Annotated in this window: 46 protein-coding genes, 2 tRNA genes and 1 pseudogene (2 of these 49 only partly in view); 25 read left to right on the forward strand and 24 right to left on the reverse strand. The window is 70.5% G+C overall.

The window, feature by feature from the left end:
- Both BLU79_RS13445 and BLU79_RS13450 read right to left on the reverse strand, forming a co-directional pair.
- Positions 1–343: the start of a nucleotide sugar dehydrogenase gene (locus BLU79_RS13445; protein WP_093905933.1), read on the reverse strand. 983 nt of this gene lie to the left of the window's left edge; only the first 343 of its 1,326 coding nucleotides appear in the window; the start codon lies at positions 341–343; its stop codon lies off the left edge, out of view.
- Between the two features lie 5 nt (positions 344–348).
- A complete protein-coding gene (locus BLU79_RS13450) occupies positions 349–1,818 on the reverse strand; it encodes a glycosyltransferase (protein ID WP_093905934.1) in 1,470 nt (489 codons plus the stop codon).
- Between the two features lie 110 nt (positions 1,819–1,928).
- Between BLU79_RS13450 and wecB the strand changes: the two genes are divergently transcribed.
- From wecB to BLU79_RS13470, 4 genes are read left to right on the forward strand one after another with little or no spacing between them, the layout of a single operon-like run.
- Positions 1,929–3,017, forward strand: coding sequence for a non-hydrolyzing UDP-N-acetylglucosamine 2-epimerase (wecB, locus tag BLU79_RS13455; protein WP_093905935.1), 1,089 nt, complete (start codon positions 1,929–1,931; stop codon positions 3,015–3,017).
- A complete protein-coding gene (locus BLU79_RS13460; RefSeq protein ID WP_093905936.1) occupies positions 3,010–3,666 on the forward strand; it encodes a class I SAM-dependent methyltransferase in 657 nt (218 codons plus the stop codon). The genes wecB and BLU79_RS13460 overlap by 8 nt, the downstream gene beginning before the upstream one ends.
- Positions 3,666–5,474: a hypothetical protein gene (locus BLU79_RS13465; RefSeq protein WP_093905937.1), complete on the forward strand. Its 1,809-nt coding sequence runs from the start codon at positions 3,666–3,668 to the stop codon at positions 5,472–5,474. The genes BLU79_RS13460 and BLU79_RS13465 overlap by 1 nt, the downstream gene beginning before the upstream one ends.
- Entirely contained in the window at positions 5,471–7,663 is a 2,193-nt protein-coding gene (locus BLU79_RS13470; RefSeq protein WP_093905938.1) for a glycosyltransferase, read from the forward strand. The genes BLU79_RS13465 and BLU79_RS13470 overlap by 4 nt, the downstream gene beginning before the upstream one ends.
- An 87-nt stretch (positions 7,664–7,750) precedes the next feature.
- Here BLU79_RS13470 and BLU79_RS13475 read toward each other — a convergent pair whose 3' ends face one another.
- Positions 7,751–9,091, reverse strand: a complete 1,341-nt coding sequence (locus BLU79_RS13475) for an MFS transporter (protein WP_093905939.1) — start codon at positions 9,089–9,091, stop codon at positions 7,751–7,753.
- 212 nt (positions 9,092–9,303) lie between these two features.
- Complete coding sequence (locus BLU79_RS13480) at positions 9,304–9,969, reverse strand: TetR/AcrR family transcriptional regulator (RefSeq protein ID WP_093905940.1); 666 nt, start codon at positions 9,967–9,969, stop codon at positions 9,304–9,306.
- Between the two features lie 170 nt (positions 9,970–10,139).
- Here BLU79_RS13480 and BLU79_RS13485 point away from each other — a divergent pair, with 170 nt between their 5' ends.
- Both BLU79_RS13485 and BLU79_RS13490 read left to right on the forward strand, forming a co-directional pair.
- Entirely contained in the window at positions 10,140–11,024 is an 885-nt protein-coding gene (locus tag BLU79_RS13485; protein WP_093905941.1) for a shikimate dehydrogenase, read from the forward strand.
- 34 nt (positions 11,025–11,058) lie between these two features.
- Entirely contained in the window at positions 11,059–12,885 is a 1,827-nt protein-coding gene (locus BLU79_RS13490) for a bifunctional sugar phosphate isomerase/epimerase/4-hydroxyphenylpyruvate dioxygenase family protein (RefSeq protein WP_093905942.1), read from the forward strand.
- A 6-nt stretch (positions 12,886–12,891) separates the two neighbouring features.
- Here BLU79_RS13490 and BLU79_RS13495 read toward each other — a convergent pair whose 3' ends face one another.
- Positions 12,892–14,358, reverse strand: a complete 1,467-nt coding sequence (locus BLU79_RS13495; RefSeq protein WP_093905943.1) for a translocation/assembly module TamB domain-containing protein — start codon at positions 14,356–14,358, stop codon at positions 12,892–12,894.
- 54 nt (positions 14,359–14,412) lie between these two features.
- On the reverse strand, positions 14,413–17,274 hold the full coding sequence (locus tag BLU79_RS13500) for a peroxidase family protein (RefSeq protein WP_093905944.1): 2,862 nt from the start codon (positions 17,272–17,274) through the stop codon (positions 14,413–14,415).
- A gap of 338 nt (positions 17,275–17,612) precedes the next feature.
- Between BLU79_RS13500 and BLU79_RS13505 the strand changes: the two genes are divergently transcribed.
- Entirely contained in the window at positions 17,613–18,857 is a 1,245-nt protein-coding gene (locus tag BLU79_RS13505) for a lipase family protein (RefSeq protein ID WP_177001000.1), read from the forward strand.
- Positions 18,858–18,874: 17 nt separating this feature from the next.
- Here BLU79_RS13505 and BLU79_RS13510 read toward each other — a convergent pair whose 3' ends face one another.
- Genes BLU79_RS13510 through tkt form a run of 7 tightly spaced genes read right to left on the reverse strand, consistent with a single transcriptional unit; the run spans position 18,875 to position 27,734 of the window.
- The gene (locus BLU79_RS13510; RefSeq protein WP_093905946.1) at positions 18,875–19,462 is read right to left on the reverse strand and encodes a histidine phosphatase family protein; all 588 of its coding nucleotides are present in this window, start codon (positions 19,460–19,462) and stop codon (positions 18,875–18,877) included.
- Positions 19,463–19,468: 6 nt separating this feature from the next.
- A complete protein-coding gene (gnd, locus tag BLU79_RS13515) occupies positions 19,469–20,344 on the reverse strand; it encodes a phosphogluconate dehydrogenase (NAD(+)-dependent, decarboxylating) (RefSeq protein WP_093905947.1) in 876 nt (291 codons plus the stop codon).
- A 34-nt stretch (positions 20,345–20,378) separates the two neighbouring features.
- A complete protein-coding gene (pgi, locus tag BLU79_RS13520; RefSeq protein ID WP_093905948.1) occupies positions 20,379–22,040 on the reverse strand; it encodes a glucose-6-phosphate isomerase in 1,662 nt (553 codons plus the stop codon).
- A complete protein-coding gene (opcA, locus tag BLU79_RS13525; protein WP_093905949.1) occupies positions 22,033–22,968 on the reverse strand; it encodes a glucose-6-phosphate dehydrogenase assembly protein OpcA in 936 nt (311 codons plus the stop codon). Before opcA ends, pgi begins: the two co-directional genes overlap by 8 nt.
- On the reverse strand, positions 22,965–24,494 hold the full coding sequence (zwf, locus tag BLU79_RS13530) for a glucose-6-phosphate dehydrogenase (RefSeq protein WP_093905950.1): 1,530 nt from the start codon (positions 24,492–24,494) through the stop codon (positions 22,965–22,967). Before zwf ends, opcA begins: the two co-directional genes overlap by 4 nt.
- Positions 24,491–25,639, reverse strand: coding sequence for a transaldolase (gene tal / locus BLU79_RS13535; protein WP_093905951.1), 1,149 nt, complete (start codon positions 25,637–25,639; stop codon positions 24,491–24,493). The genes zwf and tal overlap by 4 nt, the downstream gene beginning before the upstream one ends.
- 19 nt (positions 25,640–25,658) lie before the next feature.
- Positions 25,659–27,734, reverse strand: coding sequence for a transketolase (tkt, locus tag BLU79_RS13540; protein WP_093905952.1), 2,076 nt, complete (start codon positions 27,732–27,734; stop codon positions 25,659–25,661).
- A 177-nt stretch (positions 27,735–27,911) separates the two neighbouring features.
- On the opposite strand from tkt, the gene BLU79_RS13545 reads away from it, so the two are divergent.
- The 5 genes and pseudogenes from BLU79_RS13545 to BLU79_RS48205 all read left to right on the forward strand — a co-directional run bounded on the left by BLU79_RS13545 (position 27,912) and on the right by BLU79_RS48205 (position 30,656).
- Complete coding sequence (locus tag BLU79_RS13545) at positions 27,912–28,835, forward strand: helix-turn-helix transcriptional regulator (RefSeq protein ID WP_093905953.1); 924 nt, start codon at positions 27,912–27,914, stop codon at positions 28,833–28,835.
- Between the two features lie 163 nt (positions 28,836–28,998).
- Positions 28,999–29,145, forward strand: coding sequence for a hypothetical protein (locus BLU79_RS48200; RefSeq protein ID WP_177001001.1), 147 nt, complete (start codon positions 28,999–29,001; stop codon positions 29,143–29,145).
- A gap of 494 nt (positions 29,146–29,639) precedes the next feature.
- A tRNA-Asn gene (locus BLU79_RS13550) sits at positions 29,640–29,712 on the forward strand.
- Positions 29,713–29,837: 125 nt separating this feature from the next.
- Positions 29,838–29,972: pseudogene (locus BLU79_RS49945) on the forward strand (IS1380 family transposase); the annotation flags it as partial.
- Positions 29,973–30,152: 180 nt separating this feature from the next.
- Positions 30,153–30,656: a hypothetical protein gene (locus BLU79_RS48205; RefSeq protein ID WP_177001002.1), complete on the forward strand. Its 504-nt coding sequence runs from the start codon at positions 30,153–30,155 to the stop codon at positions 30,654–30,656.
- A 191-nt stretch (positions 30,657–30,847) separates the two neighbouring features.
- Here the strand turns inward: BLU79_RS48205 and BLU79_RS48210 are convergent, their stop codons facing one another.
- Complete coding sequence (locus BLU79_RS48210; protein WP_177000980.1) at positions 30,848–31,000, reverse strand: hypothetical protein; 153 nt, start codon at positions 30,998–31,000, stop codon at positions 30,848–30,850.
- Between BLU79_RS48210 and BLU79_RS13565 the strand changes: the two genes are divergently transcribed.
- The 4 genes from BLU79_RS13565 (at position 31,001) to BLU79_RS48990 (ending at position 33,049) form a co-directional block, all read left to right on the forward strand.
- Positions 31,001–31,249, forward strand: a complete 249-nt coding sequence (locus BLU79_RS13565; RefSeq protein WP_093905955.1) for a hypothetical protein — start codon at positions 31,001–31,003, stop codon at positions 31,247–31,249. It abuts the gene before it with no gap.
- A 702-nt stretch (positions 31,250–31,951) separates the two neighbouring features.
- Positions 31,952–32,287 (forward strand): hypothetical protein, encoded by a 336-nt coding sequence (locus BLU79_RS48215; RefSeq protein ID WP_177001003.1) that lies wholly within the window; start codon positions 31,952–31,954, stop codon positions 32,285–32,287.
- 197 nt (positions 32,288–32,484) lie between these two features.
- Positions 32,485–32,557, forward strand: a tRNA-Asn gene (locus BLU79_RS13575).
- Positions 32,558–32,917: 360 nt separating this feature from the next.
- Positions 32,918–33,049 carry a hypothetical protein gene (locus BLU79_RS48990; protein WP_256333285.1) on the forward strand — a complete coding sequence of 44 codons (132 nt, stop codon included), beginning with the start codon at positions 32,918–32,920 and terminating at the stop codon, positions 33,047–33,049.
- A 559-nt stretch (positions 33,050–33,608) separates the two neighbouring features.
- Here the strand turns inward: BLU79_RS48990 and BLU79_RS13585 are convergent.
- Both BLU79_RS13585 and BLU79_RS13590 read right to left on the reverse strand, forming a co-directional pair.
- Entirely contained in the window at positions 33,609–35,006 is a 1,398-nt protein-coding gene (locus BLU79_RS13585) for a glycoside hydrolase family 16 protein (protein ID WP_093905957.1), read from the reverse strand.
- A gap of 165 nt (positions 35,007–35,171) precedes the next feature.
- Positions 35,172–36,392 (reverse strand): L,D-transpeptidase, encoded by a 1,221-nt coding sequence (locus tag BLU79_RS13590; protein ID WP_093905958.1) that lies wholly within the window; start codon positions 36,390–36,392, stop codon positions 35,172–35,174.
- 151 nt (positions 36,393–36,543) lie between these two features.
- Between BLU79_RS13590 and BLU79_RS13595 the strand changes: the two genes are divergently transcribed.
- Positions 36,544–36,831, forward strand: coding sequence for a DUF1905 domain-containing protein (locus tag BLU79_RS13595; RefSeq protein ID WP_093905959.1), 288 nt, complete (start codon positions 36,544–36,546; stop codon positions 36,829–36,831).
- 52 nt (positions 36,832–36,883) lie between these two features.
- On the opposite strand, the gene BLU79_RS13600 is transcribed toward BLU79_RS13595, so the two are convergent.
- The 5 genes from BLU79_RS13600 to BLU79_RS13620 form a co-directional block, all read right to left on the reverse strand.
- A complete protein-coding gene (locus BLU79_RS13600) occupies positions 36,884–38,989 on the reverse strand; it encodes an MMPL family transporter (RefSeq protein WP_093906048.1) in 2,106 nt (701 codons plus the stop codon).
- 129 nt (positions 38,990–39,118) lie between these two features.
- Entirely contained in the window at positions 39,119–39,787 is a 669-nt protein-coding gene (locus tag BLU79_RS13605; protein WP_093905960.1) for a response regulator transcription factor, read from the reverse strand.
- Complete coding sequence (locus BLU79_RS13610) at positions 39,784–40,977, reverse strand: sensor histidine kinase (protein ID WP_093905961.1); 1,194 nt, start codon at positions 40,975–40,977, stop codon at positions 39,784–39,786. Before BLU79_RS13610 ends, BLU79_RS13605 begins: the two co-directional genes overlap by 4 nt.
- Before the next feature lie 109 nt (positions 40,978–41,086).
- On the reverse strand, positions 41,087–41,875 hold the full coding sequence (locus BLU79_RS13615; protein WP_093905962.1) for an IclR family transcriptional regulator: 789 nt from the start codon (positions 41,873–41,875) through the stop codon (positions 41,087–41,089).
- 10 nt (positions 41,876–41,885) lie between these two features.
- Positions 41,886–42,311, reverse strand: a complete 426-nt coding sequence (locus BLU79_RS13620) for a MarR family winged helix-turn-helix transcriptional regulator (RefSeq protein ID WP_093906049.1) — start codon at positions 42,309–42,311, stop codon at positions 41,886–41,888.
- Positions 42,312–42,517: 206 nt separating this feature from the next.
- On the opposite strand from BLU79_RS13620, the gene BLU79_RS13625 reads away from it, so the two are divergent.
- The 8 genes from BLU79_RS13625 to fxsT all read left to right on the forward strand — a co-directional run bounded on the left by BLU79_RS13625 (position 42,518) and on the right by fxsT (position 55,064).
- Positions 42,518–43,435: an SDR family NAD(P)-dependent oxidoreductase gene (locus BLU79_RS13625; RefSeq protein ID WP_093905963.1), complete on the forward strand. Its 918-nt coding sequence runs from the start codon at positions 42,518–42,520 to the stop codon at positions 43,433–43,435.
- An 11-nt stretch (positions 43,436–43,446) separates the two neighbouring features.
- Positions 43,447–44,322 (forward strand): amidohydrolase family protein, encoded by an 876-nt coding sequence (locus BLU79_RS13630; RefSeq protein ID WP_093906050.1) that lies wholly within the window; start codon positions 43,447–43,449, stop codon positions 44,320–44,322.
- 10 nt (positions 44,323–44,332) lie between these two features.
- Positions 44,333–45,835 (forward strand): o-succinylbenzoate--CoA ligase, encoded by a 1,503-nt coding sequence (menE, locus tag BLU79_RS13635; protein WP_093905964.1) that lies wholly within the window; start codon positions 44,333–44,335, stop codon positions 45,833–45,835.
- 8 nt (positions 45,836–45,843) lie between these two features.
- Positions 45,844–46,299, forward strand: coding sequence for a MaoC family dehydratase (locus BLU79_RS13640; RefSeq protein WP_093905965.1), 456 nt, complete (start codon positions 45,844–45,846; stop codon positions 46,297–46,299).
- Positions 46,300–46,670: 371 nt separating this feature from the next.
- Positions 46,671–48,809 (forward strand): FxsB family cyclophane-forming radical SAM/SPASM peptide maturase, encoded by a 2,139-nt coding sequence (locus tag BLU79_RS13645; protein WP_177001004.1) that lies wholly within the window; start codon positions 46,671–46,673, stop codon positions 48,807–48,809.
- Complete coding sequence (locus tag BLU79_RS13650) at positions 48,806–49,642, forward strand: AAC(3) family N-acetyltransferase (protein ID WP_093905966.1); 837 nt, start codon at positions 48,806–48,808, stop codon at positions 49,640–49,642. The genes BLU79_RS13645 and BLU79_RS13650 overlap by 4 nt, the downstream gene beginning before the upstream one ends.
- Before the next feature lie 42 nt (positions 49,643–49,684).
- On the forward strand, positions 49,685–51,013 hold the full coding sequence (locus tag BLU79_RS13655) for a TIR-like protein FxsC (protein WP_093905967.1): 1,329 nt from the start codon (positions 49,685–49,687) through the stop codon (positions 51,011–51,013).
- A complete protein-coding gene (gene fxsT / locus BLU79_RS13660; RefSeq protein WP_107489293.1) occupies positions 51,000–55,064 on the forward strand; it encodes an FxSxx-COOH system tetratricopeptide repeat protein in 4,065 nt (1,354 codons plus the stop codon). Before BLU79_RS13655 ends, fxsT begins: the two co-directional genes overlap by 14 nt.
- Positions 55,065–55,076: 12 nt before the next feature.
- Here fxsT and BLU79_RS13665 read toward each other — a convergent pair whose 3' ends face one another.
- The 3 genes from BLU79_RS13665 to BLU79_RS13675 form a co-directional block, all read right to left on the reverse strand.
- Positions 55,077–55,973: an alpha/beta fold hydrolase gene (locus BLU79_RS13665; protein ID WP_093905968.1), complete on the reverse strand. Its 897-nt coding sequence runs from the start codon at positions 55,971–55,973 to the stop codon at positions 55,077–55,079.
- Between the two features lie 167 nt (positions 55,974–56,140).
- Positions 56,141–56,989, reverse strand: coding sequence for a hypothetical protein (locus tag BLU79_RS13670; RefSeq protein ID WP_093905969.1), 849 nt, complete (start codon positions 56,987–56,989; stop codon positions 56,141–56,143).
- Positions 56,989–57,671 carry the 3' portion of a PHP domain-containing protein gene (locus BLU79_RS13675; protein ID WP_093905970.1) on the reverse strand. Its footprint extends 1,009 nt past the window's final position, so only the last 683 of its 1,692 coding nucleotides appear in the window; its start codon lies off the right edge, out of view; its stop codon occupies positions 56,989–56,991. The genes BLU79_RS13670 and BLU79_RS13675 overlap by 1 nt, the downstream gene beginning before the upstream one ends.

The following is a 57,671-nucleotide window of genomic DNA, read 5'->3' on the forward strand; positions in this document are numbered from 1 at the left end:
GGCCGCCGTCCTCGCTGAGCGGGGTCGGCACGCAGATCACCACGGTCTGCGCACGGGCCAGACAGGCGTCGTCCGTGTACGCCGTGAATCCGGCCGTCCGCATCTGGCGGACGTCCTCGTCGGAGACGTCGTCGACATGGGAGTGCCCGGTGTTCAGCGCCTCCACGACCCGGGGGTCGCGGTCGAGGCCCGCGACTCTCAGGCCGATCGACGCGGCCTCACGCGCGAGCGGCAGTCCGACGTATCCGAGCCCGATCACCGCGAGTTCCACGTGATCGGGCGGTTCTGCTTCCCCGAGCGGTTCGCTCTCTTCCCCGAGCGGTCCGGCCTGTTCGACCTGCATACGACTCACCCCGCGTCAAGGCAGCCAAGTGCGCGGTACGCCTCACAGGTTGTGGCGGCGACCCGCTTCCAGGTGCGGTCACGCGCGACCATCGCGCGGGCGGCTGCTCCCCACTCAAGCCGCTGCTTTTGACTGTAAATGAGCATTTCCAGTTCATCAGCCCAGGATTTTGCCGATTTGCATGGAATTAGCCGTCCGTTCACCTCCGGTACGACCAGTTCCCTCAGCGCGGCGAGATCGCTGGCGGCCACCGGGATGCCGCTCGCCATCGCCTCCACCGGCTTGAGGGGCGTCACCAACTCGCAGACCCGCTCGTCGGTGCGCGGCACCGCGAACACGTCCAACACGGCGTGGAAATCCCGGACTTGGGCGTGCGGTACCCGGCCGGTGAACAGAGCGACCCCGTCGTTCAGGCCGAGCTCGGAGGCCAGCCGCTCCAGCGCCGGCCGCTCCGGTCCGTCGCCGACGATCAGCAACCGCAGCGGGACGCCGCGCCTCCGCAGTTCTTCACCCGCATGGAGCAATGTGCCGATCCCCTCGTGCGGGGTGAGGCTGCCGACCGTGCCGACGACGAACTCGTCCGGTGCGATCCCGAGCCGGGCGCGCACGGGCGCCCCGTCCGGCAGCGGGGCCAGGAACGCGTCGTCCACGGCGTTGGGCACGATGAGAACGCGCTCCTCGGGCACCCCGCGCCCCACGATCTCGGCCCGCATCGCCTCGCCCAGCGTCAGCACCAGATCGGCCTCGCGCATGCAGAACGTCTCCAGGGCGCGCCGAGCCCGGTACGTCTCGTCGTCCCGGTCGCGACCCGGCGCCTGCGTCAGCCAGGTCTCCTCCAGGAAGCCCCGCACCTCGTAGACCACCGGCAGCCCGTACGTCTCTCGCAGGGCGAGCGCCACACGCCCGTTGCCGTGGTCGGTCGCCGCGTGCAGTACGGCGGGCCGCAACCGTTCCGCCAGCCGGGCGGCCAGTTCGGCGTTGCGCGCCAGTGCCGCCGCCTGCCCGTACGGCAGCCGGGACGGCAGCAGCCGGTGCTGCGGCACCCCGCCCACGCGCTGCGACGGACGCGCGTCCAGCACCCCCACGGTCACCGGGAAGCCGATCCGGGTCACGACATGCGGGTCCAGGCCCACCGCCAGCTGCGCCTCGGCCAGCTTCTGTGTGCGCACCGTGTAACCGGCGTGACGGAACGGCAGCCCGTTGGTGACCAGATGGAGCACGCGCCCCGGCACCGGACGGAACGGCCGACCGACGGGAGCGGGCACCAGCGCACCGGACGGCACCGCGCCCGGCCCCGCACTGCGCGCCCGCCCGACGAGCCGCCGCTCCAGTGGTCTCGCCCCCCGCCGGACCCGCCCCGGCAGCAGACGCAGACCGAGCAGTGCCGCCCGTGCCGGATCCTGGCGCAGCTCGCCAAGTGCCACCGAGGCGGCCAGACTGAGGGCGCGGGGGATATTGCGGTACATACGCGACATACGGCAAAGGTAGGCCGCAACGCCGGGCGAGTGCCCACCAACAGGCTCTGTCCCGACGACACCGGCTGAAAGCGCCCGTGGGCGATCGAGCCGTCGAGCAGGAGGCGCCGATGAACGGCTGCGTACTTCATGTGGTCGGTACCCGGCCGAACTTCGTCAAGGCCGCTCCGGTCGTCGCCGCCCTCGGTGCCGCCGGCTGCGACCAGGTGCTCGTGCACACCGGGCAGCACTACGACGAACGGATGTCGGACATCTTCTTCCGGCAGCTCGGCCTGCCCGAACCCGACACCGACCTCGGGGTCGGTTCCGGCAGTCACGCCCGGCAGACCGCCGATCTCCTGGTGGCCCTGGAGGGCGAACTGACCGCCCGTGCACCCGCGCTGGTCGCGGTCTACGGCGACGTGAACTCGACGCTGGCCGCAGCACTGGTCGCCGCGAAACTGGACGTCCCCGTGGCGCACGTCGAAGCCGGGCTGCGCAGCTTCGACATGGCGATGCCGGAGGAGGTCAACCGGCGTCTGGTCGACCAGCTGGCGGAGCTGTTGTTCGTCACGAGCCCCGAGGCCGTCGGGCACCTCGCCCGCGAGGGGATCGCCGCCAAGCGGGTGCACCTCGTCGGGAACCCGATGATCGACACCCTGCTCACCCAAATGGAGCACTTCGACCCGGCGACCGCCCGTGCCGCCCACCGACTGCCCGAGCACTACGGCGTCGTCACCCTGCACCGGCCCGCCAACGTCGACGACCCGGAGGCCGCCGAGGCCGCCGCGCGCGTGTTGGCCGAGGCCGCCCGCCATCTCGACCTGGTCGTCCCGCTGCACCCGCGCGGCCGGGCGGCGTTGCGGGCGGCGGGGCTCGCGGACGCGCCGGGCGTCCATCTGCTCGACCCGCTCGGCTACGTCGAGTTCATGAGCCTCGTGCGCGGAGCCGCCGCGGTGATCACCGACTCGGGCGGCGTCCAGGAAGAGACGACCGTCCTGGGCGTCCCGTGTCTGACCCTGCGCACCACGACCGAACGCCCGATCACGGTCACACACGGCACCAACCGGCTGGTGACGCATGGGGAGTTGGTGCCCGCGCTGCGCAAGGTACTGGACGGCGGGGGAGCGGCGTCGGGGGAGGGGCCACCGCTGTGGGACGGCCGGGCGGGCGGCCGGATCGCCCGTGTGATCACCGGGTGGCTGGAGCGTCATGGCTGACGACACACGGATCCGGGTCACAGACCGGACGCCCGGGGAGTACTGGGACGCCCGCCACGCGGATCACGACGACCTCGCCTCCGGTGGGCACATGGGCCTCGACCGTCCGGGCAACGAGATCTTCTATGCCCAGCGGCTCGGCACGCTGCTCTCCCTCGTCGGCGACCTGTCCAGCCCCGCCGCCCCGCTGTTCGCGCTCGACGCCGGCTGCGGCAAGGGGTACTTCGCCCGTGCCCTGGCCCGCTGCGGCCATCGTGTCGACGCCTTCGACATCAGCCCGTATGTGATCGACCACGCCCTCGCCGAGGGCGGCGGCCCGCGTTACGCCGTCGCCACGCTCGACGAGTGGCGCAGTCCATGGCCGTACGACATCGTTGTCTGCGTGGACGTCCTGTTCCACGTGCCGGACGACGAGGAGTGGGCGGCCGGGCTGCGCAACCTCGCCTCCCTCGTCCGCGTCGCCGGCCGGCTGATCGTCACCGACGAGGACACCGCCCACCGCACGACCCGCGGCGCCCGCATCGCGCACCGCCCGACCGCTGCCTACCGCGCCGAACTAGAGCCGCTCGGCCTGCGGCACACCCTCTTCAGGCCGTACGGCTTCCGGGAGAACCGGGTCGGCTTCCACGTCTTCACGAGGACCCGCTGATGCGCCTGACCGATCTGCTCCATCCGCACCTCGACGCCGTCACGACGGTGGTGGACGCGACCGGCGCCGGCCTGCGCCTGGCGCCCTATCTGCACCTGCCGCCGGGCGTCGCCCTGCGTACCGACGACGAACGGCCCATCGAAGGCGGGGAGTTGGCCCTCCTTTCCTACGGTCCCGACGTCGACCTGCACGGCGGCGAGGACGCCTGCCGCGCCGTACTGGCCCGGATGCGGCCCGGCGCACGCGGGCTGATCGTGTTCGGCCACCGCGGATCCGAACTCCCCTACCACCGGCTCCTCGACGACCTGGTCGCCCATCGCTGCCAGGTACTGCGCGCGGCCCCCCTCGACTACGTCCATCTGCACGTCGGCGCGGTCATCGCCCGCACCGACGAACTCCTGCCACCGCACGACTTCTTCGGCCGCCCTGTCCCGTCCGACGGCTATGCAACCGCGCTGCGGATCGCCGACGAGTACGTCTTCGCCGACCTCGCGTCCCGGTCCCTGCGCGCCCGCACGCTCGACCTGGAGAGGACCGTCGAGGAGGCCGAACGCATCCGGGCCGCCACCGGGCAGGACGGCATCGCCGACCGACTCGCCGCCGCCGTACGGGAGAAGGACCAGCTCGCCGCCGCGCTGCGGGCCGCCCGGGACCGGGTCGACGTGCTGCAGGCGCGGGTGCGCATGCTGGAGGGCTCGACCTCGCTGCGGGTGGGAAAGGCCCTGGTGACGGCCGCGCGCTCGCCGAAGCGGGGCGCGGCACGGCTGCCGGGGGAGCTGTACGGACTGTGGCGTGGTCGGCGTATCTCCGCCGGGCGGGCGCCCGACAGCGCGCCGAAGCCGCAGGCGGAGCCGGAGGCGCCCGCCGACGACCGGTTCCACCTCGCCCATCGCGCGCTGACCGCGGCGCCCCGCGACCGTCTCGTCGTCGCCGGTGTGCTCACCGCGGCCACCGCCGAGGACTTCGCGGCGGACGTGGTGGTCAACCGGCTGCTGCCGCACGACGGACGGCTGCTCCTGCAGCGCACCGACCCCGATGTGCTCGTCGTCCAGCTGAGCGCCTGCACGGGCGACGGCCCCTGGTGGCTCACCGGCACCGGTCTCGCCCCCGATCTGGACCGCACCCTCGCCGAACTGCTCGCTGAAGCAAGGGCGTTGGGGCGGTCCGTCGTGCTGTGGCGGGACGGCCCGGCCTCCGCCGCACCCGGGCTCGCCCGGCTCGCCTGGGACGCCGTCGTCGACGCCGACACCGGCGTACGGCTCGCCCGGCTCCACCCGGCCGCCGAGGGCCGGGAACGGCTGCGCGAGGTGTTCCGGGAGGACTGCACACGCGTACGGCTCGCCCGGCTCGCCCGGCTGACCGGCGCCCCGGATCCGCTGGACGAACGGCGCGTCGCCGTGGTGGCCGCGCCCCGGGACCGTACCGATGTCGCCCGGCTGGTCGGGCAGGTGCTCGGCCAGCTGCACCGCCCGGTCGAGGTCGTCGTGCCCGATGCTGCGGGGCTCGAGGAACTCACCGCCGCCGGAGTGGCCGTGCGCCGGGGGCAGCCCCTGGCCCCCTGGGTGGCCGACTGGACCGACCTCACCGAGGACCGGCCGGACACCCTGCTGCTCGACCTGATGTGCGCCCAGGAGCACTCCGGCGCCGACGCGGTGGGCCACACGCCGACCGCCGACGACTACGTCTTCGTACCGTCGCTGCGTCCGCTGCTGGTGCGTCGTTCGCTGCACATGTCCGGGACTGAGCCCGGCAGCTGGGCGGGGCAAGGGCATCGTCTGTTCGCCGTACGCGGGAAGGAGCCGTCATGAGCCGTATGTTGCGGGCGCTCGTCTACGGCGACGTCGACCTCAACCTCATCGACGGCTCCGCCGTGTGGGCGCAGTCGACGGTACAGGCGCTGTCCCGGGCGGGCTGTGAGGTCCGGCTCGTCCTCAAGTCCCCTGTCCACACAGGCAGGTTGACCGAACCGCTGGCCGAGCTGCCCGGGGTCACCCTGGTGCGCCCGCACGAGGAACGGCTGCTGCCGGGACTCGCCGACCGGCCCATGTCGCCGGTGCAGGCCTCGCAGGTGCTGACCCGGCTCGACGAGGAGAACCCCTGCGATCTGCTGGTGCTGCGCGGCCGGCGGCTGGTCACCCGGATCGTCGCCGACGGCGTGTTCGACGGCAGGATCTGGGCCTACCTCACCGACATTCCGCAGTCCGCCGCCGAGATGACCGAGGCGGCCCGCGCGGACCTGGTCCGGATCGCCGAAGCCTCGCACCGGCTGCTGTGCCAGACCGAGGAGTTGCGCTGCTTCCTGGAGACCTGGGTGCCGGAGGCGTGCGGCAAGTGCGTGCTCAGCCCGCCCGCCGTACCCGAGCCGGACTTCCCGCTGCCGGAGCGGGACGGCCCCGGCCGGCCGCACGATCCGCTGCGGCTCGTCTACACCGGCAAGTTCGCACCCCGGTGGAACACCCTGCCCATGACCAGGCTGCCCGAGCTGCTCGCAGGCCGGGGCGTCCCCGCCGAGCTGCACACCGTCGGCGACAAGATCCACGACGACCCGGGCCACCCCCACTTCCAGGCCGACATGGCGCGGGCGCTGGCCGCCACCCCCGGCGTCCAGCATCACGGCGGACAGCCGCGCGAGGAGGCCATGCGTATCGCCGCGGGCTGCGACGTGGGCCTGGGCTGGCGGGACCCCGTGCTTGACTCCAGCCTTGAACTGTCCACCAAGGTCCTGGAGTTCGGGGCCCTGGGCCTGCCCGTGGTTCTCAACCGCACCCCGGCGCACGAGGCGCTGCTGGGCACCGACTATCCGCTGTTCGTGTCCGGACGTGCCGGACTCGACGACGCCGCCGACACCGTCGCACGGGCCGCTCGCGAGCCGGAGGCCAGACGTCTCGCGGCGGACCGCTGCCGCGAGGCAGCCCGGCACCACACCCTGGACGGAGCGGCCGACCGCTGGCGCGCCCACCTCGGCCGGGCCTTCCCCGCCGCGCCCGGCGGGGTGACGACCTGCCAACGCCCCCTGCGCGTGGGCGTCGCCGGGCACGACCTGAAGTTCCTCACCCGGCTGCTCGACCACTTCCGCGCGCTGCCCGGTCTCGACGTACGGGTCGACGCCTGGCCCGCGCTGTCCCGCCACGACCCGGGCGCCAGTCGGGAACTCGCCGACTGGGCGGACGTGGTGGTCGTCGAGTGGTGCGGCCCGGCCGCCGTCTGGTACAGCCGTCACAAGCGGCGCGGCAGCCGGCTGATCGTCCGGCTGCACCGCTTCGAACTGGACGCCCCGTGGCCTGGCCAGGTCGACATCGACGCCGTCGACCGGGTGGTGTGCGTCAGCCCGTACTACGCCCGCCGCACCCGCGAGCACACCGGCTGGCCCGAGTCCAAGGTCGTGGTCGTCCCCAACTGGGTCGACACCGACCAGCTCGACCGCCCGAAGGCACCCGGCGCCCACCACCGCCTCGGCATGATCGGCATCGCGCCCAGCCGCAAGCGTCTCGACCTCGGCCTCGACGTGCTGGAGGCGCTGCGCGCCCGCGACCGGCGCTGGCATCTGTCGGTCAAGTCCAAGCCGCCGTGGGAGTACTGGTGGATCTGGAACAAGCCCGAGGAACGTGCGCACTACGAAGCGGTGCTGCGCCGCATGCAGACCTCGCCGCTGCTCGAAGGGGCCGTCGTCTTCGACACCTTCGGGCCGGACGTGGCGGGCTGGCTGCGTCGGGTCGGGCATGTGCTGTCCACCAGCGACGACGAGAGCTTCCACCTCGCGCCGGCCGAGGGGATGGCCTCGGGTGCCGTGCCCTCGCTGCTGCCGTGGCCCGGCGCGGACGAGATCTACGACAAGCGGTGGATCCACGACGACCCCGAGGCGATGGCCGACGCGATCGCGGCACTCGGCGAGGATGGGTGGCGGACCGCCGCTGAGGTGGCCCGCACGCAGGTACGGGAGGGCTTCTCCCTGGACCGGGTCGCCGAGACCTGGACGGACCTGCTGGTGGCGCGCTGATGCCCGAGTCCCTGGAGCCGTCACGGCGTCCGGGGACTCGGGGGCTTGCGCGCGATCACCGCATGATCGACGCCGGTCAACGCCCGCTCAGGCCGTCACCGTCTCCCGCTGAGCGGCCTCCCGTGACGAGCGCTCGCCGAGCTGCTCCGTCGGGACCTTGGCGGTCTCGCGGGCCGAGAGGGCGGCCACCACCGGCGGCACGCACAGGGCCGCCGTGAACAGGGCCACCGCGGACCAGTTGTCGCCGTCCGGGCCCGCGATCTGCGCGGCGAAGGTGACCGCGAAACCGGCGACCGCGAAACCGATCTGGGTGCCGATCGCCATGCCGGACAGCCGGACCCGGGTGGAGAACATCTCGCCGTAGAAGGAGGGCCACACGCCGTTCGCGGCGCTGTAGACCACACCGAAGGTGATGACGCCCAGCAGCAGGGTCAGCGGGTAGGAGCCGGTCGAGATCGACCACAGGTACAGGAACATCATGATCCCGCTGCCGGCCGCCCCGATCAGGAACACCGGGCGGCGGCCGATGCGGTCCGACAGCGTGGCCCACAGCGGGATCGCGCCGAGCGCGACCAGGTTGGCGAGGGCGCCCACCCACAGCATGGAGGACTTGCTCATCCCGACCGAGTCGCTGGTGGCGTACGACAGCGCCCACACCGTGAAGATCGTGCTGACCGAGGCGACCAGCGCACCGCCGATCACCCGCAGGACATCCGCCCAGTGCTCCCGCATCAGCACCACCAGGGGCAGCTTGACGACGCCTTCGGTGGCGGCCTGCTGCTCGAAGGCCGGCGTCTCCTCCAGCTTGCGGCGGATGACATAGCCGACGACGGCGACCGCGATGCTCATCCAGAACGGCACCCGCCAGCCCCACGACAGCAGCTGCTCCTCCGGGAGCGCGGCGACCGGGATGAAGACCAAGGTGGCCAGCAGCTGCCCGCCCTGGGTGCCGCTCAGCGTGAAGCTGGTGAAGAAGCCGCGCCGGTGCGGTGGCGCGTGTTCCAGGGTCATCGAGTTGGCGCTGGCCTGCTCACCCGCCGCCGAGATGCCCTGGAGCACCCGGCACAGCACCAGCAGGACGGGCGCGAGGGTGCCGACCTGGTCGCGGGTCGGCAGACAGCCGATGAGGAACGTGGACACGCCCATGAGGATCAGCGTGAAGACCATGATCTTCTTACGGCCCAGCCGGTCGCCGAAGTGACCGAGGAACAGTGCGCCGACCGGCCGCGCGGCGTACGCCACACCGAACGTGGCCAGCGACAGCAGGGTGGCGGTCGCCGGGTCGGACTCGTCGAAGAAGACCTCGGGGAAGATCAGCGCCGCCGCGCTGCCGTAGATGAAGAAGTCGTAGTACTCCAGGGCGCTGCCGATCCAGGCGGCCGTGGCCGCTTTCTTCGGCTGGCCGGCGGGAGTGTCGGGGACGGACACAGGGGTGCTCCTTCGAGGGAACTCCACCTTACGGGGAGTGAGTGCTGAGGAGAGGTGCCGGATCCCTGGGGGTGACGGGTCGGCCGCGCCGGGTGCTACCCGGCTAATTAACCCACTGGATAGTTAGTAGCGGATGGCTACGGATGTTGCGCCGACGTTTCCCGGGTGTCAAGAGGTCATGCCGAAGGATCTTGTTTCCGCGGGTGCGCGGATCAGTCCTCGGCCCGCGACGCCGTCAGGTACGCGATCACCATGTCGCCGAGCATCGCGCGGTAGTGCTCGCGCCGGGCCGGGTCCACCAGGTCACGGCCGAACAGGGCGCCGAAGGTGTGCCGGTTGGAGACCCGGAAGAAGCAGTAGGAACTGATCATCGCGTGCAGGTCGACGGCGTCGACGTCGGCCGTGAACAGGCCCGACTTCTGGCCCGACTCCAGGATCCGGCGGATCACGTCCAGGGCCGGCGAGCCGATCTTGCCGAGCTTCTCGGAGGCGGCGATGTGCTCGGCCCCGTGGATGTTCTCGATGCTGACCAGGCGGATGAAGTCCGGGTGCTGCTCGTGGTGGTCGAGGGTCAGCTCGGCGAGGCGGCGGATGGCCGCGACCGGGTCCAGGTGCTCGACGTCGAGCTGCTGCTCGGCCTCGCGGATCACGCCGTACGCCCGCTCCAGCACGGCCGTGAACAGCTGCTCCTTGCCGCCGAAGTAGTAGTAGATCATCCGCTTCGTGGTGCGGGTGCGGGCGGCGATCTCGTCGACGCGGGCGCCGTCGTACCCGGCCCGGGCGAACTCCTGTGTCGCGACGTCGAGGATCTCGGCCTTGGTGCGGGCGGCGTCACGGATCCGCCCGTTCGTTCGTGCCGGCTCTTCGACGCTGGTCATCGGGGTTCCTTCGGCGAGGGCGGGCGCGCCCCGGTGGCCCACCCGCGTGCCGGTGATTGTAGAAGCCCGCTCGCCTCGTGTGTCGGGTCAGGCCTTCCCAAGCTCCGGTGCCGCCTGCTATGACTAACTCACCAGTTCGTACATTAGTGAGCCGCTCAGGAGGTCCCCCGGTGGCCAAGGACGCCAAGGACTCGTATCTCGTCGGGCTGATCGGATCCGGCATCGGCCCCTCGCTCAGCCCCGCGCTGCACGAGCGGGAGGCCGACCGGCAGGGCCTGCGCTATCTGTACCGGCTCATCGACATCGACACGCTCGGCGTCCCGCCCGAGGCGGTGGGCGACCTGGTGCGGGCCGCCCGGGACCTGGGCTTCGACGGGCTCAACATCACGCACCCGTGCAAGCAGCTCGTCATCGCGCACCTGGACGCGCTCGCCCCGCAGGCGGAGGCGCTGGGCGCGGTCAACACCGTCGTCTTCGAGGACGGCCGGGCCGTCGGCCACAACACGGATGTCACCGGCTTCGCCGCCTCCTTCGCGCGCGGGCTGCCCGACGTACCGCTGGAGCGGGTCGTGCAGCTGGGCGCCGGGGGTGCGGGCGCGGCCGTCGCGCACGCCATGCTGACGCTCGGCGCCGAGCGGGTCACGGTGGTGGACGCGCTGACCGACCGGGCTGCCGACCTCGCCGCCGCCCTGAACCGGCACTTCGGCCCCGGCCGGGCGGTCGGCGCCGCCCCGGATGCGCTCCCCGCGCTGCTGAGCCACGCCGACGGCCTCGTGCACGCCACCCCCACCGGTATGGCCGCCCACCCCGGCCTGCCCCTCCCGGCGGAGCTGCTGCATCCCGGACTGTGGATCGCCGAGGTCGTCTACCGGCCCCTGGAGACCGAGCTGCTGCGCACCGCCCGAGAGCTCGGCTGCGCCACCCTCGACGGCGGCGGTATGGCCGTCTTCCAGGCCGCGGACGCGTTCCGCCTGTTCACCGGGCGCGAGCCGGACAGCGCACGCATGCTCGCGGACATCGCCGAGCTGGCAGGTGCCGTGGGAACCCCCAGGTAGGAGAGACCGGAAAGAAGCAGGAAGAGGTATCGGCATGCGTACGTCCATAGCCACCGTCTCCCTCAGCGGATCCCTCACCGAGAAGCTGACCGCCGCCTCCCGGGCCGGTTTCGACGGTGTGGAGATCTTCGAGAACGACCTGCTGGCCAGCCCCCTCACCCCCGAGGAGATCCGCCGCCGCTGCGCCGACCTCGGTCTCACCGTCGACCTCTACCAGCCGATGCGGGACATCGAGGCCGTGCCCGCCGAGGAGTTCGCCCGCAATCTGCGGCGGGCCCGGCACAAGTTCGAGCTGATGCGGCGGCTCGGTGCCGACACCGTCCTCGTCTGCTCCAGCGTCCACCCGCTCGCCGTTGACGACGACGCGCTCGCCGGGTACCACCTGCGCCAACTCGCCGACCTGGCCCAGGACTTCGGCGTCCGCGTCGCGTACGAGGCGCTTGCCTGGGGGCGGCACGTCAGCACGTACGACCACGCCTGGCGCATCGTCGAAGCCGCCGACCACCCGGCGCTCGGCACCTGCCTGGACAGCTTCCACATCCTCTCCCGGGGCAGCGACCCAAAGGGCATCGAGGACATCCCCGGCGAGAAGATCTTCTTCCTCCAGCTCGCCGACGCCCCGCTGCTCGCGATGGACGTCCTGCAGTGGAGCCGCCACTACCGCTGCTTCCCGGGGCAGGGCGGATTCGATGTGGCGGATCTCGTACGCCGTGTCCTGCACACGGGCTACGACGGTCCGCTCTCCCTCGAAGTCTTCAACGACGTGTTCCGCCAGGCCGAGGCCGGCCCGACCGCCGTGGACGCCCACCGCTCCCTGCTGGTCCTCCAGGAGGCGGTCGGCGTGGCGACACCGCCCGTCCCCGTCGTTCCCACCGGCGTCGCCTTCGCCGAACTGGTCACACCCGACGCCGAGCCGGTCTCCGCGCTGCTCGGCGCCCTGGGCTTCACCCGCACCGCACGGCACCGCAGCAAGCCGGTCGACCTCTGGCAGCAGGGCGAGGCCCGTGTCCTGGTCAACACCGCGGGCGCCGCACGCCGCGACGGCACCGGACTCGCCGCGATCGGCCTGGAGTCACCGGACCCGGCCGCGGCGGCCCGCCGAGCCGAGGCCCTCCTGGCACCCGTGCTGCCACGCCGCCGAGCCCTGGAGGACGCCGCGCTGGACGCGGTGGCGGCACCCGACGGCACGGAACTGTTCTTCTGCGCGTCGCCCGGCGACTCGGCCTCGATCGGGCAGGGGGACGCCCCCGTCCGGCCCGAACCGCCCGACTGGCGTGCCGACTTCGCGGACGTCGGACACGAGGCCGGCACCCCGGGGGTGACCCGCATCGATCACCTCGCCCTCGTCCAGCCCTGGCACCACTTCGACGAGGCGACCCTCTTCCACCGCAGCGTCCTCGGTCTGCACGCCCAGGAGAGCGTGGACGTCGCCGACCCGTACGGCCTGATGCGCAGCCGCGCCGTCACCAACGCCGACGGCAGTGTGCGGATCGCCCTGAGCGTCGGCGCGGCGCCCACGGACGACACCGTGCACGCCCAGCACATCGCGCTGGCCACGGACGACGTGGTCGCGGCGGCCCGTCGCTTCCGGGCGGCGGGCGGACGTCTGCTGCCGATCGCGGCCAACTACTACGACGACCTGGCGGCCCGGTACGAGTTCGCGGACGGCGAGTTGGACACGTACCGCGAACTCGGCATCCTCTACGACCGTGACGCGCACGGGGAGTTCCGGCACTGTTACACCGTGACCGTCGGCCGGGTCTTCTTCGAGCTCGTGCAGCGGGACGGCTACCGGGGTTACGGCGCCCCGAACGCGCCCGTCCGGCTGGCCGCCCAGCACGCCGGGCGGCCGGTCCGCTGAACGGCCCTACTGGCGGCTGACGGTCCGGGTCACACCGGCGATGACCGTCGTGGCCAGGATCCAGCCGGTGAGGACGAGGACGTACGACAGCCATTGCTGCCCGCCCTCCGGGGCGAAGGCCGGCTCCTGCCCGAAGGAGATCACCGGCAGCAGCAGGTCGAGCGTGTAGAACACCGGGTTGAAGTCCGGTGCCTCGTCCGCCTTCAGCGGTGGGGGCGCGTGCAGCGCGAACGAGAGGGAGCCGACGGCGAGCAGGGACAGCAGCCAGCCCAGTGCGCGCATCGGCCGGAAGCCGTAGCCGACGGTGGCGTCCTGGACGTGCCCCCACAGACGGCCGTACCAGGGCAGGGTGGTGCGGTGGCGGCGCTGCTTGGCGAGCTGGACGAGGCGGGCCGCGTTGTCGTCACCGATCCGGCGGTACACGGCGGTCAACTGCTCGTAGACGTGGGGGACGTAGCCGTCGATCTCGCGCTCCAGCATCGGCAGGCGGCGCTCGGCGGGCTCGTGCGGGGTGAGGGTCGTGTAGCCGAGGCCGTCGAGACGGACCCGGTCGGGCAGCTTCTCCGGCTCCACGAACAGGACGTCGATCTGGGCCCGGCGCAGGTTGAGACCGCCGTCCAGCGGATCGCCCCTGCGCAGCCACAGTTCCCCGACGGTGCAACTGGTGGCTCTCAGCACCATGTCGCCCGGGTTGGACAGGCGCGCGTAGGACAGGTCGAGGCGTCCTGCGATGCGGGCGCCCCGCAGCCCTATCCAGCCGTCGACGTCCGCGCGTCGCAGCAGGACGTCGCCGTCCACGCCGAGTGTGATCGCGTCCAGGGCTACTTGGCCCGGTCGGCTGAGCCGGGCCCCGTCCAGCCTGATCGACCCCGAGACGTGCGCGCCGTTGAGCCGCACCTCGCCCGTCGCTCTCAGCCCGGTGGCCCGCAACTCGTCGCCGATCGCCGCGTGGGTGAGTTCGAGCACGGGCTCGCCGTCGTCGTCCCGTGCGGTGAGTTCGGCGCGCTCCAGGAGCAGGGCACCAGATATCTGGGCGCCCCTCAGCGATATCCGCCCGCGCACCCGGCATTCCGACAGTTGCACCACGCCGTCGATGTGTGCGCTGCCGAGGTCGAGGGCGGGGAGTGCGGAGCCGCGCAGGCTGAGCCGGCGCAGTTGGGTGCCGTACAGATCGGGCGGGTCGGTGAAGTGACAGTGGCTCAGCCGGATCGGGTGATCGATGACGGCGTGCGTGAGGTCGAGCGCGCCGGTGATCCGGGCGCCCAGGACCCTGAGTGCGGCGATCTCACCGTCCTCCTGGGGTGCGCTGACCAGTAAAGCCTTCAGCACCGACGCGCGCAGTGTGCGTTCCGGGCCCCAGCCGGCTCCCGTTGCCGCGTCCTCTTCCGCGTCGGGGCGGAAGTCCACGACCTCCCCGCGCGGGAAGGCGTGCCATACCTGCAGTTCGGCCGGCGTCAGCTCGTTGATCTCCATCAGCCGGGACTCTGACGCCGGCCGCCCGAACCTGTCAACTCACCGCCGTGCAGGTCAGGAAGGACCGCTCGTCGGCCGCACCGCCCGCCAGGGCGCGAACGCGCTCGCCCCGCGCGGCAGCAGCGCCGCCAGCTCCGGGCAGTGCCGCAGGATCACGGAGTTCATTCCGCCCCGCTCGACCCAGTCGATGCCCAGCGGCGTGTACACCTCGGGCCGGTAGTCGACGTTGAGGAAGCGGTCGGACTGCAGGCGCCGGCTCGCCATCAGGATGAAGATGCGGAACGCGGTGTCGCTGAAGCCGAACCCGGTCGGCGGGTTCTCCCCGAACAGGCCCACGACGGTGTCGATCTCGTCGACCGAGCGGTAGACCTCCTTCAGCCGCGCCACCGTCTCCGCGTTCTCCGTCAGCTCTTCGAAGGAGCGGATGCGCGGCTTGTGCAGTCCCTCGCGGAAGTCGTTGTAGCGGGGGACGCCACGCCGCCGCGTGCGGACGAGGTCCACCACCGAGAGGTCGATGAGCTCGCCCTCCCGCTCGAACTGCTGGAGCGAGCGCGGGAAGTTGTGGAGCGTGATCGCGCCGGGGTGGGCGATGCCGAACGAGTACAGCGTGTTCGCCAGCCCCGTCTTGCGGATGTGCGTCTCCGCCGCGCCGCCCTGGATGTCCAGGAAGCCCACCGTCTCCAGACGCTGCCCGAAGTGGTGCTCGCGCAGCTCGAAGTCGTCCGGGATGAGCGGGTGCATGCGGTAGACGGTGACGAAGTCCTCGGTCAGGGAGTACGGGGCCGCGTGGTGGTCCGGCAGGGTCTTCGGGATGCCGGTCAGGGAGTGCGACTCGAAGAGCCACAGGCCCAGCTGGTCGAGCCACTTCTTCGGCGGGCCCTGCCAGTTGGTGTGCAGGGCGATGTCGATCGCCTCGGTCGCGAGGATCGCCGGTGTCCACTCCACCGTGTGGATCTTCGCGATCAGCGCCGAGACCACCAGGCGTGCCGTCTGGTAGATCCGCTCCTCGCTCATCCTCGGATACTCGGCGCGCAGCGCCGCGCACACCGCGTTGTGCTCCCGCGCGAACAACGTGTGCATGGCGCTCAGGCCCATCCACCAGCTGTCGCTGAAGCCGGTCAGCGGGACCCCGCCGTTGCTGCCGGACGGCAAGTGGCCGTCCTCCAGACGGAGTTCGGCGTGTCCATCGGCCTCGCGCAGGAAGCGGGCGGTCTGCTCGTCGGCGCCGTACACCTCGGAGCCGTCCCACCAGTGCGAGGCGGTGTTGGCGAACAGGATCGGCGGCCCGCCCGGCACCTCGATGCCCTCGTTCTCCGCGAACCGCATCACGTTCTCGGCGGGCCCGCCGGGCGTGTTGTGCCACGGCCCGCTCCCGGGCGGCAACGGCACCTCGACGCTGCGCTCGCCGGGCTTGTGGCGGCGGTGGTTGACCCAGTCGTGCACCTGGAACTGGATCCAGGCCGCGGCCAGCACGTTCAGCGAGGTCGCGGGCAGGAAGCTCTCGCGGTACAGGAGCTGCCGGCTGACCGTGACCGGGCTCGGGGTGTCGAAGAGGTCGGGACGGTGGTCGGGCTTCATGTTGCGGCCGAACGCCGAGCCGACGGCACCCATCCGCGGGGCGGACAGATCGTTGTACGTCCCGTCGTACGACCGCTCGCCGCGCAGCCGCTCCGGGATCGGCTCCGGCACCCGCTGGGCGCGCGGCGGGGCTTCGTGCGGCTCGGCGTCGATCAGGTTCAGGCGGCGCAGCACCCTGCGCAGGAACACCAGGTTCAGCAGGCTCAGCTGCACCGGCAGCCGGTGCCAGGGCACATACCGGTTCAGCAGCGCGAACGCCGCCTCCATGGGGCGGCCCAGCACCCGGTTGCGCACCGGCTCCTCGGTGACGAACCGCAGGCCGAGCCGGTGCGCGCTCGACGCCTGGTACGCGGCCTTGCGGGCCCGGTTGATGTTGCCGAGCGGCCGGAAGTCCTCGGTCGTGTACCAGGGGTTGAAGGCGAGGTCCTCGATCCGGCGGGCGATCGCACGTGCCTCGGCCGCGTCCAGGTCCTGGCTCGGGATGGTGAGCCGCGCTATGGGAATCGCCGGCGACGTCCCGTCCTTCCACTCCACCGAGGCGTCCTCGACCGGAGTGCGCCGCTCGTCCACGAAGCGCTGCACACACAGGTCGTATGCGACGTCGGTCCGCGCCAGCCGACGCGCGAACTCGCGGTGCAGGAAGTCCGGGTCCCGACGGTCCGGCGTGGGCGCGGGCGGGCCGCCCGGCGCGGGACGGAACAGGAACCGCACCGGTCCCGCCGCGCCCCACAGCATCGCGCCCCGGCTCCAATACGTCTCATCGGCAAGGGAGTTGACGGTGTGTCGCGTCGCCGCCCGCACATTGCGCCGCATCCGGCCGGCGGTCCGCAGCCCCACCGCGAGCGGCAGCTTCACCAGCAGCCCGAAGGCCTTGCGCAACGGGCTGCGGGCGCCCGCCATCGCCTTGGCGAAGGCCACGAACTCCCGGGCGTTCGCGGCGTGCGAGACCGGATGGCTGGTCGCCAGCAGATCGTGGCTCTCGTCCTCCGACACCCGCACCCGCACGGCCGCCCCGCGCAGATCGGGCGAGCCGTCGCCCTGCCGGATGCCGCTCGCGTTGGACAGCCGTACCATCGCCGGATACTCGGCGCCGGGCTGGGCGAACCCGACGCGCAGCGCCGCCGGGAGGTCGTCGTGGAAGCGCAGCCGCGCGTTCTCCACGGCCACCGGCGCCTTCGCGTGGAAGGCCCGGGCGACGTCGCCGCCCCCGGCCCGCCGGTTCCTGACCTGCACCTCCATCAGCTCGCGGGCCAGCTGCTCGAACACCAGCCGTTCCGCCTGCGCACTGCCGCCTTCGTACCGTTCGTAGCGCTGCTCGTGCTGCCCTGAATCGGCCATCGGTGGTCTTCCTTCGTGCGGCTGTGTACGGATGCGTACGGGGACGGGGGCCAGCACGCTACCGACGGCCCACGGCACTCACAGCGATGGTTCGCGCCGATGTGCTCCCAGTTGTTCCGGTTGTGAACAATCATGGGGAGAGGGATATTTGGGCACGTCAAGTGGGCGCCCCAAGGCGGGCCGGTGTCCGCTCCGCCACACCCCAGCATCCCAGCAACCCCACGCGGCCGCATCCGCAGTGGCCGGGGAACGACGGCCACCGGTTGTCGGCCGGATTGACGACCCCGACGGCCGGTGGTGTGCTCACCACCCGTCGACGTTCCGGGGGAGGTCCCACCATGCGGGACACCTACGTCAAGGGGCCCAGCTTCGCAGCGCTGCGCCCGGCCAAGTCACCCACCGACCCGAGCGGCTTCCCGGTCTATCCCGACCTGGTGGACCGGCTCGTCGAGAACAAGCACCAGCCCGACCCCGACGGTGTCGTCCCGCACGTCCTGGCGACCTGCTCGGCGTACGCGTACGCCGGATTCCAGCATCAGGGCGACCCCGAAACCGTCTCCATGATCATGACGCGGCTCGGCCTGGAGGAGAACGCCTGCCGTCTCTTCGAGCAGCGCGTGGACGCCATGTACATCGCCTCCGCCGCCTATCTCGTCCAGGACAGGGACCGCCGGATCGCGATCCTCGCCTACCGCGGCACCCAGCCCGAGGACATCATCAGCATCCTCACCGACGCCGACGTACGCCCGGAGATGCTCGCCGTGGAGCTGGCGGGCCGCCGCCACGAGGTCCACGCCGGCTTCTACCGCAACGTCCGCGCCACCCGCCATCTCGTCATCCGGGCCCTGGAGCGCGCCCTGCGCGGCGAGTCCGTCAACCCCGACGAACCAGGCACCCGAGGCGACGGCCTGGAGGCGCTCTACATCACCGGCCACAGCCTCGGCGGCGCCATGGCCGCGCTGATGGCGGTGACTCTCGTCCACGAACCCCGCTACCGGCACATCACCGACAAGCTCAAGGGCGTCTACACCTTCGGCCAGCCCATGGTCGGCGGCCCCGATCTCGCCCGGGCCTGCGCGGAGGCCCCCGGTCCACTGAGCGACCGGCTGCTGCGCTACATCTTCGACCGGGACGTCGTCCCCGCCCTGCCGCCCCGCCCGGTCGGCCCCTACGCCCCGTTCGGCCGCGAATTCCACTATCGCAGGCCGCGCGGCCAAGCCGACGCGGCCCTCGCCTTCGCCGCGGACTCGGCGGTCGAGGCGCTGACCCTGCCGGGGGACGTCCTACGGGCCGCCGCGAACCGGGACTGGGGAGAGCTGTCGAGGCGGGTCGGAACCCTCCGCCGCCTGCCGCGCGGGCGGGCGCAGGGCTGGACCGAGGTGGCCGAACCCCACCTGCACTACCCCCAGATGGACACCCTCGCGGGCCTGGCCGTCGTGGCCCCGCTGGCCTTCTTCGCGACCAAGCTCGCGCTCACCCGCACGATCCCCTTCAAGTACTCCTTCGACGACCACGGCCCGGGCCACTACGTCAACGCCCTCGCCCCGCCAGGGGTGTTGAGCGAGTTCGGCGACGTGCTGTAGCCCGGGCCCTCGTCGTTCTACGGCCTGGTGTTCCACTCCGCCACGACCGGACGGCCGTGCTCGACGGACAGCCGGCTCACCGTCGCGGTGGCCAGCTGGAACAACCGCCCGTCCGCCGGGGCCAGCCCCAGCCGACGCGCCGTCAGAACACGCAGGAAGTGCGCGTGAGCCACGAGGATCACGTCGCCGTCGGGAAGGGCGGCACCCACGCGGGCGAGCACACGGTCGGCGCGCGCACCCACTTCCGAGGGCGACTCGCCCGGGTGCCCGTCCGGCCCCGGCGGCACCCCGTCGGTCCACAGGTACCAGTCGGGGCGGGTGCGGTGGATGTCGACGGTGGTGACACCCTCGTAGCCGCCGTAGTCCCACTCGTGCAGGTCGGGGTCCGGTACGGCCCCCGTCACGCCCGCCAGTTCGGCGGTGCGGACCGCGCGGCCGAGCGGGCTGGTGAGCGCCAGGGCGAAGGTCCGGCCGGACAGGAGCGGGGCGAGGGACTTGGCCTGTTCCTCGCCGCCCTGGGTGAGGGGCAGGTCGGTCCAGCTGGTGTGCTGCCCCGACCTGCTCCACTCCGTCTCACCGTGGCGGACCAGAAGAAGATCCCCCACGGCTCGCTACTTCGACTCGACGGCGTGGCCGCCGAACTGGTTGCGCAGCGCCGCGATCATCTTCATCTGCGGGGAGTCGTCCTGGCGGGACGCGAAGCGGGCGAACAGCGACGCCGTGATCGCGGGCAGCGGCACCGCGTTGTCGATGGCGGCCTCGACGGTCCACCGGCCCTCGCCGGAGTCCTGCGCGAAGCCCTTCAGCTTCTGCAGGTGCTCGTCCTCGTCGAGGGCGTTCACCGCGAGGTCCAGCAGCCAGGAACGGATGACGGTGCCCTCCTGCCAGGAGCGGAACACCTCGCGGACGTCGGTCACGGAGTTGACCTTCTCCAGCAGCTCCCAGCCCTCGGCGTAGGCCTGCATCATGGCGTACTCGATGCCGTTGTGGACCATCTTCGAGAAGTGCCCGGCGCCGACCCGGCCGGCGTGGACGTAGCCGTAGGGGCCCTCCGGCTTGAGCGCCTCGAAGATCGGCTGGAGCCGCTCCACGTGCTCCTTGTCGCCGCCGACCATCAGCGCGTAGCCGTTCTGCAGGCCCCACACGCCGCCGGAGACGCCCGCGTCGACGAAGCCGATGCCCTTGATGCCGAGTTGGGCGGCGTGCTTCTCATCGTCCGTCCAGCGCGAGTTGCCGCCGTCGACCACCGTGTCGCCCTCGGACAGCAGGTCCCCCAGCTCGTCGACGACGCCCTGGGTGGCGGTACCGGCCGGGACCATCACCCACACCGTGCGCGGCGCGTCGAGCCGCTGGACCAGCTCTTCGAGGCTCTTGACGTCGGAGACCTCGGGATTGCGGTCGTAGCCGATGACGGTGTGGCCCGCGCGGCGGATCCGCTCGCGCATGTTGCCGCCCATCTTGCCGAGACCGATGAGGCCCAACTGCATTGTTGCCATGATCAGTTCACTTCTTCCCGAACGCTCAGGCGTTCTTGAGTTCACGGTAGGCGGCCACGAGAGCGGTGGTGGAGGCATCCAGACCGGGGACGTCGGCGCCCTCGGTCAGCGCGGGCTCGACCCGCTTGGCGAGGACCTTGCCCAGCTCGACGCCCCACTGGTCGAAGGAGTCGATGTTCCAGACGGCGCCCTGGACGAAGACCTTGTGCTCGTAGAGGGCGACCAGCTGGCCGAGGACCGACGGGGTCAGCTCGGGGGCGAGGATCGTGGTGGTGGGGTGGTTGCCGAGGAAGGTGCGGTGCGGCACCTGCTCCTCGGGCACGCCCTCCGCGCGCACCTCGTCCGCGGTCTTGCCGAAGGCGAGCGCCTGGCCCTGGGCGAAGAGGTTCGCCATCAACAGGTCGTGCTGCGCCTTGAGTTCGTCGCTCAGCTCGGCGACCGGCCGGGCGAAGCCGATCAGGTCGGCGGGGATCAGCCGGGTGCCCTGGTGGATCAGCTGGTAGTAGGCGTGCTGCCCGTTGGTGCCGGGTGTGCCCCACACGATCGGACCGGTCGTCCAGCCCACGACCTGGCCGTCGCGGTCCACCGACTTGCCGTTGGACTCCATGTCCAGCTGCTGGAGATAGGCCGTGAACTTCGACAGGTAGTGCGAGTAGGGGAGCACCGCGTGGGACTCGGCGGCGCAGAAGTTGCCGTACCAGACGCCCAACAGGCCCATGATCAAAGGGGCGTTGGCCTCGGCGGGCGCGCTCCTGAAGTGCTCGTCGACGATGTGGAAGCCGTCGAGCATCTCCCGGAAGCGCTCCGGGCCGATGGCGATCATGAGCGAGAGGCCGATGGCCGAGTCGTAGGAGTAGCGCCCGCCGACCCAGTCCCAGAACTCGAACATGTTGTCCGGGTCGATGCCGAAGTCCGCCACCTTCTCGGCGTTGGTCGACAGCGCGACGAAGTGCTTGGCGACCGCCTTGTCCTCGCCGCCGAGCTCGGCCAGCAGCCAGGAACGGGCCGAGGTGGCGTTGGTGATCGTCTCGATCGTGGTGAACGTCTTGGACGCGACGATGAACAGCGTCTCCGCCGGGTCCAGGTCCCGGACCGCCTCATGGAGGTCGGCGCCGTCGACGTTGGAGACGAACCGGAGCGTCAACTCCCGTGCCGTGAACGGGCGCAGCGCCTCGTACGCCATCGCCGGGCCGAGGTCGGAGCCGCCGATGCCGATGTTGACGACGTTGCGGATACGGCGGCCCGTGTGGCCGGTCCACTCGCCGGAGCGGACGCGGTCCGCGAACGCGCTCATCTTGTCGAGCACGGCATGGACCTGGGGGACGACGTTCTCCCCGTCCACCTCGATCACCGCGTCCCGCGGCGCCCGCAGCGCGGTGTGCAGCACCGCCCGGTCCTCGGTGACGTTGATCCTCTCGCCCCGGAACATCGCGTCCCGCAGGCCGAACACGTCGGTGGCGACGGCCAGTTCCTGCAGCAGGGCGAGGGTCTCGTCGTTGATCAGGTGCTTGGAGTAGTCGATGCGCAGATCACCGACGCGCACCACGTACCGCTCGGCGCGGGACGGATCGGCCGCGAACAGCTCACGCAGCCGCGGGCGCTGCAGCGCCTCCGCGCGGTGGTCGTCGAGGGCCGCCCACTCGGGGCGCACGGTGAGCCTGGGGGAGTCGGACGGTGAGTCAGACATGGTCGGGAGTCTCCTTGGGTGCCTCGCCGCGCAGGGCGATGGCGTACATCTCGTCCGCGTCGAGGCGCCTGAGCTCCTCGGCGATGAGTTCGGAGGTGGTGCGGACCTTCAGCGCGAGGGTGCGGGACGGCTGGTCCGGCAGGTGCAGGGTGGCCAGCGGGCCCTCGGGACGGTCGATGACGATCTCGCCGTTCTCGGTGCCGAGGCGTACGCCGGTCACGACCGGACCGGCGGTGACGACCCGTTCGGTGGTGACGTGCAGACGAGCCTCCAGCCAGCGGGCCAACAGCTCGGCGGCCGGGTTGTCGGCCTCGGCCTCCACGGTCGCCGAGACGATCGGCACCCTGGCCTGGTCCAGGGCCGCGGCGAGCATGGAGCGCCACGGGGTGAGCCGGGTCCAGGCGAGGTCGGTGTCGCCGGGCGCATAGGAGCGGGCCCGGGCCTCCAGCTCCGCCTGCGGGTTCTCGGTCGTGTACAGGTCGGTGATGCGGCGCTGCGCCAGCGCGCCCAGCGGGTCCTTCGCCGGGTTCTCGGGCGCGTCCACCGGCCACCACACCACGACCGGGGCGTCCGGCAGCAGCAGCGGCAGCACCACCGAGTCGGCGTGGTCGGACACCTCGCCGTACAGGCGCAGCACGACCGTCTCACCGGTGCCGGCGTCGGCGCCCACCCGCACCTCGGCGTCGAGGTGGGCGCGGGTGCGGTCACGCGGGGTGCGGGCGTGCCGCTTGATGACGACCAGGGTGCGGGCGGGGTGCTCGTGCGAGGCCTCCTCCGCCGCCTTGATCGAGTCGTACGCGTTCTCCTCGTCCGTGACGATGACCATCGTCAGGACCATGCCGACGGCAGGCGTGCCGATCGCGCGGCGACCCTGCACCAGCGCCTTGTTGATCTTGCTTGCCGTGGTGTCGCTCAGGTCGATCTTCATGGCCTGCGCCAGCTCCGTCCGTCTCGTGCGAGCATCTCGTCGGCTTCCTCGGGTCCCCAGCTCCCGGACGCGTACTGCGCCGGCTTGCCGTGCCTGTCCCAGTACTCCTCGATCGGGTCGAGGATCCTCCAGGACTCTTCCACTTCCTGGTGACGGGGGAACAAATTGGCGTCCCCGAGGAGGACATCCAGGATGAGCCGCTCGTATGCCTCCGGGCTGGACTCCGTGAACGACTCGCCGTAGGCGAAGTCCATCGTCACGTCCCGGATCTCCATCGAGGTACCCGGCACCTTGGAACCGAACCGCACCGTGATGCCCTCGTCCGGCTGGACCCGGATGACGATGGCGTTCTGGCCGAGCTCCTCGGTGGCGGTGGAGTCGAAGGGCGAGTGCGGCGCCCGCTGGAAGACGACGGCGATCTCCGTGACCCGCCGCCCGAGCCGCTTGCCGGTGCGCAGATAGAACGGCACGCCCGCCCAGCGCCGGTTGTCGACGTTCAGCCTGACGGCGGCGTAGGTGTCGGTCTTCGACTTCGGGTCGATGCCGTCTTCCTGCAGATACCCGAGCACCTGCGCACCGCCCTGCCAGCCGCCCGCGTACTGGCCGAGCACGGTGTGCTCGCCGAGTTCCTCCGGCAGCTTCACGGCCCTGAGCACCTTGAGCTTCTCCGTGAGCAGCGATCCGGCGTCGAAGGCGGCCGGCTCCTCCATCGCGGTGAGGGCCATCAGCTGGAGCAGGTGGTTCTGGATGACGTCACGGGCCGAGCCGATGCCGTCGTAGTAGCCCGCCCGGCCGCCGATGCCGATGTCCTCGGCCATCGTGATCTGGATGTGGTCGACGTACGACCGGTTCCAGATCGGCTCGAACATCTGGTTCGCGAAGCGCAGTGCCAGGATGTTCTGGACGGTCTCCTTGCCCAGGTAGTGGTCGATCCGGAAGACCTGCTCCGGGTCGAACACGTCGTGCACGATCTCGTTCAGCTCACGGGCGCTCGCCAGGTCGTGCCCGAACGGCTTCTCGATGACCGCGCGCCGCCAGGATCCCTCGGGCGCGTCCGCCAGGCCGTGCTTCTTCAGCTGCTGGACGACCTTCGGGAAGAACTTCGGCGGTACGGAGAGGTAGAAGGCGTAGTTGCCGCTCGTGCCGCGCGCCGTGTCCAGCTCGTCGACGGTCCGGCGCAGCTGCTCGAAGGCCGTGTCGTCGTCGAAGTCACCGGGAATGAACCGCATGCCCTCGGAGAGCTGCTGCCAGACCTCCTCGCGGAACTCGGTGCGGGCGTGCTCGCGCACCGAGTCGTGCACGATCTGCGCGAAGTCCTCGTCCTCCCAGTCCCGCCGGGCGAACCCGACGAGCGAGAAGCCCGGCGGCAGCATCCCGCGGTTGGCGAGGTCGTACACGGCCGGCATCAGCTTCTTGCGGGACAGGTCGCCGGTGACACCGAAGATGACGAGCCCGGACGGGCCCGCGATCCGGGGCAGACGTCGGTCACGCTTGTCCCGCAGGGGGTTGTCCCAGTCGGAGGTCATGCTGCGTCAGCTCCCTTGCTGCTGAGCGACTTCTTGACGGCGTCCAACAGGTCCTGCCACGCCACCGCGAACTTGGCGACGCCCTCGTCCTCCAGTTGGGTGACGACCTCGTCGTAGGAGACCCCGAGTGCCTCTACGGCGGCCAGGTCGGCGCGGGCCTGCGCGTAGCCGCCGGTCACCGTGTCGCCGGTGATCTCGCCGTGGTCGGCGGTGGCGTTCAGGGTGGCCTCGGGCATCGTGTTGACGGTGCCGGGCGCGACCAGCTCGTCGACGTACAGGGTGTCCTTGTACGCCGGGTCCTTCACGCCGGTCGAGGCCCACAGCGGGCGCTGCTTGTTGGCCTTGGCGCCGGCGAGGGCGATCCAGCGCTCACCACCGAAGACTTCCTCGTACGCCTCGTAGGCGAGGCGGGCGTTGGCGAGCGCCGCCCTGCCCTTGAGCGCGAGGGCCTCGTCCGTGCCGATCGCCGTCAGCCGCTTGTCGATCTCGGAGTCGACGCGGGAGACGAAGAAGGACGCCACGGAGTGGATGCCGGACAGGTCCAGGCCCTTCGCGGCGGCCTTCTCCAGACCGGCGAGGTAGGCGTCCATGACCTCGCGGTAGCGCTCCAGGGAGAAGATCAGCGTGACGTTGACGCTGATGCCCTGGGCGACGACCTCGGTGATGGCGGGGAGACCGGCCTTCGTCGCCGGAATCTTGATCATCACGTTGGCGCGGTCGACCAGCCAGGCGAGCTGCTTGGCCTCGGCGATGGTGGCGGCCGTGTGGTGCGCGAGGCGCGGGTCGACCTCGATGGAGACCCGGCCGTCCCGGCCCGCGGTGGCGTCGTACACCGGCCGCAGGATGTCGGCGGCGGCGCGCACGTCGGCGGTGGTCATCATCCGCACGGCCTCGTCGACCGTGACGCCCCGCACCGCCAGATCGGCGAGCTGCTCCTCGTAGCCCTCGCCGGAGCCGATGGCGGCCTGGAAGATGGACGGGTTGGTGGTGACACCCACGACGTTCTTGCCGGCGATCAGCTCGGCGAGGTTCCCGGACTCGATCCGCTTGCGCGACAGGTCGTCCAGCCAGATCGAGACGCCCTCGTCGGAGAGGCGCTTCAGGGTGCCCGCGGTCGTGGTTGCTTCGGTGGTCACAGTGATCAACTTCCTTCTGGCGTTCGGATCAACCGCGGGTGGCGGCAAGGGATTCGCGCGCGGCGGCGGCGACGTTCTCGGGGGTGAAGCCGTACTCGGCGAACAGGGTCTTGGCGTCGGCGGAGGCGCCGAAGTGCTCCAGGGAGACGATGTGTCCGGCGTCGCCCACGTACCGGTACCAGGTGAGCCCGATCCCGGCCTCGACGGCGACCCGCGCCCTCACGGCCGGCGGCAGGACGCTCTCGCGGTACTCGCGCGGCTGCTCCTCGAACCACTCCACGGACGGCATCGACACCACCCGGGTGCCGATCCCCTCGGCCTCCAGCCGCTCCCGCGCGGCGACGGCGAGCTGGACCTCGGAGCCGGTGGCGACGAGGATCACGTCGGGCGTCCCGGTGGAGGACTCCTGGAGGACGTAACCTCCCTTCGCCGCATCGGAGTTGGGGGCGTACGTCGGCACACCCTGGCGGGTGAGCGCGAGCCCGTGCGGGGCCGGGTTGGTGGCGTGCCGCTTGAGGATCTCGGCCCAGGCGACGGCGGTCTCGTTGGCGTCGGCGGGCCGGACGATGTTCAGACCCGGGATGGCGCGCAGCGAGGCCAGGTGCTCGACCGGCTGATGGGTCGGGCCGTCCTCGCCCAGGCCGACGGAGTCGTGCGTCCAGACGTAGGTCACCGGCAGCTGCATCAGCGCGGACATACGGACGGCGTTGCGCATGTAGTCGGAGAACACGAGGAACGTGCCGCCGTAGACACGGGTGTTGCCGTGCAGGGCGATGCCGTTCATCTCCGCGGCCATCGAGAACTCGCGGATGCCGAAGTGGACGGTCCGGCCGTACGGGTCGGCCTCGGGCAGCGGGTTGCCCTTGGGCAGGAACGAACTCGTCTTGTCGATGGTGGTGTTGTTGGAGCCGGCCAGGTCGGCCGAGCCGCCCCACAGCTCCGGGACGACCGCACCGAGTGCCTGGAGCACCTTGCCGGAGGCGGCGCGGGTGGCGACCGACTTGCCCTCCTCGAAGACCGGGATCGAGGACTCCCAGCCCTCGGGCAGCTGACCGGCGACGATCCGGTCGAACAGCTCGGCGCGCTCCGGGTTGGCGGCGCGCCAGGCGCCGAGCTGCTTGTCCCAGGCGGCATGCGCCTCGGCGCCGCGGTCGAGGGCCCGGCGGGCGTGGGCGAGGACCTCGTCGGCGACCTCGAAGGACTGCTCGGGGTCGAAGCCGAGGATGCGCTTGGTGGCGGCGATCTCGTCGGCGCCGAGCGCCGAGCCGTGGGAGGCCTCGGTGTTCTGCGCGTTCGGGGCGGGCCAGGCGATGATCGTGCGCATCGCGATGATCGAGGGACGCTCGGTCTCGGCCTGCGCGGCCCTCAGGGCCCCGTACAGCGAGGCCACGTCGATGTCGCCGCCGAGCGCGGGCTCGATCCGCTGCACGTGCCAGCCGTACGCCTCGTAGCGCTTCAGCACGTCCTCGGAGAAGGCGGTCGCGGTGTCGCCCTCGATCGAGATGTGGTTGTCGTCGTAGAGGAAGACCAGGTTGCCGAGCTTCTGGTGGCCGGCGAGCGAGGAGGCCTCGGCGGAGACGCCCTCCTGCAGGTCGCCGTCGGAGACGATCGCCCAGATGGTGTGGTCGAACGGGGACTCGCCCTGCGGGGCCTCCGGGTCGAACAGGCCGCGCTCGTAGCGGGCGGCCATCGCCATACCGACCGCGTTGGCGACACCCTGGCCGAGCGGACCGGTCGTCGTCTCGACCCCTGCCGTGTGCCCGTACTCGGGGTGGCCCGGCGTCTTCGAACCATGGGTCCGGAAGGCCTTGAGGTCGTCGAGCTCCAGCTCGTACCCGGCGAGGAAGAGCTGCGTGTAGAGGGTCAGCGAGGTGTGGCCGGGGGAGAGAACGAAACGATCCCGGCCGGTCCACTCAGGATCGGCGGGATCGTGACGCATCACCTTCTGAAAGATCGTGTACGCGGCCGGGGCGAGGCTCATCGCGGTGCCCGGGTGGCCGTTGCCGACTCGCTGTACGGCATCCGCCGCCAGAAGACGGGCCGTGTCGACGGCACGCCGGTCGAGTTCGGTCCATTCGAAGCTGTCCGGTGTCTGCGTGCTCATCTTCAAAAAGTCCTCGATCGGAGCGAAGCGGCTGGTCCAACGCGTTCAAAAGTAAAAGTCTGACTTTTACGAGGGAAGGTCGGCGTGTGTCAGGCTGTGGTGAAAGTGGGACACCGCGGCGGGCGCGGTGCACGGCTGAGCGCGGGCCGCGCACGACTGAGACGGCATGAGACGGACATGGTGGACACAAGGGTCCAAGGCGGAACGGGTCGAGAGGGTGACGGCGGCGACGGCGGCGACCCGATCCGAACGTTCCCCTTCCCGGTCGATCTGAGCGTCCTCGGCGTCGGTATGCACGTCGGCCCGATGGGCTCCGGCCGCACCTGGCACGCCGCCGACGCGCCGCTGGAACGCGTCCACCGCATCGACTTCCACGTCGTGATGCTGTTCGACGAGGTCCCGGTCCGCCACATGATCGACTTCGCCGAGTACGAAACGAAGCCCGGCGACCTGCTGTGGATCCGCCCCGGCCAGGTCCACCGCTTCTCCCGCACCAGCGACTACCGGGGCACCGTCCTGACCATGCAACCCGGCTTCCTCCCCCGCGCCACGGTCGAGGCCACCGGCCTCTACCGGTACGACCTCCCACCCCTGCTCCACCCCGACGCCGCCCAACTCACCGCCCTGCGCTCGTCCCTCGCCCAACTCCAGGGCGAGTACGAGGACACGACGACCCTCCCCCTGAGCCTGCACACGGCGGTCCTGCGCCACTCGCTGACGGCATTCCTCCTACGCCTCGCCCACCTCGCCGCGAGCTCGGCGGAGGCCGCGCGCCACCAGGGCGACACGACCTTCACCCTCTTCCGTGACGCGGTCGAGCGTGGCTTCGCCACCAACCACAGCGTCAGCGCCTACGCCGACCAGCTCGGCTACTCCCGCCGCACCCTCGTCCGCGCGGTCCGCGCCGCCACCGGCGAGACCCCCAAGGGCTTCATCGACAAGCGCGTGATCCTGGAGGCGAAGCGGCTCCTGGCCCACACCGACATGCCGATCGGCCGGATCGGGGCGGCGGTCGGCTTCCCGGACGCGGCGAACTTCTCCAAGTTCTTCCAACAGCACACGGAGATGACGCCGGCGGCGTTCCGGGCGGAGTTGCGGTGACGCCGGTGACGCTCCGCTGGTAGGGCCGCGAGGGGGGGGTGCCGGGGTGGGCCGTCGGGAGCCTGCGGGTTTTCGTGGGGGTCGGTCGCGCAGTTTCGAGCTGGTCACCTTGTGTCACGAACGGTGGGAAGTGGAATCCGCCTTCTTCGCGATAAGGAAGTCCATGCTCGGGCGACGGGTCCTGGGCGCCCGGACCATGGCGGGCATCGCCCAGGAGGTCTACGCCCTGCCGACGGCTTACCGGCTGATCAGGATCGCGATCGCCGACGCCACCGCGACCTGGCTGGCGCAGGTGTCGGCCCTCTCGTAGAGAGGCCGGGAAAGCAGCGGGGTGACGCGCGCACAGGCGGCGGGGCAGCCCGAACGGCACCCGACGGGATGCGCAGCCCCCGACGCCGGCCTGCGCAACCTCCCCCTCCGCAAGCAGCGTCTCGTGATGATTTGCGCTTCGGCCGCTCTGGCCACAGGTGGCGCGCTGCTGCCCTCCAGTGCATTCGCCGCCCCGGCGGCGTCGCAAACCGGCACCATAGCCACGATGGCACCCGAAAAGCGCGTCAACAACAATAATAACGGGCGCGTGGCAACAACAATAACAACAACAACTGAGTTCCTGGTCTGGCTGGACGGTAAAGCCGTCCAGCCAGACCGCCGAGTTTCTGTAGAGACGCGGCGCATTCGGGGCAAGAATCGGTCACGGAAGTACCGAGTGGCGGAGAATGCCCCCGCTTGAGACAATGTAGGTACTGCGACGAGCGTGCGCCGTCTGGCGAATGCCCAGGTAGGTAGGTTCGATGCAGGCGACGATCCTCCGTAGCTCAACTGGCAGAGCAGCCGGCTGTTAACTGGCAGGTTACTGGTTCAAATCCAGTCGGAGGAGCAGATGAGAAGGACCCCTCAGGGGGTCCTTTTTCATGTTCGGATCCCGTGTCCGGGGCACGTGGGCATGTCCGCAGGGAACGGCCGCGCCCCCAGTGCTGCGCTTCACTGACGCCGACGGGATGCGCAGCCCCCGACGCCGGCCTGCGCAACCTCCCCCTCCACGGTGCCGCGCAGAACCAGCTCTTGCTGGAGATCGTCCAGATCGCCCTCGACCTGCTGGCCTGGATACCCACGCTCGCTCTCACCGGCGACGCCCGCCGCTGAATCGGCCCGCCGGACGAACTGACGGTACGTCATGAAAAATCAGAACCTATCGCCTGGCCTCCAGAGGCGCCATCGGCGCTGGGCCACGCGTATCAAACATGCCAGCACCTGGCCTAACACCGCAGTTCGAACCGTTACTGCATGCAGTTCGCACGGAAAGCGTGATGAGGCTGGATGCGGCTCAGCGTTTCCATCCTCGAACCAATCGAACAGTTCTCTCGGCTGTGCAAGGAGAAAGGACGCAAGATGTTCGCGAAACGCAAGGTGGCGTGCAACTGGCGCCAAGGCGAGGGCACTCCCTCGCGTCGCTCCCGCCTGAGTGTGCGCGCGACGGCCCTGGTCGTGCTCGGTGCCGGGGTGGTAGGTCTCTGGTCAGCGCCAATGGCGCACGCCGAATGTCATGATTCGCGCAAGGGCGTCATCTCCAGCAGCTCCATCGACGGCCGCGTCGGTGGAGCCGGAGTCCTCGCAGACGACCTGGTGGCCCAGGATGGTGCAGACGCCAACGGTGGAGACGTCCTCAACGTCAACATCAACGTCAACATCGGTGACAACAACAATAACAACAATAACAACAATAACGGCGGGGGCACCAACAACAACAATAACAACAATAACGCCGGGGGCACCAACAACAACAATAACAACAATAACGCCGGGGGCGCCAACAACAACTGATTCCCTGGTCTGGCTGGACGGTAAAGCCCGCTCAAGCCGTCCAGTCAGACCGCCGAGTTTTCTCTAGAAACGCGGCATGCGCAGGCTGTTTCGCGCGGACCTTCCCCAGGAACGACGTCCCCGTCCGAGTGGGGTGCAGATCTTCTGGAGGGATGCTCAGGATTTCCGGGCCGCCCGGCCGGGGCGGGGCGTCACCGCAGCTCGTCCACGTAGCGGTCCGTCCCCGGGATGGTGGGTATGAAGGGCGCGACGAATGTGACGTCGCCGAGCCCCGAGGCGGCGACTGCCGTGTCCAGGTCCGTGAAGTGGTCCTGGAAGCAGGTCGACGCGAGCGTGTCCGGCAATTGGAGGACGACAAGCGCCGCCAGGAGAGGGAAGCTGAAGCCACCCGCCGCACCGCCTTCGCCCCGACGTCCTGCGCTACGCGCGGCTGTGCGCCCTCACCCGCACCGGACTCGCTGAGCGGCGAGGACGAGCATGCCGCCGTCAACCGGCTGCCAGGCTCCGACCCCGCGGCCGCTCTGGCCGTCAATACGCTGCTCGCCTGCGCCCGCGAAGCCGGAGTCGACTCGCGCTCGGGGCCCGCGTTGTGATGGGCGACCCGAACACGGTCATCGCCATATGGGTGGAGTCGACCGGGTGCGGCACGGCGAGGTCCACGTCGACCACCGGCCCCCGCTGGGCGAGCCGTACTCCGAGGGTGACGACGACCCCGACTGCAACCTGATCTGCTGGTGCCCGCGCATCCCGAAGCAGTTCTGCATGGAGTGCGCCGGCTGCGCCGCGCGCGGGCAGTGCCGTGGCCCGCACACCTGGCCCCCGCCCGCCGGTTCCCCCTGTATGCCTGGGAGGTTGACCCCGCGAATCCCCAGGCGGAGGTGCACCTGGGAGAGCGCCTGTGTGATGGTCTGCGGGGGAGTGCCAGTCGAACGTTCTCTTCTGAGTGTCAGTGGCGCAGGCGTGGTGACCTGGTCGTTGGCGCTGACGGGTGGTGCTCACTCGTTGCTGGCATGGGTGCCGAAGGGCCATGTCATTCTCACGCCGACCACCAGCGCCAGCGTGGCCTGCGCACCTCCGAAGTGGCCGGCGATGCCTTTTATCGTGACCGCTGCCATCTGTCAAGCCCCGAATTTCAGGGGCGTGACGCGGTTCGCTTGCCAGGGCCTAATTGAGTCATGGGTTCAAGCAGAGCAGCTGGCCCACTCGCATCGTCCGGAATTAGATCCGGCGGCGCGTATCAAGGGACATACGTCCCGCACTCAACAATCGATTCACCTTCACCAAGGAGATTTCCCATGGCTCGTATCACCCGCAAGCAGCGTCTCGTGATGATTTGCGCTTCGGCCGCTCTGGCCACAGGTGGCGCACTGCTGCCCTCCAGCGCATTCGCCGCCCCGGCGGCGTCGCAAACCGGCACCATAGCCACGATGGCACCCGAAAAGCGCGCCAATAATAACAATAACAATAACAACGGAGGCGGCAACAACAACAATAACAACAACAACAACGGGGGTGGCGGCAACAACAACAATAACAACAACAACAACGGGGGTGGCGGCAACAACAACAATAACAACAACAACAACAACGGGGGTGGCGGCAACAACAACAACAATAACAACAACAACTGAGTTCCTGGTCTGGCTGGACGGTAAAGCCGTCCAGCCAGACCGCCGAGTTTCTGTAGAGACGCGGCGCATTCGGGGCAAGAATCGGTCACGGAATTACCGAGTGGCGGAGAATGCCCCCGCTTGAGACAATGTAGGTACTGCAACGAGCGTGCGCCGTCTGGCAATGCCCAGGTAGGTAGGTTCGATGCAGGAGACGATCCTCCGTAGCTCAACTGGCAGAGCAGCCGGCTGTTAACTGGCAGGTTACTGGTTCAAATCCAGTCGGAGGAGCAGATGAGAAGGACCCCTCAGGGGGTCCTTTTTCATGTTCGGATCCCGTGTCCGGGGCACGTGGGCATGTCCGCAGGGAACGGCCGCGCCCCCAGTACTGCGCTTCCGTCACGCCCCTGGACTACGTGACTTGACGGATGGGAGCCGTCCTGAAACACGCGACATGGCCACTCGGTCGGGCGCTGCGCGCACATTGACGACCTCGCGGATGCGAGTACACCCGGACAACAACGCACGCCGTTCCAGTGAGGGCGCTGAGTCGGTCGTGTCTGTCAGGGCAGATGGGGTGACGTACGGGGTCGGAGTGGGCTTGCGCCTGTCTCATCCCTGGACGCCCCCGACTGGCGGTACTCCCAGGGCATGACCGACCGTCGCGCGTATCCGAGTGATCTGTCCGACGCCCGCGGGGAGTTGACCGAGCCGAGGCTGTCCGCCTGGCGCTTCGAGCGCCACGGGCGGGCCCCTGGACTTCGGCTGGCCGCCGCAGCATGATCTGCGCGAGGTCATGAACGCGATCCTCTCCGTGGACCGCGCCCCGGCTGCCGGTGGGCCTGTCTTCAGCACGACTTCCCGCCCCATCAGACGGTCTACGGCTACTTCGCCAAGCGGCAGCAGGTTGGCATCTTCGCCCGGTTCAACGGGCTGCTGCGAGAGTTAGTGCGCCAGGAGGGGGGGCCGGGATGCACAACCGTCGGCCTGCGTGATCGACGCGGGCAAGGAGTTCGTGGGCCGCAAGGTCTGGTTCGACGGCAGCTACCGTAGGCCCTTCGTCGACCACGCCGCCCCCCTCGGCATCGACCTTGAAATCGTCCAACGCGCCACCGGGACCAGGGGTTCGCCCCGATCCCGAAACGCTGGGCCGTGGAGCGGACCTACGGCCGGCTCATGCTCCATATCCGCATCCCGGGATAGACGGGAGAAATCGACCACTGAGAGGGGTGCCGGCCGAACCGCCGGTGGCTTCGTTGAGGAGGCTCGGATTGAGCCGGCTGAACGTGCCGATGCCCCGCTAGGCAGGTCGAGGCCTGGCGAGGCATCGTCAACACACAGCTCAGCGGGCGAAGTTGAACCAGTTCACGTTCACGAAGTCCGACGCCTGACCGCTGGTGAAGGTGAGATAGACGTCGTGTGTGCCGGTCACCCCGCTGATGTTCGCCGGGATCGTTCGCCACGACTGCCACCCGCCCGTGTTGCCGACGGCGAAACTGCCGACGGGCGCGTTGCTACGGCTGTCCAGGCGCACCTCCACCAGGCCGCTGACGCCGCTCGCCGCACCGCTCGCCACCCGGGCGACGAACTGGGTGGCCGCCGTGGAGCCGAAGTTGACGCCCTTGTACTGCGCCCAGTCGCCGTTGGCGAGGGAGCCGATGTTCTGGCCGCCGCCCGCGTCGGAGGTGGTCTCGGCGCTCACGCCGCCCTGGCTGTCGTACGACTCGGCCTGGATGGCGCTGTAGGCGTCACGATTGCCCGTCGGCGGAGGTGTGGTACCGCTCCCACTGGCCGACAGCACCTGGACGTAGTCGACGAGCATGGGAGCGCCGGAGCGGGTGTCCGCGTCCAGTCCGCCGCCGAACGCGTCCGGGAAGGCGCCGCCCATCGCCACGTTCAGGATGATGAAGAAGCCGTGGTTGGTGGCGTTGGACCAGGTCGTCGCGTCCATCTGGCTCGCGTTGACCGAGTGGAACTGGGTGCCGTCGACGGAGAAGCGGATCGTCTCGGGGCTCACCGAGCGGTCCCACTCCATGGTGTAGGTGTGGAAGGCCGACTGGCATGTCGAGCCGGGACAGGCCGTGTAGTTGCCGATGCCGGTGGTCTCGTTGCACGGGCCGCCGGGGTTGGTGCCGCAGTGCATCGTGGCCCAGGCCCGGTTGAGGCCCTGGACGTTCTCCATGATGTCCAGCTCGCCGACGCTCGGCCAGTTCTGGTAGTTGCCGCGGTAGGGCGCGCCCAGCGTCCAGAACGCCGGCCAGTAGCCCTCGGCGGCCGTGCCGGTGACGTTCGGCATCTGGATACGGCCCTCGATGCGCAGCTTGCCGCCCGCCGGGGGCTGGAAGTCGGTGCGGTTGGTCTCGATGCGGCCCGAGGTCCAGTTTCCGGCAGCGTCGCGCAGGGGGGTGATGCGCAGGTTGCCGCTGCCGTCGAGCGAGACGTTGTTGGTGCTGTTGGTCATCGTCTCGACCTCGCCGGTGCCCCAGTTGGCGGGGCCGCCGGGATAGCCGGTGCCGGTCGCGTACTGCCAGTTGGAGGTGTTGACGCCGGTGCCCGCGGCGCCGTTGAAGTCGTCGAGGAAGACCTGCGTCCAGCCCGACGGGGGAGTGGGCGCGGAGGCGTTCGCGGACGGGACGCCGACGGTAGCGGCTGCCGCCACCAGGCCGAGCGTGCCGAGCACGGCCAGCAGTGCGCGCCGTGGGGAGCGGCGTCTGCGGTGTATGCCGGAGGGGTCACTCATGGGGTGCTGCCTCTCGGTGTACGGAGTGGGGAGTGGGGTGCGGGTGACTTTGAGAGCGCTCTCAAAGTGTCGCCAATGTGCTCCCAGGCTCCCCGGCCGTCAAGAGGTGAAGCAGAGAAATCCCTTCCATCGCCGGGGTCTTCACCCTATGAACACGGCAACGCGTCAGAGCGCGCTGCCCGCCCTCCACTCCGCCCACGACAGGTTCCACCCGTTGAGCCCATTGGCCGGATCGACGGTCCTCTCGCCCGAGTTGCTGACGACCACCACGTCCCCGAGCATCGAGCTCTCGTAGAACCGGTAGCCGTCGACCGAGCTGTCGCTCGCGCCCTTCGCGTCGTGCAGGCCCACGCAGCCGTGACTCGTGTTCTCGTTGCCGAACACCGAGGTGGACGCCCAGTAGTTGCCGTGCACGAACGTCCCGGACGTGGTGAGCCGTTGGGCGTGCGGGACGTCGGAGATGTCGTACTCGTCACCGAGGCCGACCGTCGAGGACTCCATCCGCGTCTGCTTGAACCGCTCGCTGATCACCATGATCCCCGACCAGGTGGTGTGGTCGGAGTCGCCGCCGCTGACCGGGTAGGTGGCGACGGTCTCGCCGTTCCGTACGACCGTCATCCGCTTGGCGGCGAGGTCGACCGTGCTGATCTGCTCGCGGCCGATGTGGAATGTGACGTCCTTGGACTGCACGCCGTAGACCCCGTCCGTGCCCTCGACGTCCTTGAGCCGGAGGCTGAGGGTGACGGTCGTGCCGGCGGCCCAGTACGTCTTGGGCCGGAAGTCCAGCCGGGTGTCGCTGAACCAGTGCCCGACGACCTCGACCGCAGGCTCGGCGCTCACCGTGATTGCCTTCTCGACGGCCGCCTTGTCGGCGACGGCGTGCGTGAAGGTGATCGACACGGGCATGCCTACGCCGGAAGTGGAGCCGGCCTCGGGGGTGAAGTAGCCGACGAAGGTCTCGGCGGGGGAGTCGGTGGTGAAGGTCGTGGTCTCGGCGTCCGCTCCCTGCGCCTGGGCCGTGACGGTGTACTCGGTGCCCGAGTAGGGCTTCCTCACCGAAGTCCATTTCGTACGGGCCTCGTTGAAGGCGCCGTCCAGCGCCGAGCCGTCGCTCCCCGCGACCTTGACGGACGCGAGCGTACCGGCCGTCACGGTGACGGTGACGGGGCTGGTGAAGTCGGCCTTCTCGGTGCCGTCGGCGGGGGTGACCGTGAGCGTCGGCTTCTTCGCGGACGATGCCGACTTGGCGTCCTCGGACGCGTCCGCCGACCCACTGCACCCGGTCAGCAGCGCGGCGGGCACCACTCCGAGGACGGTGAGCACCCCACGCCGGGACCACTGCCCCAGCTGCTGCTCGGACCGGTTCGATATGTGCGGGACGCCCACGGCACGCCTTCCTGAGATCTGTGCGGTACGCGTGCATCGTGCGACTTTTTCCTGGGTTGTTCCTTTGAATCCCGTCACGAAAGTCTGAGATTCCCGTCCGGGAGCAGCGAAAAGGCGCTGGATCACCGGAGAGAGTGACGAGACTGACCCCATGGAACTAGCCTTCAGCGGCCAAGTGATCGAATGGCGCGGGCCCGCGCCCTACTACTTCGTCCGTGTGCCGGACGAGGAGTCCGCCGACATCCAGCAGGTGGCCTCGATGGCCACATACGGCTGGGGTGTGATCCCGGTCGAGGCCCGGGTCGGCGAGGTCGCCTTCGAGACGTCGCTCTTCCCCAAGGACGGCGGCTATCTGCTGCCGCTCAAGAACGCCGTACGCAAGCCGCAGGGGCTCGGCTCCGGTGACGAGGTCGCGGTGGAGATGACCGTCCGCCTGTAGTCGCCGACGGCCGTGGCACCGACACCCATGAGGTGCCGGTGCCACGGGGGCGTCAGACGTTCGTCGGCACGGGCGGCGGGGACGCCGGTGCCTCCTCGTGCAGGCCGAAGCGGTCGTGCAGTCGGCGCAGTGGCCCCGGTGCCCACCAGGCCCGGCGGCCGAGCAGTGCCATCGTCGCCGGGACCAGCAGCATCCGTACGATCGTCGCGTCGATCAGCACCGCGAGGGTGAGCCCCAGACCGATCTGCAGGATGGGTGCGAAGCCGCCCGTCATGAAGGCGCCGAAGACCACCGCGAGGAGCAGCGCCGCGCAGGTGACCACGCGGCCGGAGCGGCGCAGACCGGTGATCACGGCCTCCTGGTCGTCCCCGGTGAGCTGCCGGGCCTCGCGCATCCGGGCCAGGATGAACAGCTCGTAGTCCATGGCCAGCCCGAACGCGATGGCCACGATCAGCGGCGGCGCGGTCAGGCTCAGCGAGCCGAGGCCCTCGCTGCCCAGCAGCCCGGCCAGGTGGCCGTCCTGGAAGACCCACACCACCACGCCGAGCGCTGCGCCCAGGCTGAGCAGGGTGGTGAGGATGGTGCGCAGCGGGATCAGCAGCGAGCCGGTGAAGGCGAAGAGCAGGGCGAAGATGCCGGCGAGGACCGTGACCGCCGCCCAGGGTGCCCGCTCGGTGAGCATCTCCCGGAAGTCCACCAGGCGGGCGGCCGATCCGGTGACCTCGACCGGTGCGTCGCCGCGGACGTCCCGGATCCGCTCGACCAGGTCGGTGGCCTCCTCGCCGTCGACGCTGCCCGGCGGCTGGATGCTGACGACCGTGCTGCCGCCCGGCAGTTCACGGGACTCGGCCGTCGGGGACAGGGCCAGGATCCGGTCGGCGGTCGCGCTGTCCGTGCCCGGCTTCATGACGACGGTGATCGGTGAGACACCGGTGCCGGGCGGGAAGTGCGCGTCGACGGTGTCGTACAGCTGTCGTGCCTCGGTGCTGGACGGCAGTTGCTGGGCGTCGCCGAGGTTGATCTTCATGCCGGTGACGGGCAGCGCCAGGACCAGCAGGACCGGGACGACGATCGCCACGACGGCGACCCGGCGGCGGGCCGAGAAGCGGGCCAGGCGGGCGAAGACGCGGCCCTCCTCGCCCTCCGGCCGGACCTTCGCCGGGGCGATCCTCCCGCCGAACCTGGCCAGCAGCGCGGGCAGCAGCGTGAGCGCGGCCAGCATGTCGACGACCACCACCGCGGCCACGGCCAGGCCCATGCTGCGCAGGAACACGCTGGGGAAGACCAGCAGCCCGGTCAGGCTGACCGCGACCGTGAGCCCGGAGAAGAGCACGGTCCGGCCGGCCGCCGCGACCGTGCGGTGCACGGCCTCGACCACGTCGTCGATGTTTCGCCGCTCCTCGCGGAAGCGGACCACCATCAACAGGGCGTAGTCCACGGCGAGTCCGAGCCCCAGCATCGTGGTGACCTGGATCGCGTACACCGAGATGTCGGTGACCTGGCTGAAGGCGAACAGCGCCAGGAACGCGCCCGCGATGCCGCTGACCGCGATCACCAGCGGCAGCCCGGCCGCACGCAGCCCGCCGAACACCACCAGCAGCAGCGCCAGCACGACCGGCAGCGAGATCAGCTCCGCGTTCCGTACGTCCTCCTGGGCCCGTTCGGAGATCTGCGTGCCCAGCAACGGGCCGCCGCTGACGTGGACTTCGGGCGCGTCGATCTGCCGGATGCGGTCGGCCGCGGCGTCCACGGCCTTCTCCTCGGCGTCGTCGTCGAGACCGCCCTCCAGGGTGACGGGGATGATCAGGGCCCGCCCGTCCTCGGCGGTCAGGCCGCGTGTGGCGTACGGATCGGGCACGTCGGCCACTCCGGCGATCGACCGCACGTCGGCGACGGCCCGCTCGACCTGGGCCCGCAGGCCGGGGTCGGAGACGGCGGTGTTCTCGACGACGGCGGTGATCGACTCGCCGGCGGGGTCGGTGCGTTCGAGATACTGTCCGGCCGCTTCCGACTCGGTGCCCGGGATGTCGGCCACGTTGTCCGAGAGGCGGCTGAAGACGCCCGTCCCGAGACCGAAGCCGAGCAGCAGGAAGAGCACCCAGAGAGCGATGACGGTGAGCGGGCGGCGGGTCGCCGCCCGGGCGAGCATGGAGAGCACGGTGCCTCCCGGCAGAACGTCGGTTGCCATCGCCCCCAGACTCGTTCCGCGGGGGTGGTCACCGGATCGCCGGAGGGAGCGGTTTACGGGCCTCCGTCGCACGGGGGAGAGGGCTCGGCGCCTCCCTCGCTAGGGGGATCCCGGAGCCACAAGACCCGTCTCGTAGGCGCAGATCACCGCCTGCACCCGGTCCCTGAGACCGAGCTTGCTCAGCACGTTGCTGACATGCGTCTTCACGGTGTGCTCGCTGACGAACAGAGCCGTGGCGATCTCCGCGTTGGACAGCCCGCGGGCCAGCATGCGCAAGGTCTCGACCTCGCGCGCGGTCAGGATGTCCAGGCGCTGCGGGGTGGCCTCCGCGGCCGCCTCGGCGCGCCGACGGCGCACGATGTCCGCGACCAGTCGCCGGGTCACGGTGGGCGCGAGCAGTGAGTCCCCGGCCGCGACGACCCGCACGGCGTGCACGAGGTCGTCGCGCCGTACGTCCTTCAGCAGGAAGCCGCTGGCCCCCGCGTACAGCGCCTCGTACACGTACTCGTCCAGGTCGAACGTGGTCAGCATGACCACCTTGCAGCTCGACTCCCCGCACACCCGCCGGGCGGCGTCCAGGCCGTCCATGACCGGCATACGGATGTCCAGGAGCAGCACGTCGGGCGTGTGCCGCTGCACCGCGGCGACCGCCTCGGCGCCGTCCCCGGCCTCGGCGACCACCTCGATGTCCGGCTGCGCCTCCAGGATCATGCTGAAGCCCGCGCGTACCAGTTCCTGGTCGTCGGCGACGACCACTCGGACGCTCATCCCAGGGCCGCTTCCCGGTCGACGGCCGTGGGCAGCCGTACGACGACCCGGAAGCCGCCCTCCGGCCCGCGCCCGGCCTCCGCGCTGCCCCCGCAGGCGGCGGCCCGCTCCCGGATGCCGATCAGGCCGTGCCCGCCGTGGCCGGGCGCCGGCCCCCGTCCGTCATCGGTGACCGTCAGGGTCAATTGGTCCTCCGCCCAGTCGAGTTCGACGATCGCGGTGGAAGCGTACGCGTGCTTGACGGTGTTGGTGAGGGACTCCTGCACCACACGGAAGGCGGCGACCTCGGTGTCCGGGGGGAGCGGGCGCGGCGAGCCGGAGGTGCGCAACTCCACGCGCAGACCGGTGGACTCGGCCACCTGGCCGACCAGGCCGGGCAGCTCGGCCACGCCCGGCTGCGGCAACCGCCACGGACCGCCGTTGCCCTGCGGGTCCTTGAGCACGCCGAGGATCCGGCGCAGCTGCGCCATGGCGTCCCGCCCGGCCGCCGCGATCGCGTCGAACGAGGCCTCCGCGCGCGCCGGATCGCTGCGCAGCACCACGGGCCCCGCCTCGGCCTGCACCACCATCAGGCTCACCGCGTGCGCGAGGACGTCGTGCATGTCCCGGGCGATCCGGGAGCGCTCCTGGGCGATCGCCCGCGCGGTGTCGGCGGCCCGCTCCCGCTCCAGGCGCCGGGCCCGGTCCTCCAGCTCGGCGGTGTAGGCCCGCTGCACCCGGGCGAGCACGCCGAAGCCGTACGCGCAGACCACGCTGAGCAGGTGGAAGGCGTACTCGAACGGCTGGGGGTCCTCCTTGTGCGCCATCGTGAGCGAGACCCCCAGCAGCCAGCCCACGAGCATCGCACGCCGATGCCACGGCTTGCCCAGGGCGGCCATCGTGTACAGGACGACCATGCCGCCGTACATCACGTCCGGCGGCGGCGCGTGGTAGACGGCCTGAGCGGGGGTGGCCACCGACACGGCACACGCGGTCGCGAACGGTGCCCGCCGCCGCCACACCAGCGGCACCGCCGTGGCGGCGCCGATCAGCCAGCCCTGCCAGGTCAGCCGGTCGTCGCCCTCGTCGGGGAAGATCCACTGCAGGGAGACGGCGAACAGCACGAGCGCGGCGAGCGCCGAGTCGACGACGTACGGGTTGGCGGTGCGCAGGCGTTCGGCTACGGGTGAGATCCAGGAACGAGCGGACACAGGCGGCTCCTCGGGGCAAGGGCCCTCTCAGTATCGCGAGGGACCTCACGCCCCGTCCTCACCGACGAGAGGGATATCCGGCGGCTGGGGGCCCCGCCGACCGGCCCGCCTACGTCCCCTTCTCCGGCTGCCACCCCAGCCCCCGCGAGATCCCGCGCGCCGCGAGCCGCACCGCCGGCACCAGCACCGGCACCTGGGCGTCGGCCTGCGGTACGACCACCGACACGGCGGCGACGACCGACCCGCCCGGGCCGCGCACCGGGGCGGCGACCGACAGTGCGTCGTCGGTGACCTGGCGGCTGCTCACCGCCACCCCTGTGCGGCGTACGTCGGCGAGGATGCGGCGCAGCCGGGCCGGTTCGGTGACGGTGTACGGAGTGAAGGCGGTGAGCGGCCCGGCGCAGTAGTCCTCCTGGAACTCCGGGGTGCTGTGCGCGAGCAGCGCGAGTCCCACCCCGGTGGCGTGCAGCGGCCAGCGGGCCCCGACCCGGATGTGCACGCCGACCGCCGACCGCCCGGACAGCCACTCGATGTAGACGACCTCGGGCCCGTCCTGGACCGCCAACTGCACGTTCTCGTGCGTCGCTTCGTACAGGTCCTCCAAGTACGGCAGTGCGATCTGCCGCAGCGCCAGTCCGCGCGGGGCCAGCGCGGCCACCTCCCACAGCCGCAGCCCGACGTGGTAGAGGCCGGAGTCGTCCCGCTCCAGGGCGCCCCATTCGGTGAGGGCGGCCACGAGCCGGTGCGCGGTGGTCAGGGTCAGCCCGGCCCGCCGGCTGATGTCGGTCAGGCTGAGCGCCGGATGCCGGAGGTCGAAGGCCGCGAGCACCGCCAGCAGCCGGTCGGGCGCGGAACGCGTCTCCTTGGCCGACTGGGAGGGCACGGCGTCGGCGGTCATCGGAATCCCGTCACCCCAGTCCGGACTCGGTGACTTTCCGCAGCAACGCGTGCAGCTGTTCGCGCTCGGAGGCGTCGAGAGGCTGGACCAGCTCGTTGGTCACGCGCTGCCCGGCCTCGTCGGTGTCCCGCAGGAAGGCCCGGCCGCCGTCGGTCAGGACGACGATCCGGCTGCGGCGGTCGTCGGGGGAGGGGCGCCGCTCGGCGAAGCCCAGCTTCTCCAGGTCGTCGACCAGGCCGACGATCGCGCTCGGGTCGTAGCCGAGCGACGCGCTCAGCTCGCGCTGGAGGGCGCCCGGGGACGTGGCGAGGAACCGCAGCAGCGCGTAGTGGCGCAGGCGCAGGCCCGACTCCTGGAGGAAGGAGTTGAAGAGCTGACCGGAGCGCAGACCGAGGCGGTACAGCAGATAGCCCGTGTCCGCGTGCAGTCCGCGCATCCACGGCTCGCTCGAGTCGATCGGTGCGGGGTTCGTGGTCTGCCGGCTGGTGATGGCGGGCTCCCTGGTCGAGGCCCCGGATGGGGCGGTGCGTACGTACGGCACCCAGCATGACGCAAGGACGGGTCGACAACAACTATTGACGTCGACAACTATTGTTCTTACCTTCGATCTCGAAGCCGCACCCCCACCGAAGGGACCCGCTCGTGCCCAGCATCGATCTCACCGGCAAGGTCGCCGTCGTCACCGGCAGTGGCCGGGGCCTCGGCCTCGCCTACGCGCAGGCCCTGGCCGCCCACGGCGCCTCCGTGGTCGTCAACGACGTCGACGAGGCCGTGGCCGACGCGGCCGTGAAGGCCATCACCGAGGCCGGCGGCACGGCCGTCGCCGAGGTCGTCCCGGTCGGCACCACCGAGGCCGCGGACCGGCTGGTGAACCGCGCGGTCGAGGAGTTCGGACGGCTCGACATCCTGGTGACCAACGCGGGCATCCTGCGCGACAAGGTCCTGTGGAAGATGACCGACGACGACTTCGACGCGGTGATCACGACCCATCTGAAGGGCACCTTCACCTGCGCCCGCGCCGCCGCCGTCCGGATGCGCGAGCAGGGTGAGGGCGGCACCCTGATCCTGGTCGGCTCGCCGGCCGGACAGCGCGGCAACTTCGGGCAGACGAACTACGCCGCCGCCAAGGCCGGCATCGCCGCCTTCGCCCGCACCTGGTCGATGGAGCTGGGCCGCGCGGGCATCACCGTCAACGCGATCGTGCCGGTCGCGGCGACCGCGATGACCGAGACCATCCCCGCCTTCGCCCCGTACGTCGAGGCGATGAAGAACGGCGAGCCGCTGCCGGACTTCCTCCGTAAGGGCGAGGGCTTCGGCACCCCCGAGGACTGCGCGGCGCTCGTCCCCTTCCTCGCCTCCGAGGCGGCGCGGAGCGTGACCGGTCAGGCCATCGGCGTCGGCGGCGACAAGGTGGCACTCTGGTCGCATCCGCAGGAGATCGCGGCGGCCTACGCCGACGGCGGCTGGACCCCCGAGACCCTGGCCGACGTGTGGCCCACCTCGGTCGGTGCCGAGCTCCAGTCGGTCGGTATTCCGGCGCCCAAGTTCCCGGAGGCGTGATGGCCCCCTCCATGAATCCCGACGAGCTGGTCGCGATCGACGTCCACACCCACGCGGAGGTCTCCTCCAAGGGCCACTCCTCGCTGGACGACGATCTGCACGACGCCTCCTCCGCCTACTTCAAGGTCGAGGGCAAGCGGAAGCCGACCCTGGAGGAAACGGCCGCGTACTACCGCGAGCGGAACATGGCCGCCGTCATCTTCACGGTCGACGCCGAGTCCGCGACGGGCACACCGCCGGTCCCGAACGAGGAAGTCGCCGAGGCGGCCGCCGCCAACGCCGACGTGCTGATCCCCTTCGCCTCCATCGACCCCTTCCGCGGCAAGGCGGGCGTGAAGCAGGCCCGTCGGCTGGTCGAGGAGTACGGGGTGAAGGGCTTCAAGTTCCACCCCAGCATCCAGGGCTTCTTCCCCAACGACCGTTCGGTGGCGTACGACCTCTTCGAGGTGATCGAGGAGACGGGCACGATCGCCCTGTTCCACACGGGCCAGACGGGCATAGGCGCCGGAGTACCCGGCGGGGGCGGCATCCGGCTCAAATACTCGAACCCGCTCCACATCGACGACGTGGCGGCCGACTTCCCCCATCTGAAGATCATCCTCGCCCACCCGTCCTTCCCCTGGCAGGACGAGGCCCTCGCCGTCGCCACCCACAAGCCGGGCGTGCACATCGACCTGTCCGGCTGGTCGCCGAAGTACTTCCCGCCGCAGCTGGTGCAGTACGCCAACACCCTGCTGAAGGACAAGGTCCTCTTCGGCTCCGACTTCCCCGTCCTCACCCCCGACCGCTGGCTCGCCGACTTCGCGAAGCTGTCGATCAAGGACGAGGTCAGGCCGAAGATCCTCAAGGAGAACGCCGCCCGCCTGCTCGGGCTGACGAAACCGTAAGGGGCGTGACATGCGCAACGAGGGACTGGGGTCGTGGCCCGCACGCCGGGCCCGCAAGACCCCCCACCGCACCGCCCTGATCCACGGCGACACCGCCTACACGTACGCACAACTGCACGACCGCACCACCCGGCTCGCCCACACCCTGCGCGAGAGGGGGGTCCGCCGCGGCGACCGCATCGCCTACCTCGGCCCGAACCACCCCTCCTACCTGGAGACCCTGTTTGCGTCCGGCACGCTCGGCGCGGTCTTCGTCCCGCTCAACACCCGACTGGCCGGCCCCGAGATCGCCTACCAGCTCGCCGACTCCGGCGCCAAGGCCCTGATCTACGGCCCGTCACATGCCGGACTCGTCGCGGGACTTCCGGGCAGCACCGATGTGCGTACGTACGTCGAGGTGGGCGCCGAATACGAGGCGGCGCTCGCATCCCCCTCCGAGGAGCCCATCGACGCGCCGGTCACCCCCGACGACACCTGCATCATCATGTACACCTCGGGCACGACCGGCCGCCCCAAGGGCGCGATGCTCACCCACGGCAACATCGTCTGGAACGCGCTCAACGTCCTGGTCGACACCGACCTGATCGCCGACGAACGCGCCCTGGTCTCGGCCCCGTTGTTCCACACGGCAGGGCTGAACATGCTGACGCTCCCCGTCCTGCTCAAGGGCGGCACCTGCGTCCTGGTCGAGGCCTTCGACCCGGACGCCACCTTCGACCTGATCGAACGACACCGGATCACCTTCATGTTCGGGGTGCCGACCATGTTCGACCAGGTGGCCAGACACCCGCGCTGGCCGGACGCGGACCTGTCGTCCCTGCGGATCCTGACCTGCGGCGGCTCCCCGGTACCGACCCCGCTCATCGCCGCCTACCAGGAACGCGGACTGACGTTCCTTCAGGGCTACGGCATGACCGAGGCCGCACCCGGAACCCTGTTCCTGGACGCCGAACACGCGGTCACCAAGGCCGGTTCGGCGGGCGTGCCGCACTACTTCAGCGACGTACGGGTGGTCCGGCCGGACATGGTGCCGGTCGACGTCGGCGAGACCGGTGAGGTCGTGGTCCGCGGCCCGCATGTCATGCCCGGCTACTGGGGGTTGCCCGAGGAGACGGCCGCCTCCTTCGTGGACGGCTGGTTCCGCAGCGGGGATGCCGCCCGCGTCGACGAGGACGGCTACGTCTTCATCGTCGACCGCATCAAGGACATGATCATCTCCGGCGGCGAGAACATCTACCCCGCCGAGATCGAGGACCTGCTCCTCGCCCACCCGGACATCGTCGAGTGCGCGGTGATCGGGGTGCCGGACGACAAGTGGGGCGAGGTGCCGCGCGCGGTCGTCGTACCGCGCGAGGGCGCGTCACCGGACCCCGAAGAACTCCTCGCGTCCCTGGCCGGCCGCCTCGCCAAATACAAAATCCCCAAATCGGTGGTGCTCGCGGACGAACTCCCGCGCACCGCCTCCGGAAAACTCCTCAAGTCCCGTGTCCGTAACCGGTACGGCAACCAGTAAGGAACCGCATGAGCATCACCGTGAACGGCCTCGACGAACTGAAGAAGCTCGCGGGCAGCGACCTCGGCACCAGTGAGTGGATCGAGATCACCCAGGAGCGCATCAACACGTTCGCCGACGCCACGGGCGACCACCAGTGGATCCACGTCGACCCCGAGAAGGCCGCCGAGGGCCCCTTCGGCGCTCCCATCGCCCACGGCTACCTCACCCTCTCCCTGTTCATCCCCCTGTTCACCGAGCTGCTCGACGTCCAGGGCGTCACCACGAAGGTCAACTACGGCCTGAACAAGGTGCGTTTTCCCTCGCCGGTCAAGGTCGGCTCGCGCATACGGCTGGTCGGGAAGCTGGGGGAGGTCGAGGAGGTGCCGGGCGGGGTTCAGATCACCGTCGACGGGATCATCGAGATCGAGGGTGGAGGGAAGCCGGCGGCGGTGCTGTCGAGCCTCTCGCGCTTCTACGCATAGCTCCGAAAGGAGGACACGGAATCGGCGCCTTCGTAGTGCCTGACCTGCGGCGGAGCTAATGGCCGGGTTTCGGGTGGCGCCAGGACCCGTGATCACGCGATAGCGTGCTGTCTTGACTTCCGTCCACGGTTCAGGGACGACCTGCACCGTAGCTTCCACTCTCCCGACCAGGGGACATCGTGATCAAGACTGCAAGAACCGCTCCGCGGCCGACCGGCGTCGCCGACACGCATTCCGCCACTCCGCTGCTGGACGCCCCGTGCGAACCGAAGAACGCCCGTGGAAGGCGCCGCGCCCTGTCGTCGACGGAGAATCGCAAGACGGACGGAGTCACATTCCAGTCGTCGATCTGATGACTCGAGTATCCCACAATGACCGGCCCGCTGGTTCCACTTCGGCAACTCGTACTCAAGGTTCACAGTCGCTGCGACCTTGCGTGTGATCACTGTTATGTGTACGAGCACGCCGACCAGAGCTGGGCCTCCAGACCAAAAGTGATCTCGGACGAGGTCATTTCCTGGACGGCGCTGCGTCTGGCGGAACACGCGAAAGCGCACGCCTTGCCTTCCGTGCAGGTCATCCTGCACGGAGGCGAGCCGCTTCTGGCCGGTCCGGCACGCTTACGCCGTCTCTGCGAAGAACTACGGGGCGCTCTGGACGGCGTGTCCCGGCTGGATTTACGGATTCACACCAACGGCGTTCAGCTGAGCCCCCGCTTTCTCGATCTCTTCGCGGAATTCGACGTCCGGGTGGGAATTTCCCTGGACGGCGACCGTGCCGCCAATGATCTGCACCGGCGTTATGCCACTGGACGCAGCAGCTATGACAAGGTGCTGGCGGCCCTTTCTCTGCTCCGCCAGGAACGCTACCGCCACCTGTACGCGGGCCTGCTCTGCACCGTCGACGTACGCAACGACCCGGTCGCCGCCTATGACGCGCTGGCCGCTCAGGACCCGCCGCGGATCGACTTCCTGCTGCCGCACGCCACCTGGGACGAACCGCCCCTGCGTCCGCACGGGGCCGGGACCCCGTACGCGGACTGGCTGACGGCCGTACACGACCGGTGGGAGGCTCAAGGGCGCCCGATGCCGGTGCGGTTGTTCGACTCGATCATCAGCACCCTCGGCGGCGGCCCGAGCCTCACCGAGGCCATGGGGCTCGCGCCGGCCGATGTCGTGGTGGTCGAGACCGACGGAACGTTCGAGCAGGCGGACTCCCTCAAGACCGCCTTCGACGGGGCACCGGTCACCGGAGAGGACGTCTTCCGCCACACCCTCGACGACGTGGCGCGCCATCCGGGCATCATCGCCCGGCAGCAAGGGCTTGCGGGACTGAGCGAGACATGCAGGTCCTGTCCGGTCGTGCGCTCCTGTGGGGGCGGGCTCTACGCCCACCGATATCGCGGCGACGGCACGGAGTTTGACAATCCGTCAGTGTTTTGCGCGGACCTCAAGGCGCTGATCCGCTCCATCGACGCCCGCACCGGTGCCGGTGCCGGAGCCGAACGGCCGGTCGAGGGCTTCGATGCGCTGGCCGACGGCAGCGACGACGGCACCGCCGTGGGGGAGTTGGCGCGAGCGCGGCAGGAGGTCACCCGCGAGCTGCTGGCCATGCTCGGTCAAGAGGCCGACGACGAGAGCGAGTTGTGGGCCGCCTCGTGGCGTACGGCGCTCGACGTCGGCCGACGGGACAGCGCACTTCTGTCACCGCTGCTCTCCCATCCCTATACGCGAACCTGGGCCGTGCGCTGTCTCGACGGCGCCGCCCCGGCCGACCATCTGGCCGCCCTCGTGGCGGCCGCCACGCTGCCCGCCGGTGCCGTCGACCGGATCACGGTGCCGGTGTGTGACGGCTTCGCGCACCTCCCGGGACTGGGGCGGCTGCGTACCGGTACCGGCGCGTCGACCGTCGAGTTGACGGCGGACCGGATCGGCGGCCCTGGCTGGGAGCCCCTGCGATGGCTGCGGACCGACGGGCTGGAGGTCGCGCTCGACGACATCGCCCCGTACCGCGACTGCCATGGCGCCCCCGTCACCGGGCGGCTGACGGACAAGGAGGCCGAGCAGTGGCGGCATGTGCTGCCGCAGGCCTGGGCGTCGATCCGCAAGGCGCTGCCCGGCCCGGCCCGCGCCATGGCCGCCGCAGTACAAGTCGTGACACCGCTCGCCGCACCGGCGGACCCTCACCGGACCTCGGCCGGCGGGGGGTTCGCGGCGCTCGGGGCGTTCCCGCACCAAGACCCCGTACGGCTCGCCGCCGACCTGGTGCGCGGGTTCCGGCTCGGCGTCCTGGACGCCCTGCTCGATGTGTGCGACCTGTACGACGAGACCGACACGCGCACCGGCGACCTGCTCGCCGACAGCTTTGCGCGCACGGCTACCGACGCCCTGCTCGCCGACCCCGAGGCGTTCCTTCGGACCCGGGCCCAGCTGGACGAGCTGTCCGACGCGCCTTCGCTGACCGCACTCGGCCGCCGGTTCGCCGACGGGATGCGGCGGAGCGCCCGATGAGCGCGGCCGGACTCCACGCCGACGACCTCGACGCCCTGGGCGTGCGCGCGGGCGCCACCCTGCTGGTGCACGCCTCCCTGCGCCGCGTCGGCGTGCCCGCGGACACCGTGGTGGGCGAACTGCGCGACGTTCTCGGCCCGGACGGCACGCTGGTCGTCCCGGCGTTCACCGCAGGCAACTCCGACACCTCACCGGAGTACCACAGCCACATCCAGGGCATGACGGACAGTCAACTATCGGCCTACCGCGCGCAGATGCCGCCCTTCGACCTCCACCACACCCCCTCGCTGGGCATGGGGCGCCTGGCCGAGGCCGTGCGCCGCAGCCCGGACGCGGTGCGCAGCGGCCATCCCCAGACGTCGTTCGCCGCTGTCGGCACCCGTGCCGGGCACCTGATGGCGGACCACGACGAGGAATGCCACCTGGGCGAGAGCTCGCCGCTCGCCCGGTTGTACGCCGCCGATGCCCGGGTGCTGCTGATCGGGGTCGGCTACGCGGTGTGCAGCGCCTTCCACCTCGCCGAGTACCGGATTCCGGACCCGCCCCGACGGGAATACCGCTGCGTCGTGCTGAGGGACGGCCGGCGCCATTGGATGTCGTACAAGGACGTCGACCTGGACGACAGCGACTTCGGTGCCCTCGGCGCCGCGTACGAGGCGCACGATGCCGTTCTTCCCGAGCCCGCCGTGCGGCACGGCCGGCTCGGAGCCGCGCGGCTGACGTCGCTGCCGCTGCGGGCTGCGGTGGACTTCGCCACCGGATGGCTGGCCGGAAAACGCCCCCGCCCGGACGATACGGAGCGGCTACAAAACGAGTCCGGCTTCCTACACTGAGTGTCCACGCTCCGGGGGAGGGGGCGGGATCGGGGGATCAATGTGGAGCCGACGGCAGCGTTACGGGCGGACGCGACCGCCCCGTACTTTTTCCTCAGTTACGCCCACACCCCCAGGGACGAGACCGATGAAGGCGATCCCGACCACTGGGTGCACCGGCTCTACCGCGACCTGTGCGATCACATCCGGCACCTGACCACCGTGCCGGTCGGCGCGGCCGGATACATGGACCGCTCGATGCGGGCGGGCCAGCTGTGGACGACCGAACTGGGTGATGCGCTCGCCGCCTGCCGGGTGTTCGTGCCGTTGTACTCGCCGCGCTACTTCCACAGCTCCTGGTGCGGCAAGGAGTGGAGCGCCTTCGCGAGGCGGCCCGCCCGGTTCCGGACCGAGGGCCGCAGGGGCACACCCGGCGCGATCGTGCCGGCCCTGTGGGCACCGGTCGAGGACCACCAACTCCCCGATCCCGTCAAGGACATCCAGTACGCGCACCCCGAACTCGGCGACCGCTACCGCGACTTCGGGCTGTACGGCCTGATGAAGCTCAGCTCCCACCGCCGCCACTACCAGAAGGCCGTGTGGGAACTGGCCCGGCGCATCATCGAAGTCGGCAAGCACGTCAACGTCGAACCGGGGGAGTCCACTTCCTGGGACACGGAGACGGACGCCTTCGCACCCCTGCGGAGCCGGCGCATGCTGCGCATCACCGTGGCCGCCGGCTCTCTGGACCGTCTGCCCGAGGGACGCAGCCGCGACTACTACGGCCCTACGGCGCTCGACTGGAACCCCTTTCGGCCCGAATGCCCCAGACCCCTCGCCGAGCTGGCCGCCGAGATCGCCGAACGCCTGGAGTTCCGGCCCGACCTCCAGGCGTTCGACACCTGGCACAGCGAGGCTGGGGGTACCCCCTCTGGGGGAGGATCTCCCGACGCGACCGGCCCGGAGATCGTGCTGCTCGACCGCTGGGTGCTGCGCGATCCCGAACAGCGCACCCGGCTCGGCAAGTTCGACGCGAGCCACCGCCCGGCGACCGGGCTCATGGTGCCGTGGAACGACGACGACCCGGACAGCGAGGACGCCCGGCAGGCACTGACCGCCGAGGCGGAGGCGACCCTGCCGCGCACCATCAGCCAAGGCCAGCAGGCCAGCAGGCTCGCCGTCCGCGGCATCCCCGACCACGAGTCCTTCGACGATCTGCTGCCGCGGGTCGTGCAGTGGGCCGCCACCCGACATCTCAAGCACGCGCCCGCCCAGCCGCCCTCGGGCGAGGGGACCCCGCGCTTCCGGCTGAGCGCCGTGGGGGACCAGGACAGCCAGTCACCGGTGCACCGCCCGCATGCCGAGGAGGAAGACCGCGATGAGCAGCCTTGACCGACCGGACGACCTGGGTGGCCAGGTCGTGACGTTCTACTCGTACAAGGGCGGCACCGGCCGGACCATGGCCCTCGCCAACACCGCCTGGATCCTCGCCGCCAACGGCAAGCGCGTCCTCGCCGTGGACTGGGACCTGGAGGCGCCCGGCCTGCACCGCTTCTTCCATCCCTTCCTCGACCCGGGGACCGTCGGCGCCACCACCGGCGTCATCGACCTGCTCACCGAGTACGCCTGGGCGGCCGCCGACAACACCGCCGGGACCGAGCACCGGGCCCCGGACTGGCACCGCCGCTACGCCCGCATCCAGCGTCACGCCGTCTCCCTGGACTGGCCGTTCCCCGAACCGGGCACCCTCGACCTGGTCTCCGCCGGCCGGCAGAACCGCGACTACTCGGCGATCGTCTCCACCTTCGACTGGGACAACTTCTACGAACACCTCGGCGGCGGCCAGTTCTTCGACGCGTTACGCGACGACATGCGGCGCCACTACGACTACGTCCTCATCGACAGCCGCACCGGTCTGTCCGACATCGCCGACATCTGCACCGCCCACCTGCCCGACGTCCTCGTCGACTGCTTCACCCTCAGCGACCAGAGCATCGACGGTGCCGCAGCGGTCGCCCGGCACATCGACGAACGCTTCCGCCGCCGCCGTATCCGCATCGTGCCCGTCCCGATGCGCATCGACGAGGGTGAGAAGGAGAAGGCCGATGCGGGCCGATCCCTCGCCCGCGCGAAGTTCGACGGATTTCCCTCCGGTATGACGGAGTCCCAACTCGCCGGCTACTGGGGCTCGGTGGAGATCCCGTACCGGCCCTACTACGCCTACGAGGAGACCCTCGCGACCTTCGGTGACGAGGCCGGAATCGCAGGCTCGCTGCTCGCGGCCTTCGAGCGGCTCACCGGAGTCGTCACCAACCAGGCCGTCAGAGCGCTGCCCCGGATGGACGAGGAGGTGCGCCTCGGCATCAAGCAGGCGTTCACCCGCAGCCGTTCGGCGCTCCCGGCCGACCTGCAGCTCAGCTATGTGTCCGAGGACCGGATATGGGCCGACTGGATAGCCGCGGTGCTGACCCGGGCCGGTTACCGGGTGGAGCTGAAATTCGTCGGTGGCGAGGGCGACGGAGCCGAGAAGCCCGCCGACCGCACGGTGGTCGTGCTCTCCGCCGCCTACCAGCGCTCCGCGCGCGCCCGCCAGGTGTGGGACGCCGCGACCGCCGGCGCTCCCTCCGGCCGCCGCCAGGTGGTCGCGGTCCGGGTCGGCGACGTCCGTTCGGTGCCGGCGTTCAGCGAGTGGGGGTCGGCCGACCTGGTGCGGCTGGACGAGACACAGGCCCACGGCGTGCTGCTGCGCGCTCTGGGCAAGCCCGCCCTGCCTGCCGAGCGCCAGGCCGACGGGCCGCCCACCGAGGCCCGTTTCCCGGTCACCGTGCCCAAGTACTGGAACGTCTCGCCCCGCAACGCCTCCTTCACGGGCCGCAGTGCCCTGCTGGAGAAGCTGCGCGACAGCCTCGGCTCCAGCACCACCAGCGTCTCCCCCGCGCCGTACGCCCTCTACGGTCTCGGCGGGGTGGGCAAGACTCAGATCGCGCTGGAGTACGTGTACCGATTCGCCCCCGACTACGACCTGGTGTGGTGGATCCCCTCCGAGCGGAACGAGCTCGTCATCTCCTCCCTCGCCGAGCTCGGCGCCCGCCTCGGCTTGCGGGTCGGCGACGAGGCCGCGCAGGCCGCGCAGGAGGTGTGCGACCATCTGCGCCAGTCCGGCTCCACACTGAACTGGCTGCTGGTCTTCGACAACGCGGACGAGCCGCAGGAGGTCAGCCGGTACTTCCCCGGCGGCAACGGCCATGTGCTGGTCACCTCCCGCAACCAGGGCTGGTCGCAGAACTTCGGGGCCATCGAGGTCGACCTCTTCCTTCGCGAGGAGAGCGTCGAGCACCTGCTGCGCCGGGCCGCCGGCCTCAGCGCCGAGGACGCCGACCGGGTCGCCGCGGCGGTCGGCGACCTGCCTCTCGCCCTCGACCAGGCCGGCGCCTGGCTGGCCGAGACCGTCACCTCGGTCGACACCTACCTGGCGGAACTGGAACAACAGGCCGAACTCGTCCTGTCGTTCAGCCAGCCCGCCAACTACCCGAAGCCGGTGGCGGCCACCTGGAACGTCTCCATCGAGCGGCTCAAGGAACGTTCCCCGGCCGCCGTACGGCTGCTGCAGCTGTGCGCCTTCTTCGCCGCCGAGCCGATCTCCAGGGACCTGCTCTACGGCGACGAGATGATCCGCGAACTCGCCAAGAACGACCCCTCGCTGAGGGAGCGGATGGTCCTCGGCCGGGTGATCCGGGAGATCGGCCGCTTCGCCCTGGCCAAGGTGGACCGGGCCACCCGGTCCATCCAGGTCCACCGCCTGGTCCAGGCCGTGATCCGCTCCCAGCTGAGCCCCCGGGAGCAGGAGGAGGCGCAGCATGTCGTGCACCGCATCCTGGCCGGCCACCGCCCCAAGGGAGAGGAGCCGATCGACGACGACGATCCCGACAACCGCGCCAAGTTCACCGTCATCTGGCCGCATCTGGAGGCGTCCGAGGCCAGCAGGTGCGACGAGCCGGAGACGCGGCAGCTGCTCATCGACCGGGTGCGCTATCTGTGGAAGCGCGGTGACCTCAACGCCGCCCTCGCCCTGGGCCAGGAACTGCGGACCGCATGGGAGGAACTGCTGAACGCGCGGCGCGGGGAGCTCGCCGAGCTGGAGAAGGTCGCCGAAGAGAGGACCCGGACCGGCCGGGCGGACGACGACGACCTCGAGGAGCGCGCCAAGCAGGAGAGCTATGTCGTCAACCTGCACTCCCAGATCTTGTACCTGAGTTCCAACATCGCCAATGTGCTGCGCTCGCTGGGCAAGTATGTGGAGGCGGAGCGACTGGGCTCGGACACCCTGGCCCGCCAGCGAGTCCTGCTGGTCGCCGACCACCCGTACATCTTCATGACCAGCAGTGGTCTGGCCATGGACCTGGGCAGCATCGGCCGTTTCGGGGAGGCCCTGGAACTGGCCATCGAGGCCTACAACGGCTTGAAGGAGAGCCTCGGCGAGGATCATCCGCGCACCCTTTTCGCCAACAACAACCGGGCCGTCTGTCTGCGGCTGCTCGGCCGCTACGCGGAGGCCCGTGACGTTGACGAGGAGATCTACGACCGCCGGCGCAACGACCTGGAACTGGGCAGCGAGCATCCGCACAGTCTGATCAGTGCCACCAACCTGGGCCGTGACCTGCGCGAAACGGGGGAGTACGCCACTTCGATCTCGCTGCTGCGCAGCAGCTACGAGGCCTATCAGCGGCTGTTCGGCGAGACCTACCCGGAAACCCTCCGGACCGCCAAGAGTCTCGCCGTCTCCCTGCGCAAGGCCGGAAGGGTCACGGAGGCCCGGGCGCTCACCCACCAGACCCGCGAGTACTACCGCACCCGGGAGATCCCCACCACGACCCCCGACGTCCTGGACTGCACCCTCAACTACGCCACCGACCTGTACGCCACCGGCGCCCGCGAGGAGGCCCTCGCCCTCGCCCAGGAGATCGTGCCCCAGTACCGGAAAGCACCCGGCGTGCGGCACCCGGCGACGCTCGCCGCCGCCAACAACCTCGGCATCTTCCTGCGCGGCTCGGGCGAGGTGGGCAAGGCGCGGACGGTGTTGGAGGAGAACCTGGCCACGCTGCGCGAGGTGCTCGGCGAACGCCACCCCTACAGCCTGGCGTGCGCCGTCAACCTCGCCAACGTACTGGCGGAACTGGATGCGTTGGTCGTGGTGGAGCAACTGGAACGGATGGCCGTCGCCGGATTCCAGGCGGGTCTCGGGCACGGCCACCCGGACACCGTCGTCGCGCGTGCCAACCTGGCCGTCACCCTGAAGACGCTGGGCCGGACCGCGGAGGCCGAGGAGCTCAAGAAGAGCACCCTCGCCGAACTGGCCCAACTCCTCGGCGAGGAGCACCCGCACGTGGCAACCGTCCGCGAGGGCAAACGCATCCACCGCGACCTGGAGCCCCTGCCGGTGTAAGCAGCGATGCGCTCAGTGCTGGTCCACGCTCGCCACCGGCTGGCGACCGCCCAGCAGCCAGGTCACGATGTCCGGCAGCACACGCAGCGCCCCGAAGTGCGCGGCGGCCGGCTGCAGGATGGCCGTCACGCTGGGGATCCGGGCGGCCAGCCAGCGGGTGTGGCTGGGCGGGGAGAAGACGTCCTGCTCCCCGTGCCAGAGCAGCACCGGCACGAAGATGTCGGCCGGGTTGAACCCCCAGGGGCTGCAGAACGACAGCGCGTCGTCCACCCAGCCGTCGGCCGACACCCTGAGCGCCTCGCGGTAGTTGCGCAGCAGCATGGCCCGCACCCCGGCGTCCGCGACCACCCGGAGGTCGGACTCGGTGAGGTCCCGGCGCAGCTGTGCCAGCAACCGCACCGGGTCCGAGCGGATGGCGACGGACCGTTTGCGCAGGCTGGCCGCGAGCCGGTCGGGGCCGGCGAGGGCCTTGGAGTACTCGTTGACGTTGGAGGCCGCCATCCCGGCGAACCAGTCGAGGCCGTCCGCGTCGCGTGGGGCCAGGCTCACCAGGACGGCGACCCGGGTCACCCGGTCGGGCAGCAGGGCGGCGCAGGCGAGCGCGTGCGGTCCGCCGCCGGAGCGGCCGACCACGGCGAAGCGCTCGATGCCGAGGGCGTCGGCGACGGCGGCGACATCGGCCGCGACATGCGCGACGGACCGCCCGGGCAACGGGTCCGAGGATCCGTAGCCCGGGCGGTCGTAGGTGATGAGCCGGACCCGCTGGTGGTAGAGCAGCATGGGCCGGGGCGCCGGGCCGAGTCTGCTGCCGGGGGTGCCGTGCAGCAGGAACACCGGAAAACCGCCCAGATCACCGGAGATCTCGACGGCTAATCGGCGTCCGTCCCCCGTGTACACGTCTTTGAGCATGCGCGGTCTCCCCTCGAAGCCCCCGCCCGCAGTGGCATGCCGTGTGGTCGTGCAACGGCAATTCCCCATCGTGCCCCAGATCATCCCGATGTGCGGGTGTTTCCGGCTTCTGGCGGGTCAATGACAGCCAGGTGACGCGGAGTTGTCGCTTCGGCCGCCGAAATCGCTCAGTCGGCGACCTGCTTGTACGCGTACACGGCCGTCGCCACCGCGCACACCCCCGGCGGGATCATCTGCGCCCGCAGGGTGCCGCTGTTCGCGTCGTAGTCGATGCCCTCCGTCTCGAAGGTGCCCGTGCACACGCTGCGCTGGGGCAGGGCGAACAGGCTCTTCACCGTGCCGGTGATCGGCTGACCGTCCAGCTTTCGCGGCAGGTCCACCTGGAGCAGCGGGCGGATCTGAGGGAAGAACGTCCCCGTGGCGTCGTTCGAGGCGCACAGCAGCCGCGTGTCCGTCACGAAGTCGCAGCCCTGGATGTCGCGCACCGGCTTGTCCAGGGTGATCTGCCAGGCCTCCTTGAGGTCCCCGCCCGTGGGCGGGGTGGCCGGGTTGAGCAGCGGAGCGGGGAAGACCTGGAGCCTCTTCTGCTCGCCCCACTCGCCCGACACCAGCCACTGGGCGTCGGGCGAGACGGTGGCGAAGGAGTTGTTCAGCTTCTCGCCCGGGTTGAGCTGATGGACGTACTCGTAGCGCTTCCCGGCCGGGGTCGTCACCGCGAACATCTTGGATGTGGCCGTGTCCGGGCCCTGGTAGGCGTCGAAGGCGTGGCCGCGGGCGATGTCCGGGTCGCCGATGTGGTTCCAGCCCTTGATCCGCAGGTCCAGGGGGATGGAGGCGAGCCCGCGGTACAGCAGGGAGCCGTCCGCGCGGCTCGCCAGGCCCTGCCCGCCGCCCAGCGTGTCCGTGTACGCCGTGCCGCTCTCGGACCAGTGCGGGTCACCGGCGGCGGACGCCATCCCCGCACTGAGGGCGAGTGCCCCCAATAAGCAACCGGAGGTGAGGAAATGACGTCTCATCAGGCTCCTGCCACGTCGACGAATACCGGGTTCGAATAGAACCACGTATCCGCCCACGGGTCACCGTTTCCGGGCTCGTGCGGGATCGGCCCGTGCGGGTCGACCGACGCGCCGAGGTAGCCCGCGCCGTGGCGGTTGCCGTCGCTGCCGCGCAGCCGGACGTAGAAGGACTCGTCGCCTGCGGTCAGCGGGACACGCAGGGTGTACGTCCCCTTGCGGCCCGACACGTCCAGGGCGCGCACGACCTTCGTGTCCGGCGCCTGCCAGGTGTCCCGGTCGGCCGCCGGGCCGTGCACCGCGCCCCGGATGACGTCCACGTGCGCCAACTCCGGCAGGATTCCCTGAGGGTTGGGCCGGGAGGCGGTCGTCACGGTGATGGTGAGCGTCAGCTTCTCGCCCTTGCGTACGCGCAGCCTGCCGCCCAGCGTGACACCTTGGCCGAAGTCGCAGTCCCGCTTGAGGCGGATGTCGAGGCCGTCGAGCAGATGCCCGTGGTCCAGCCAGACGCGGCCCGCGCGCAGGCCCGCCATCACCGCGCGGTAGCCGTAGCGGGTGACGCCCACGTGGGTGCGGCTGAACTGGCCCGGCCAGAAGTCGCTGCCCGGCTGCGGGGTGTCGGTGTTCACCGGGTCGGGGAGCTTGCCGGTGGTGTCGAAGTTCTGCCCGGCGGGCCAGTCGCCGT

It is taken from the genome of Streptomyces sp. cf386 (assembly GCF_900103585.1).
Classification (GTDB): Bacteria; Actinomycetota; Actinomycetes; order Streptomycetales; family Streptomycetaceae; genus Streptomyces.

Bases quoted from the DNA above. Each gene is read 5' to 3' on its own strand.
- gnd (WP_093905947.1), bottom strand. From the start codon at position 20,344: ATGCAGTTGGGCCTCATCGGTCTCGGCAAGATGGGCGGCAACATGCGC.
- BLU79_RS13595 (WP_093905959.1), top strand. From the start codon at position 36,544: ATGGAACTAGCCTTCAGCGGCCAAGTGATCGAATGGCGCGGGCCCGCG.
- BLU79_RS13480 (WP_093905940.1), bottom strand. From the start codon at position 9,969: ATGACCAGCGTCGAAGAGCCGGCACGAACGAACGGGCGGATCCGTGAC.
- BLU79_RS48990 (WP_256333285.1), top strand. From the start codon at position 32,918: ATGACCGACCGTCGCGCGTATCCGAGTGATCTGTCCGACGCCCGCGGG.
- BLU79_RS48205 (WP_177001002.1), top strand. From the start codon at position 30,153: ATGCGGCTCAGCGTTTCCATCCTCGAACCAATCGAACAGTTCTCTCGG.
- BLU79_RS13620 (WP_093906049.1), bottom strand. From the start codon at position 42,311: ATGCGCGGACTGCACGCGGACACGGGCTATCTGCTGTACCGCCTCGGT.
- BLU79_RS13495 (WP_093905943.1), bottom strand. From the start codon at position 14,358: ATGGAGATCAACGAGCTGACGCCGGCCGAACTGCAGGTATGGCACGCC.
- opcA (WP_093905949.1), bottom strand. From the start codon at position 22,968: ATGAAGATCGACCTGAGCGACACCACGGCAAGCAAGATCAACAAGGCG.
- menE (WP_093905964.1), top strand. From the start codon at position 44,333: ATGCGCAACGAGGGACTGGGGTCGTGGCCCGCACGCCGGGCCCGCAAG.
- BLU79_RS13615 (WP_093905962.1), bottom strand. From the start codon at position 41,875: ATGACCGCCGACGCCGTGCCCTCCCAGTCGGCCAAGGAGACGCGTTCC.
- BLU79_RS13650 (WP_093905966.1), top strand. From the start codon at position 48,806: ATGAGCGCGGCCGGACTCCACGCCGACGACCTCGACGCCCTGGGCGTG.
- BLU79_RS13465 (WP_093905937.1), top strand. From the start codon at position 3,666: ATGCGCCTGACCGATCTGCTCCATCCGCACCTCGACGCCGTCACGACG.
- BLU79_RS13500 (WP_093905944.1), bottom strand. From the start codon at position 17,274: ATGGCCGATTCAGGGCAGCACGAGCAGCGCTACGAACGGTACGAAGGC.
- BLU79_RS13670 (WP_093905969.1), bottom strand. From the start codon at position 56,989: ATGAGACGTCATTTCCTCACCTCCGGTTGCTTATTGGGGGCACTCGCC.
- BLU79_RS48215 (WP_177001003.1), top strand. From the start codon at position 31,952: ATGGCTCGTATCACCCGCAAGCAGCGTCTCGTGATGATTTGCGCTTCG.
- BLU79_RS13665 (WP_093905968.1), bottom strand. From the start codon at position 55,973: ATGCTCAAAGACGTGTACACGGGGGACGGACGCCGATTAGCCGTCGAG.
- fxsT (WP_107489293.1), top strand. From the start codon at position 51,000: ATGAGCAGCCTTGACCGACCGGACGACCTGGGTGGCCAGGTCGTGACG.
- wecB (WP_093905935.1), top strand. From the start codon at position 1,929: ATGAACGGCTGCGTACTTCATGTGGTCGGTACCCGGCCGAACTTCGTC.
- BLU79_RS13460 (WP_093905936.1), top strand. From the start codon at position 3,010: ATGGCTGACGACACACGGATCCGGGTCACAGACCGGACGCCCGGGGAG.
- BLU79_RS13450 (WP_093905934.1), bottom strand. From the start codon at position 1,818: ATGTCGCGTATGTACCGCAATATCCCCCGCGCCCTCAGTCTGGCCGCC.
- BLU79_RS48200 (WP_177001001.1), top strand. From the start codon at position 28,999: ATGCTCGGGCGACGGGTCCTGGGCGCCCGGACCATGGCGGGCATCGCC.
- BLU79_RS13490 (WP_093905942.1), top strand. From the start codon at position 11,059: ATGCGTACGTCCATAGCCACCGTCTCCCTCAGCGGATCCCTCACCGAG.
- BLU79_RS13545 (WP_093905953.1), top strand. From the start codon at position 27,912: ATGGTGGACACAAGGGTCCAAGGCGGAACGGGTCGAGAGGGTGACGGC.
- BLU79_RS13585 (WP_093905957.1), bottom strand. From the start codon at position 35,006: ATGAGTGACCCCTCCGGCATACACCGCAGACGCCGCTCCCCACGGCGC.
- BLU79_RS13505 (WP_177001000.1), top strand. From the start codon at position 17,613: ATGCGGGACACCTACGTCAAGGGGCCCAGCTTCGCAGCGCTGCGCCCG.
- BLU79_RS13470 (WP_093905938.1), top strand. From the start codon at position 5,471: ATGAGCCGTATGTTGCGGGCGCTCGTCTACGGCGACGTCGACCTCAAC.
- tkt (WP_093905952.1), bottom strand. From the start codon at position 27,734: ATGAGCACGCAGACACCGGACAGCTTCGAATGGACCGAACTCGACCGG.
- BLU79_RS13645 (WP_177001004.1), top strand. From the start codon at position 46,671: ATGACCGGCCCGCTGGTTCCACTTCGGCAACTCGTACTCAAGGTTCAC.
- zwf (WP_093905950.1), bottom strand. From the start codon at position 24,494: ATGACCTCCGACTGGGACAACCCCCTGCGGGACAAGCGTGACCGACGT.
- BLU79_RS13640 (WP_093905965.1), top strand. From the start codon at position 45,844: ATGAGCATCACCGTGAACGGCCTCGACGAACTGAAGAAGCTCGCGGGC.
- BLU79_RS13630 (WP_093906050.1), top strand. From the start codon at position 43,447: ATGAATCCCGACGAGCTGGTCGCGATCGACGTCCACACCCACGCGGAG.
- pgi (WP_093905948.1), bottom strand. From the start codon at position 22,040: ATGTCTGACTCACCGTCCGACTCCCCCAGGCTCACCGTGCGCCCCGAG.
- BLU79_RS13605 (WP_093905960.1), bottom strand. From the start codon at position 39,787: ATGAGCGTCCGAGTGGTCGTCGCCGACGACCAGGAACTGGTACGCGCG.